The sequence below is a fragment of the Rhizobium sp. P1_B8 genome (assembly GCF_056406515.1).
Genome location: NZ_JBFTZZ010000004.1, coordinates 108887 through 165382 on the forward strand (window position 1 = coordinate 108887; position 56496 = coordinate 165382).

The window sequence follows — 56496 nt, forward strand, 5'->3', positions numbered from 1 at the left end:
AGCCAGACAAACCGGCATTTTTCATGGCGCCGGCATCGATCTCCAAGATGGCTTCATCCATTTCTCGACGGCGGACCAGATGAAGCAGACCGCTGCCCTGCACTTTGCCGGCCAGTCCGGCCTGCTACTGATTGCCGTCGATGGCCGCGGCTTTGGCGACAAGCTGGTCTTTGAGCCCTCGCGCGGCGGCGATCTCTTCCCACATCTCTACGCCGACCTGCCGCTTGCAACCGTGCTATGGGAGGCGCCGCTGCCGCTCGACGAAGCCGGCGCCCATATTTTCCCGGAGCTGCAGCCATGATCGATCCCTTCAAGCGTCTCGCCCGCAAGGGTCTCTTCCTGTTCGATCCGGAAACGGCGCACGGCATGTCGATCGCCGCCTTGAAATCCGGCCTCGTGCCCGCCTGCCAGCTCACGCCCGATCCGCGCCTGCGCCAGACCGTTGCCGGCCTTACCTTCGAAAATCCGCTCGGCATGGCCGCAGGCTACGACAAGAATGCCGAGGTGCCGGAGGCGCTGCTGAAGCTCGGCTTCGGCTTCACCGAGATCGGCACGGTGACGCCGAAGCCGCAATCCGGCAATCCGCGCCCGCGCATCTTCCGCCTGGTGGAGGATGAAGGCGTCATCAACCGTCTCGGCTTCAACAATGAAGGCCATGATGCCGCCTTCGGGCGCCTCGCCGCGCTAAGCGGCGGTGGCATGATCGGCGTCAATATCGGCGCCAACAAGGACAGCGAGGATCGCATCGCCGACTATGTCGCCGGCATCCGCCGCTTTTATTCCGTCGCGCGCTATTTCACCGCCAACATCTCCTCGCCGAACACCCCCGGCCTACGCGACCTGCAGGGGCGCGAAAGCCTTGCGGTACTGCTGTCATCAGTGCTTGCGGCGCGCGATGAGATGACGGCGACAACAGGCCGGAAGATCCCGGTCTTTCTGAAGATCGCGCCTGATCTGACCGAGGAAGGCATGGACGATATCGCCGCGGAAGTGCTCTCGCATGCGCTCGACGGCCTGATCGTCTCCAACACCACGCTGTCGCGCGATGGCCTCAAGGATCAGCGGCAGGCGAAGGAGGCGGGCGGCCTTTCCGGCGTGCCGCTATTCGAAAAGTCGACGGCCGTGCTCGCCAGGATGCGCAAGCGCGTCGGCCCTGATCTGCCGATCATCGGCGTCGGTGGCGTCTCCTCGGCCGAGACGGCGCTGGAGAAGATCAGGGCGGGTGCCGATCTGGTCCAGCTCTATTCCTGTATGGTCTATGAAGGCCCCGGCTTGGCCGGCGATATCGTCCGCGGCCTCTCGAAACTGCTGGACCGCGAAAAAGCCGCCTCGATCCGCGACCTGCGCGATACCCGGCTGGATTATTGGGCGGCGCGGAAGGTCTGATCGGCCCGCGACCGCACCAGCATCGCCAGGAAGAAACCGCGGAAGAGCAGGAAGGCGTTCATACCAAGCCACAGGCCGTGATTGCCGAAGAGCGGCACGAAGACCGCGAGCATCAAGAGATAGCCGGCAAAAGATATCAGCATCCGGTTGCGCATGTCGGCCGACCACGTGGCGCCGATGAAGACCCCGTCCATCAGGAAGGCTAGCGCGCCGGTCAGTCCCGTCACCGCCGCCCAGGGCAGATAGGTTTCGGCCGCCTGCCGTACCTCGGGTGAGGTCGTCAGCACCGAGATCAGCCAGGGTCCGGCGAGGAAGAAGAAGGCGGAGCCGATCGCCGCCAGTCCGAAGGACCACAAGGTCGTCAGCTTCAGCCCGCGGTCGAAGGCCGGCCGGTAATGTGCGCCGATTGCCCGGCCAATGATCTGTTCGGCGGCATTGGCAAGCCCGTCGAGATAATAGCCGGACAGCAGGAAGAAATTCATCACCACGGCATTGGCGGCAAGCGTCACCGCGCCGAAGCTGGTGCCGATCCGCGTCATGATGGTGAAGGCGCCGATCAGCACGAAGGTGCGGATCAGGATGTCGCGATTGAGCGCAAAAAGCTCGGCCAGCCGGTGCCGGGAAAAGACTTCGGACCATGCCGGCCGCGCTGCCTTGCCGAAGCCGCGCAGCACGATGAAAAACCCGGCGAGCGCGCCGACGGTTTCGCCGGCCATCGTTCCCCAGGCGACCCCCGCCACGCCCCAATCGAGCGTCAGGCCGAGATAGATCGAAAGCAGGATGTTGATGCCGTTGATGATCGCCTGCAGCAGCAGTCCGATATTGCCCTGTCCGCGCCCGAGCACGAAGCCGAGGATGGCGTAATTCGCCAGCGCTGCGGGTGCTGCCAGCATGCGGATCGAGAAATAGGTGCCGGTTGCCTCGGCGATCGCTCCTTCCGCCCCCATCAGCCTCAACCCCGCCGCCATCAGCAGCGGCGAAAGACAGAGCAGCGCCAGTCCGCAGCCGAGCGCCGAAATCATCGCCCTGGAGAAGACCGCCTGCTGCTCGTGCTGGTCGCGACGGCCATAGGCCTGGGCCGTCAGGCCTGTGGTCGAGGCGCGCAGGAAGTTGAAGCTGCCGAGGATCAGATCGAAGAGCATGGCGCCGATCGCCAGCCCGGCCAGCGCTTCCGCATTGCCCATACGGCCGACCACGGCGGTGTTCGTCAGCCCGAGCAGCGGCGTCGTCATGAAGCCGAGCGTCATCGGAATGGCGATCGCCAGCACCAGCCGGTGCGTCACGTCAAAAGCAAGCGCGTTGTGATTGCTGCGTGTATCCATGCCGGCCTCGTCGCGGCAGCGCCAAGCGTCGTTAGACGCGCAACAGACGCTGCATCACTTGAACTGCTGCAGGCGGAATCACCTCAGCTGGAAAGCACCATGGCCCAATAGGGCAGGTTTCTGGAAGATGTATTATGGGCGACGGCGACGCCAAGGCCGTCATAACGTCCCAGCATGTTTTCCAGGTGGTGCGGCGAGTTGATCCAGGCCGTCACCACGGCATCGACGCTCTGCTGGCCGGAGGCGATGTTTTCCGCCGCCGGCAGCCGCACGCCGCTCGCCTTGACGCGCGCGCCGAAACTGTCGGTCATCCCCATCAAATGTGCCATCTTGCCGGCGCTCGCCATGCGTTTCGCCTGGAACAGGGCGGCAGTGCTCGCCGCCGGATCGGCGGCAAGCGGCGGCAGGCCGTGCTTCGCCCGCAGCTGGTTGACGAGCGGCAGCACGCTCGCCGTCTCGTCCTCGCCGTCGGAAGGCGTGCCGGCCATCCGCGGGGTCGTGGTGCAACCGGCGATGCCGGCGGCGAGTGCAAGTCCGGAAAGGCGCAACAGGCCGCGCCTGGAAAGATCGATGGATGTCATGTTACCGGCGGTAGCTGAAAAGACGAAGGATGACGAAGAGCGGGATGACGATCGTCGCGCCGAGGATGAGGTAGTCGCCGACGCGCCCGAGGGCCGAGAAGCCCCGGTGCCAGATTTCCAGGATGAAGTCGCGGACGCCGTCGATGATGCTCCACGGCGTCAGGCCGAAGACGGTCATGACGAAACCGACGATCAGCGACACCACGACAAGCTTTATCAATGTGCGGGCGAGCGAATCGCCGAGGAACCTGTTCGCCTGATCGGACATAAGCCATCTCCTGTTTGCCCTTGGAATAAGGTCGCGGCGTGCCGCCCGCAAGCCCTTTCCGGAATTGGCCGCTTCGCCTCTGAAATAGGACTTGAGTTTTTTTGTGGCCGCCGCCAAATGCGGGCCAACCAATTAGGTCCATTGATGCAGCCCCACCAGCTTTCCTCAGGCGACGTTATCGCCGACCGCCGCGCCGATTATGCCAGGATGCTTGAAGAAGGCGGCGAGCCGGAAGCGGCCGCTGAGCTGATGGAACAGGCCCTCGAACTCGTGCCCGCCTGGGCCGCCGGCTGGTATCGCCTCGCCACCTATCGCGAAAAGGCGGGCAGGGGCGAAGCCGCGATCGAGGCCTATCGCAAGACGCTTGCCCTCGATCCCGAAGACATGTTCGGTGCCGCCCTCAAGCTTGCCCTTCTCGGCTACGCGGCCACGCCCGATCAGCCGCCGAGCCGCTATGTCGAGCGCCTCTTCGACGACTATGCCGACCGTTTCGAATCAGCCCTTGTCGACAAGCTCGACTACAACGTCCCGCAGAAGCTCGCAGCGCTCATCGCCTCCACCGGCAGGCGCTACGAACACGCCATCGATCTCGGCTGCGGTACCGGTCTGCTTGGCCCGGAGATCCGCGCCAATGTCGACCGCCTTGAAGGCTTCGACCTCTCGCAGAACATGCTCGCGAAGGCCGCCGAGAAACGGGTCTATGACAGTCTTGCCCAGGCCGATCTCTCGCTCGCGCCCGAGCTCTCCGGCGTCTTTGCGGATGCCACGCGCCATCGCGCCGATCTGGTGACGGCAGCCGATGTGCTGATGTATCTCGGCAATCTCGAGAGCGTCTTTGCCATCGTCGGAGATCTCGCTGCATCAGGCGCCGATATCGCCTTTTCCGTCGAGGATGCAGGGGACGGCGACGGTTTTCATCTCGCCCCGTCGCTGCGTTACGCCCATTCGGAAAGCTATGTCAGGATGCTTCTTGCCCGACACGAACTGGAAATCCTGGAGATCGTCAAGTCGGTCATTCGCAAAGATGGCGGAAAACCGGTTTCCGGCATTCTGTTCCTTACGCGCAAACCAGCGTGAGCGAACATTTCTTGCGATTTTTTAATAGGTCAGCATTGCTTACCTATTTTGCTTGATCGGAAGACCGAAAAACCCGATATTGCACTGCATCTGCAGAGATGCCCGGCAATTATCGCCGAGGCGCTCCGGCTTCTTTCATTATGCAAAATTCCGTTGCGCCCGGGTCTCTCCCAGCGCGTTTTTTAAAATCGTCTGCCGTGGAGACTGGCGACATGACACAGCTCATCAATGCCCTTGGCTTCTGGAATACGACTGCGACGCGCCACACCCCGATCGAAGACGTGCAGGGCATATTCTCCGGCAGCCTGGTTGCCGCTCTCGGCCTCTATGTGCTCGCCAGCGCCGGCCTTCTCACCGGCAGCACCGCCGGCGTGGCCTTCCTCCTGCATTATGCCTTCGGCGTCAATTTCGGCCTTGCCTTCTTCCTGCTCAACCTGCCGTTCTTCTATCTCTCGTGGAAGCGCCTCGGCATGGCCTTCACCGTCAAGACCTTCATCGCCATCGGCCTGACCTCGGTGATTGCCGATGTGCAGTCGCGCTTCCTGTCCATTTCGAGCATCCATCCGGCCTGGGCGGCCCTTCTCGGCGGCCTGCTGCTCGGCTTCGGCCTGCTGGCGCTCTATCGCCACCGCGCCAGCCTCGGCGGTGTCGGCATTCTCGGCATCTACCTGCAGGAACGTTTCGGCATCCGAGCCGGCCTCGTCCAGCTCGCCATCGACATGTGCGTGCTCGCCGCCGCCTTCTTCGTCACCACGCCGCCTGTCGTCTTCTATTCCGTGCTCGGCGCCGTCGTCCTCAACCTCTTCGTTGCCATCAATCACCGGGCTGATCGCTACATCGCGCTTTAGCTTTACGCATGTCGTTATCGCAAAACCGCCGCACACTTTTGCGCGACATGCTCTAACATTACCAATCGGTAAGCCATTCTAAATAAAACGTAACTTGCCTGTGATCGGTCTCGGCGCGAAACTCATCTCGCGCCGGATTTGATGACGTGAACTATGTCAGATTTGGAAAAACTTGTCAGACGCCGTATGCAGGAAGAATACGCCAAGGGGCGCTTCCGCAGAAGAAATTGCGAAAGTCGTCCGAGACATATTCAACAGCATCGACCTCCCGGGCAATCGGTTTGACGCCGTTGCCGTACGGGCCACTCGGGATCACGAATGATCCGATATTCGACCGACCCGAGATTTTCGGGTCGGTTGCAAGGATGATTTCCCTCTCAGCAGATATCTCAGGCTGCCTTCGTTGCAGCATCGAGCGGATGCTGCGAGCGGAAGCCGACGGCAAGCCGGTTCCAGATGTTGATGGCGCCAATCGCCACCGTGATCTTCGTCATTTCTTCTTCAGAAAAATGCGCCTTCAGCGTCTCGTAGTCGGCATCAGGCGCGCCTGTCTTGGCGATATTGGTGACCGAATCCACCCAGCCGAGCAGCGCCCGTTCGCGGGCGTCATAGACCGGCGATTCCCGCCAGACGCACATCAGGTTGATCCATTGTTCGCTGAGCCCATCGTGGCGGGCTTCCTTCACATGCATGTCGACGCAATAGGCACAGCCATTGATCTGCGAAGCGCGCAGCTTGATCAGGTGGATGAAGCGACGCTCCAGCCCGGAGGACTGGACATATTGCTCGAGCGCGGCGACAGCCTTGTAGGCATCGGGGGCGGCTTTGGCGAAGTTGAAACGTGGTTGCATGTCTTTCTCCTTTGATGGTGGCTCAACGAGCCGTCTTGCGTTCATGGATTTCAAGGAAGGCGCAGCCTCTAGCTGCGATCGTTCCGTCGTCGACGGCGGTAAGTTCAATGCCGATATCGGCGAGGCTCGTCTTGGCGAGTTCGGCGCGATAGACCCGTTCGGCTTTCAGCATCGCCGCGTTGATGGTGCAGGGCTGGGCGAACAAGCGATCGGAGACCGGGTTCGGCCCGCGCTGGCGGATTTCGGCGCAGCGGAACGCCGGCGCAGACCCCTCGACCGCGAGCACGATGTCGAGCAACGAAATCTCCTTCGGCGCCTTCGCCAGCCGATATCCGCCCTTCGGCCCCGGAACCGTATCGAGGATGCCGGCGCCAGACAGCGCCTGCAGATGCTTCAGCAGATAGCTTGTCGAAACGCCGTGGAATTCCGCCAGCGCGGCGGCCGAAAGCACACCGCCTTCGGAAAGGCCGGAAAGCATCGCAACGCTGTGAATGGCCTGCTCGACCCCATCGCCCATCTTCATGCACCTGGCCTCCTCAATTCGTGGATAAAAAATATCCACGATTATGCCGGCTGTCAAGAGGTGTCCTCGTTGCTTGCCACTTGCCTTTATCCTGACCCCGGATAGAAGACGGCAAAGCCGACAGGGGAACAACATGGCATCCAACGCTTTCGCAGGCCTTCTGAATTCCAGCGCCGATCGTCACTCGCTGCTGGACGACGCCCAGGGCATTGTCGCCGGCAGCATGCTCGCCGTGCTCGGCGTATCGCTTCTCTCCGGCGCGGGGCTGCTTGCCGGCGGCACGGCAGGCCTTGCCTTCCTCGCCCATTATGCGACCGGCCTGAGCTTCGGCCTCTGCTTCTTCGTCGTGAACCTGCCCTTCTATTATCTCGCCTTCCGCCGCTTGGGCGCTGCCTTCACCATCAAGACCTTCGCCGCCATCGCGCTCACCTCGGTTCTGTCGGAATTCATCTCGGGCTTCATCAGCATGGCGTATGTCGATCCTATCGCTGGTGCGCTCTTCGGCGGCCTCGTCATCGGCGCCGGTATGCTGGCGCTCTTCCGCCACCGCGCCAGCCTCGGCGGCATCGGCATTCTCGCCCTCTATATCCAGGATCGCTTCGGCTGGCGCGCCGGCTTCGTCCAGCTCGGCTTCGACGGCGTCATCCTGGCGCTCTCCTTCTTCGTCGCAAGCCCCTTCATCATCGCCTGCTCCGTGCTCGGTGCGATCGTTCTCAACCTCACGATCGCCATCAACCACCGCAAGGATCGCTATATCGCCATGTGAATTGCTAAAGCGCGTCGCGATCTTTCAGATTCGCTCATCGCACTTTAGGTCTTTGTTTTTACGCATGTCGTTATCGCAAAACCGCGGCACACTTTTGCGCGACATGCGTTGGCCGCTCTTCTCTTTCCCCGGCGTTTCACTAGTTTCAGGGCGTGGACCAGATCGATTCCGAAGCCCGTGCCCTGCTTCCTGCCGCCTTTACCCGCTGGTTTGCGGAAAAGGGCTGGCGCCCGCGCGCCCATCAGCTGGAACTGCTCGCCCGCGCCGAGGCCGGCGAAAGCACGCTGCTGATCGCGCCGACCGGCGCCGGCAAGACGCTCGCCGGTTTCCTGCCCTCGCTCACCGATCTCACCCGTCGCGGCCGGATCCCGCCCGGCTCCGCCTTCACCGGCATCCACACGCTCTATGTCTCGCCACTGAAGGCGCTTGCCATCGATATCGAGCGCAACCTGATGAAGCCGGTCGAGGAGATGGGCCTGCCGGTCACCGTCGAAAACCGCACCGGCGACACGCCGAACGCCAAGCGTCAGCGCCAGAAGCTCAACCCGCCGGATATTCTGCTGACGACGCCCGAGCAGGTCGCCCTGCTTCTGGCGAACCGGGAGGCCGAGCGCTTCTTCAAGGATCTGAAATATATCGTCCTCGACGAGTTGCATTCGCTGGTCACCTCCAAGCGCGGCCATATGCTTTCGCTCGGCCTTGCCCGCCTGCGCCGCCTTGCCCCCGGCCTCAAGACCATCGGTCTGTCGGCCACTGTCGCCGAACCCATGGATCTGCAGAAATGGCTGGTCGGACAGGAAGAGGGCAGCGAGCATCATGCAGGCCTCGTCGTCGTCGAAGGCGGCGCCAAGCCCGATATCTCGATCCTGTCGACCGAAGAGCGCATTCCCTGGTCCGGCCATTCCGCCCGATACGCCATTCCCGATGTTTACCGGCAACTGGTTGAACACCGCACGACGCTGCTTTTCGTCAACACCCGCAGCCAGGCCGAAATGCTGTTTCAGGCGCTCTGGACGATCAATGACGACAACCTGCCGATCGCGCTCCACCACGGCTCCCTCGATGTCGCCCAGCGCCGCAAGGTCGAGGCGGCGATGGCCGAAAACCGACTGCGCGCCGTCGTTGCCACCTCCACCCTCGATCTCGGCATCGACTGGGGCGATGTCGATCTCGTCATTCATGTCGGTGCGCCGAAGGGTGCCTCACGTCTTGCCCAGCGCATCGGTCGTGCCAACCACCGCATGGACGAGCCCTCGAAGGCGATCCTTGTGCCGGCCAACCGCTTCGAGGTCATGGAGTGCCAGGCCGCCCTCGACGCCAATTATATCGGCGCCCAGGATACCCCGCCGGTCGGCCGCGGCGCGCTCGACGTGCTCGCCCAGCATGTGCTCGGCATGGCCTGCGCCGAACCTTTCGACATGCTGGAACTTTACGATGAAGTCACCAGCGCCTCGCCCTATGCCGATTTGAGCTGGGAGACCTTCGAGCGCATCGTCGATTTCGTCGCGACCGGCGGTTATGCGCTGCGGACCTACGAGCGTTACGCCCGCATCCGCAAGACCAAGGAGGGCCGCTGGCGTGTCTCCAATCCTGCGGTCGCCCAACAATACCGCCTCAACCTCGGCACCATCGTCGAAAGCCCGATGCTGAATATCCGCTTGGTCAAGCGCGGCGAGGGCGGCAGGATCGGCCGTGGCGGCGCTACGTTGGGGAAGGTCGAGGAATATTTCCTCGAGCAGATGTCGCCGGGCGATACCTTCGTCTTCTCCGGCAAGGTGCTGCGCTTCGAGGGCATCCGCGAAAACGAATGCCTGGCGTCGCAGGCCTTTTCGCTCGATCCGAAGATCCCCTCCTATAATGGCGGCAAGTTTCCGCTGTCGACCTATCTCGCCGAGCAGGTGCGGGCGATGATCGCCGATCCCGATCGCTGGCGCCACTTGCCGGATCAGGTGCGCGACTGGCTGTCGCTGCAGAACGACAAGTCGATGCTGCCGAAGCGCGACGAGTTCCTGATCGAAACCTTCCCGCGCGGCAGCCGCGGCTATATGGTCGCCTATCCCTTCGAAGGCCGTCTCGCCCACCAGACGCTCGGCATGCTGCTGACCCGCCGGCTGGAGCGGATAGGCGGCAAGCCGCTCGGTTTCGTCGCCACCGATTATTCGCTTGCCATCTGGGGCCTCGAGGATATGGGGCTGATGATCCGCAATGGCCGGCTCAGCCTCTCCGACCTCTTCGACGAAGACATGCTCGGCGACGATCTCGAAGCCTGGCTGGACGAATCCTTCCTGTTGAAGCGCACCTTCCGCAATTGCGCTGTGATTGCCGGCTTGATCGAGCGCCGTCATCCGGGCAAGGAAAAGAGCGGCCGCCAGATCACCGTCTCCGCCGATCTGATCTACGACGTGCTGCGCAGCCACGAGCCGGATCACATCCTCTTGCAGGCGACGCGGCAGGATGCGGCGACGGGGCTTTTGGATATTGGCCGTCTTGGCGATATGCTGAGACGAATCAGGGGCCACATCACCCACCGCGCTCTCGATCATATTTCCCCGCTCGCCGTGCCGGTGATGCTGGAAATCGGACGCGAGGCGGTGCCGGGTGAGGCCCATGACGCGCTGCTCGCCGAAGCGGCGGACGATCTGATTGCCGAAGCGCTCGCTTGACGAGAATTGGGCCTGATGAGAATTAGGGCCCGACGATTTGGGCCTGACGACGATTTAGGAATGACGACCGTGATGAACCGCCTGGCGCTGGCGCGCGACATATCAGGGCTGGCCGCCATGCCGGGCATCGAGACATCGGTCCATGGCATTGCCGCCGTCTGCGATCCGCTCGGCGCCCTCTATCTGCCCGATGCCGGCCTGCTCGTCGTTTCCGACCTGCATCTGGAGAAGGGCGCAGCTTTCGCCCGCCGCGGCATGATGCTGCCGCCTTACGATACGCTGGCGACGCTGACCGTCCTTGCCGCCGTCATCTCGCGTTATGATCCGAAGCTCGTCATCTCGCTCGGCGATAATTTCCACGACCGCATCGGTTCGAAGCATCTGCCGGAGAGTTTCCGCACGCTGATCGTCAATATGGCCCGCGGCCGCGAATGGATCTGGATCAATGGCAACCATGATCCGGATGGCATCGTCGATCTGCCGGGCACATCCGCCGACGAGATGCATTGTGCCGGCCTGACCTTTCGGCACGAGCCGAAGAACGGCTTGCAGAGCGGAGAAATCGCCGGCCACCTGCATCCGTCCGCGACGGTGCGCCGCCGCGAGAAATCCGTCCGCCGCCCATGCTTTGCCACCGACGGCGCCCGCCTGCTGATGCCGGCCTTCGGCGTCATGAGCGGCGGTTTGGATCTCGGCCATCAGGCGATGAAGGGCCTGTTCGACAAGGCTTTGCTGGTGGCGCATCTGCTCGGCAAGGACCGGATTTATTCTGTCAGGTATGGGAATTTGTGGGGGTAGTGCCCTTCATATTTGGACGGCTTACGCGGGCGCCCTTCAATACCCTCAATCGCACTCCTGCAGCTGCCGCTGATACGTCCCGGCCATCCGTGCAAACTTCTGCGCCGTCTGCTGCAACTGCCCGTTCGAGCGCCAGTCGCCGCGTTTGTATCCAGTCGGCCCGGAGTAATAGGCGAGATAGAGATTATAGGCATCGTTCAGCGGAATGCCGGTCTCCACGCTGTTCTGGTAGTGATACCAGCCGATGAAATCGATCGCGTCAGCGAAGTTCGCCCGCCGCGCGGTCCAGTTCCCCGTCTGCGATTGATAGTGATCCCAGGTCCCGTCGAGAGCCTGCGAATAGCCGTAGGCCGTCGAAGGCCGGGTCCAGGGAATGAAGCCGAACAGTTTGGTGCGCGGCGGCCGCGCATAGGGCTGGAAGCCGGATTCGGTATACATCGTCGCCATCAGGATCGGTACGGGCACGCCGTATTTCTTCTCCGTCCGCTCGGCGGCACTCTGCCAGCTGGAGAAAAGCCCGTCGCGCTCGTCGAAGACGGCACAGATGTTCCTCGTCTGCTTCGGCGCCGTCGCGCAGCCGGCAAGCAGCGCGAGACCCATGGCCGTCAGAACGATACGAGTACGCATGACAAAACCTCTCGTTTCCGAGAGATTACTAACTCGTAAATGTTAAAAACCGGTTTTTAGTCGAATGCGAACGTCCCAGGCTGCTCTCTTGTGCGACCAGGGATCGATACCCTGGCCTGACCATCGGGACGGCATCGCATCAAAACTCCAACGGGTGAGCGCTCCTAAGCCTTGACGGGTTCGTAGCGCAGGATTACCGCGCCGCCTTCCGTCGTCGAGGATTCGATGAGCTTCAGCGGCACTTGGCCCTCTGCCTGTTTGAAAAGCGGATTGCCGCCGCCGAGAATGACAGGCACCAGGCAAACCCTGATTTCATCGATAAGCCCCGCTTTCAGCAGGCTGTCGGCAAGCTCGGCGCTGCCGAAGATGAAGATCGTCTTGCCGTCCTCCTGCTTCAGCCTCGTCAGTTCGGGGATCGGATCGCTGACGACACGGGCATTGTTCCAACCGGGCTCGGTCATCGTCCGCGACACGGCGATCTTGGCGATGCCGTTCATATAGGCTTTGATCTCACCTTCGCCCTCGGCGGTCGGCCAGTAGGAGGCCATGCCCTCATAGGTCTTGCGGCCGAATACCAGCAGATCGCCTTCCTTCCCGAACTGTTCGGCAACGCGCTGCAATTCAGGTCCCCAGGCGAGATTGTGGAAGTCGATATCCCACGGCTTCGTGCCTTCGAAATAACCATCGAGCGTCATCAGGTTCCAGACAACAAGCTTTCTCATTTCCATCCTCCTTCTGAATTGCCAACCGAGATAAAACCGATTGCGTTTAGCAACTGGTTGGAAACTAGATAGACTGATAGCGAAATGCAATCGGTTTTTGGGAGGCATGGATGAACTGCCGCCAAAACATCCGGGCAAGCAGCTGCCGCCGGGCAGGCTCCTCGTGCTCGGTTGTCTTGCCGAGCCTATTTTTCAGGAAGAAATCCGCTTGAGCGCCTTGCGGCGGATCAGTCCTTACGGAAGATCAGGCTGGCACCCCAGCCGGTGATCACGGCGAGCAGCACCGCCGCACAGCCGTAGAGGATCGGCTGATCATGCGCCGCATCGGTGATCGTCTGCTCGATGCCGGTCTTGATGACCCGCAGCGGCAGCGATTTCTCGGTCACGAAAATGCCGCTCTTGAACAGATAGGCGCGCACGCTGTGCACCCCGTTCGGAATATTTGCCGGCAGGCGCAGGCTCGCCTTGAAGAGGTTGGAGGAAACGAACCGCACGCCGCTCGGATTGCGGTCATAGAGCCCGCCGCCCTGCTGCAGTCGCCGGAAGGCCTCGCGGAACTCGCCGAGATTGCTGCCGTCGCCGACGAAGCCGACCGGCGTCAGCGGAATGTGGTCGATGCCGATCCCCTGATCGATCAGGTCAAGCGGCGTCACGATGTCGTCGATCATGCGCGAACTCGACATCGAATAGGAATGCGGCACCGCTTCGAAGGTCATCGAGCGGGTGTTCACCCAGATGCCGAAGACGCGTTCCTTCTTGCGCACCGTCGCGTCCTCGCGCGGGCCTTCCAGCACCACGACCACGTCATATTGGCCGACGGCCAGCAACAACTGGTCGGTATTCGAGAGCGCCCCGAAGATGGTCAGATCCGCGCCGTGGAAATCCGAGGTGATGGCGATTTCGCTGGTCGACGTGCCGATTTCCAACCCTTCACGGACCGCCTCCGATGCCTGCCCCGGCAGCCACTGGGCTCCGGCAGAGGCCGGCAGCAGGCAAAGCAACGCGATGACGAAAACAGCCAGGCGCATCAGTTGCCCGCTCCCATCACCACCGAATAGACGTCGGCCGGCGCCACCACCAGCGCGATTGCAAGACGCAGGCCGACGGCAAGCACCAGTAGGCCGAGCAGGGCGCGCAGCTGCTCGCCGCGCAGCTTCTGGCCGACCCGCACGCCGTATTGCGCGCCGATGACACCGGCCACCATCAGGATGAAGGCAAGCACGATGTCGACGGAGAAGTTCGTCGCCGCCTGCACGATCGTCGTATAGGCGGTCACGAAGATGATCTGGAACAGCGAGGTGCCGACGACGACATTGGTCGGGATGCGCAGCAGGTAGATCATCGCCGGAACCATGATGAAGCCGCCGCCGACACCCATGATCGAGGTGAGGATGCCGATCGCAAAGCCGAGTGCGACGATTGGAATCACGCTGAGATAGATCTTCGATTTCTTGAAACGCACCTTCAGCGGCAGCTTGTGCACCCAGTGCTGGTGGCCAGGCTTGCGCGGTGCGGGCGGTTCGTTGCGCGCTGCTCGCCGCATGGCATTGATGCTTTCAAGCAGCATCAATCCGCCGACGGTGCCGAGGAAGACGACATACATCAGCGAGATGATGAGATCGAGCTGGCCGATGGCGCGCAGCAGCGAGAAGATCCAGATGCCGACCGTCGCACCCGTAAGACCGCCGACCAGCAGCACCGTGCCGAGCTTGACGTCGAGCGAGCCGCGCCGGAAATGCGTGATCGCGCCCGATATCGACGACGCCACCACCTGGTTGGCGCCGGTCGCGACCGCGACGACGGGCGGGATGTTGTAGAAGATCAACAGCGGGGTGATGAGAAAGCCGCCGCCGACGCCGAACATTCCAGACAGGAATCCGACGGCCGCCCCCATGCCGAGAATGATGAAAATGTTCACCGACAATTCTGCGATGGGCAGATAGATTGTCACAGCCGACCCCGAATGATGACCGCTCCTGCCGGGCGGTTTCTTGTCACGTCCCCGTTCGAATGCGCACCATACTGTGAAATCGTTGCCAGAGGCTTTCGATCGGCCCCGTGATTAGCCATAGAGATTGGCGGAGAGATCGGTGGCAGAGGATTCGCCGGATGCGCGGATCGATATGTCCGGGCATAATCCGGCTTTTTTCAGGTTTTGTGACAGGCGACGGCAAAATTGGAAAAAGCCTTGCGGCCTACCGCATAATTTATCCTTCAATCGATTCCGATTGAAGGATAAATTAAGCAGTAATTCAGCGGGTTACAGCGTCAATTGCGCGTCTGAAAAGACGCGCGGCGCTGCAATGCCGCCAGGCCCTTTTAGATCGCCTTGCTGCCCTGCTTGTTGTGTTCAAGCAGCGCCTTCACGGTCGCGTCGGTCACCTTGCCGTCCGGCTCCTGGCCGACGGACTTCTGGAAGTTTTTGATCGCGGTAACGGTCTTCGCGCCCATTTCGCCGTCCGGCACTCCGGCGTCGAAGCCGTTATTGTTGAGGATCGCCTGGATGTTACGGACTGCCTTCTTCATGTCGACGGTCGCCGTCTTCGCGCCGGTGCCTGCCCATTCGTCGGGGATGTCGATGGCGTTCGTGCGGTGGTCGACCGGCTCCGGCTTCCAGAGATCGGCCTTGGCGCGCGCCCGTTCGAGCTGGTCGGGCTTCATGGCTTTGGCCACTTCGTCGCGCTTCTGCGCCGCATCCTTGTCGCCGGCCTTGGCGGCGATCGCAAACCATTTGTAGGACTCTTCGAGGTCCGCCGGGACCCCGTTGCCCCTAGCGCAGAGGATCGCAAGGTTGAACTGGCTGTCGGTGATGCCGAGGTTCGCAGCCTTGGTGAACCACGAAGCGGCCGTTGCATAATCCTGCTGGCCCAGCGCGCCGGAGGCGTAGAGGACGGCGAGATTGTGCATGGCGCTGGCATTGCCCTGGTTGGCCGCCTGCTCGTAGAAGCCCTTTGCCTTGGCGATGTCGCGTTCGACGCCGTTGCCTTTCTCGTACATGCTGCCGAGCCGGTATTGTGCAGGCGCAAAGCCCTTGTCGGCCGCAAGCTGGTACCAGTTCGCCGCCTGTTTCTGATCGACCGTCATGCCGTTGCGGCCGTCGGAATAACGCGCGCCGATTTCGAACAGCGCCAGCGCATCGCCGCCACTCGCCGCATCGGCAAGCGATTTCGGCTGGACGGTGTCGGGAATGGTGATGGCGGCCTGCGGTGCGGGTGCGGGAACGAAGCCCGATGTTTCCTGCGCTACGCCGGACGGACCGGGAGGGGCAAGGGTCGCTGCCCCTTCGCCGTCAAGCGGCGTCATATCGGTCAGATGGTCGCCACCGGCCGGTGGGGTTGCTTCCGGCTGCGCCTGTTCGGCGGCGGGCGGAACAGCTTCCGTTGCCGGAGTGGTCGTTCCGAGAGCGGCGGCATCCGGCTGTGCAGGTGTCGCTTCAGGCAAGGCCGCCGCCGGGTTTTCCGCAGCACCGGTCAGTGCCGAGACTTCCGCTGGCGGCTGCGGCGCGCGCTCGCCGCTCGTCAGCGTTCGGGCAAGTGGAAAGGCCATGATGGCGAGCAGCACGGCGCCGACCGCCAGCAGGATCGGCCGCCGGTAGCGCGAAAAGGCGCTGGTTTTACCCGTCTTGTCAGAAGCCTTGCCGGCCTTGTCGGCGGTCGCGCCTTTCTTCTCGGCCTTGACGGCTGGCTGCCTCGGATTGGCATCCACCTCCATCGCGGCCGCCTGCGCCGCACGGCGCGCAGCAGCGATGTAATCGGCGCGATCGGTTTCGCCGGCAGGTTTGCCGCGTGCCGCACTCTGGCTGGCGCGAACCCGTTCAAGGATCTTCTTCACGTCAGGTGTGCCCGAGCCCGGCTCGAGCAATTCGTTTGCCGCATCCGTCGGCACCACGTCGGTGGGATCGATCGACGGCGCGGGGTCGATCATCGGACGTTCGCTCGCCCGGCTCTCGGCTTTCTTGCCGGGCAGCAGCCGCTTGCCGAGGCTGGCGAGCAGGCTGGCCTTCGCCGGGACCTGTGCCCGGGCCGCTGTCGCAGCTTCCGTCGCCCTGGTCGCGGCTTCGATGGCGATCGCGCTCGTTCCGCTCATGGCGGTGGCTTGCGCCGGGGCCGCAGGTTCGGCGGCGACCTCGGCCGTGCGAATAACAGGAGAAGCCTTCGCCGTCGGGGCAGCGGCCGGCGTCCGGGCCATCTCGGCTTCGGCCACCATCAGCGCATAGGGATCGACATCGAAATCGACGTCGGCGACCGGCATCTGGGCGACCGGCCGGCCGCGATCTTCCATGCCGTCGAGGCGATCGGCAATATGCACCAGCGTCTCGTGCAGCGCCGTGAAAGTCTTGTGGGTGCGTTCCTCGCTGTCGCGGCTGATATCCTCGAGGTGGCGAAGATCCTCGGCCAGCGCCGTCAGCGCCGACATGTCGGCGGCGGGCATGACACCCTGCGGACCGCCATGGCGCGAATAGGCTTCGACCACGGCCTCTGCCGCCTGGCGTGCCGCCTCGATGATATATTCATCGCTCGTCGCCATATAGTCTTCGATCGCGCCCATGCGCTGGTCGAGTTCGGGGGGTATTACGGCGCTCTCGCGCGGCGCGCTCATCAGTGCCGAAAGATTGGCGATCTGGTCTTCGAGGTTCTTCAGTGCGTGCGGATCGGTCGGCGCTGCCGATGTGCTTTCCTCCAGCCGGGCGGCGATGTCGCTCAGCCGTCCTTCGAGACGACGGAAAGCGCCATCGTCGACTACCGCGGCCGGCGCCGGCGCCTGCTGCTGATGGGCCATCTCGTCGATGCGCCGGGCGAGATGGTCGAGCCGCTGCGCCAGCACATCGTTGACGGCGCCGTTCTCAAGCGCGTCGATCTTGCGGGAAATATCGGAAAGCGGGCCGGTGAGGTCGGGCTGCGGCGCCGTCTCCTGCGTGCGCTCCAACAGATAGGAGAGATGTTCCAGCCGTTCGTCGAGCCGCGACGTCGCTTCCGCCTTGGTCAGCTCCTCGACGCGTCCCGTCAGAGCCTCCAGCCGCATCGCCAGCTCGTCGGCAGGGTTCACGCGGTTGGCTGCGTCATGGCTCATCAGGTCGATCTGATCGGCCAGCGCCGAAAGCCGGCTTTCCAACCGCTGCATCAGGCCCGGATCATTGGTGGTGGCCGTGCGCCCGCTTGCCGCGATCGCCCGGCTGATCTCGTCGAGCCGCATATCCATGGCGGCGAACTGTTCGGACATGACCCGGTCGTGCGGCTGGATCATATTGCCGAAATGCTCCATCGCCGTGGCGATCGAGATCAGCTTGTCTTCCAGCGCCCGAACGGCCGGGCTTTCGCCCATGCCGCCGATATGGCGTTTGATGTCGTCGAGCCGATAGGCGAGCGAAACGAGCTCTTCCTGCAGCCCTTCGGTATCGAGCGCCGCAAGCCGGTTTTCGAAACCGTCCCAGCGGTTTTCCATGTGGCGCAGCGAATCCTCGCGCGCCAGCCCGTCCATCAGCGAGCGCAGCTCTTCGAAATCCTCGCGAAGGCCGGTGGCCTCCGGCGCGGCGGAGCGGCCGGTCAGCTGGGTGATGCTCTGGGCAAGGCGGCCCATATCGGCGCGCATGTCGTCAGCGAAACGGCCGTCTCCGGCATTTATCTTGATTTCGCGCAGCTCGGCGCGCAGCGCGTTCATCTCGCGGGTGACGCCCTCGGAAATGTCGCGCTTCAGGTCCTGGCGCAGGTTGACGAGCGCCTGGGCGATCTCCGTCATCGTGTCGTCGCCTGCCCGGAAGGCCGGCGCCGGCACTGGAGCGGCGGCGCGGGGCGTGGGTTCACGAAGCTGCGGGGCCTGTTCGCGTGCGTAGGGCCGTTCGCGGCTGGCTTCGAGCGTGCGCTGGCGTTGACGGATTTCGGCGAGCGGATCCGGCCGCGGCTCTGGCGGGGCCTTTGCGGGCCGGGGAGCATGGGAGCCGGCATAAGGATCGCGCTCGGCCGTTGCCGTGCGCGCCCGCTGTTCGCGCCCGCTGCCCATCAGCCCTTCGATGCGCGCCTCCAGCCCTTCGATCGTGCGGTTCAGCGCATCGAGCGAGGTCCTGTCGGACTGTCGGGAAGGATTTGATCGCGATCCGTTCATCTTCTTGCTCGCTTCGACTGCTCGACCTCTCGTCAGAGCTCGATCTTTGGCTTTTCCGTCTGCTGCCCGCGTCTTTACGCGGACCGGAGCGCATCATTCATAAGACGATAGTCAATTAGACTTTCCTCAAGCTGAACGATGTAGCGGCATCTCTTAGGAACGCGAGACTGGGGAAAGGAATGCGGATCGCTACTGCTCAATCCGCACCTTTCACGAAACGTGGTAAACAAGCCGTTAATGTCGATGGGAATTTTTTAACGTTTGTGTTTCAAACGCCGTTTTTGCCGGCAATTGCCCCCGAACGCGTCACATCGAATGGCGACGGCGCGCTCAGGCGGGCCGGGGATATTGCAGCTCGATCTTCACGCCTTCGGGCCCGTAGACGAAGACCTGGCCGAGATCGGTGTCGGGAATATCGTAATATTCATAACGATAGCCGCCCGCCTTGATGCGCTCCAGCGCCGGCCCGAATTCGTAAAGGCTGAAGGCGACATGGTTGAAGATGCCGGGTGGAAAATCGGTGGCGCGCGAAGTCAGGCTGAGATGGATGACCGGGCGGTCGTCCAGATAGAGCCAATGGCCGGGCGAGGGAAAGGGCGGCCGATAGCCTTCCCTGACGCCGAGCACGGCTTCCAGGAAGCCGATCATCCCAGGCGCATCGCGGGTCTCGATGGTGACATGGTCGAGGCGCGGCATTGGTATCCTCCCAGCCAGCGTTGACGGCAAAGTCTAGCCTGTTTGAAACCGCCGCGAAAGTTGCCTTGTTCGCCGTTAGCAGGTGCTCAGAAGCTCTCCGTCCAGGGCCGGACTTCCACCTCCAGCGACCACGCACTGCGGTGCTGGCGGAGCACGTCGATATAGGTCTGGGCGATCGCCTCCGGCAGCAGCGTGCCATCCGGCTTCTCCACCCGGTCCGGCCGGATCTGCGAGCGCACGGCGCCGTCGATGACGAAATGTGCAACATGGATACCCATCGGCCCGAGTTCGCGGGCGGCACTCTGGGCAAGGCCGCGCAGCGCGAACTTGCCCATGGCGAAGGGGGCCGATTGCGCAAAGCCCTTCACGCTTGCCGACGCGCCGGTGATGAAGATGGCGCCGCGGCCGCGCGGGATCATTCGCCGCGCTGCCTGCTGCACCACCAGGAAACCGCCGAAAGCGGTGGTCGCAATCGCCTTTTCCACCTCGGCGGGATCGAGTTCTGTGAGCGGTCCGCGCTGACGAGCGCTGGCATTGAAGATCACCACGTCAGGTCCGCCGATTGCGGTAGCGGCCTCTTCGAAGAGTGCTGCGACGCTCGCCGGCTGCGAGACGTCTGCTGTAAAGGCGTTGGCGCCGGTCTCCTCGATGAGCCCTTGAAGTTTCTCGATATTGCGGGCGGCGAGCCCGACCTTGACGCCCTGCGCCGACAATTGCCGGGCAAGCGATGCGCTGATGCCGGAGCCGGGGCCGACGATGAGTGCGCTCTCATAGGGAAAGTCGGTCATGATATCTTCCTCGATGGATCGTCCGAAAGACGTAGGAAGCCTGAGCGGCTGGCGCTACAGCCCGATTGAAATTTCAGTGCGATTGCGCCGAATCGATTGAATAGGAACTGATGCGCGTGCGAGGGATCAAGGAAAGACCTGTCTCTCCTGCCGAGTCGTTGAAGGCGTCACAGTCCCTCGCGCAGAGGCGCTATCACGGCTTGTCGATCAAAAGAGGAGCTGCCAACGGCTTTGGTTTGTTGCCCTTGTAAAACATCCGTCGTGTCGCCGAACAGTAGCTCTTCGCGTCGTTTTGGGCTTCTTTCTCAAGCCGGGACATTTCTGATCGGAAATAGGGATCGAGTGGCGGATAGATACCGGTTCCGTACTGATACCCGGCGACGAAATCGGCATTTAGTTCGAGCTTCCCACAATACATAACCGCAACGGCCGCCCCGGCTGCAAAGGTCAGAAACTGCTCTTTCGACAATTTGGGATGGAGCGCCGGTTCCTCCGCAAATGCCGCTGAACAAGTGATCAGCAATCCTATTGTGGCACCAATTATCTGTTTCAAATGATTTCCCGAACGCGCTATTTCATACATTCCGGTATAGCAGCCGGCCACTGAACCATCGCAACCAACTTATCGCGATGGTTAAGACAGCACTACTGACCTACTGCGCTGCAACGGTTTGTTCTCGCCGGCCCTCCGTTCGCGCGGTTACAAACGCTACCGCTTTGACTCCTTTCCGCGGTGGACAAGGAAGATGAGATGGCGTCTCCTCCCAGCGCCGCATGCCCGCGGATTCGTGCTCTCGAATTTTTTCAAGAAAAGACTTCACGACTGCAGAATTTGACGTTTACGCAAACGTCAATATTTTGTAAGACAGTGCCCAAGGCCGGCGCGAGCCGGTCAGCCGAATGGGAGGAATTCGAGAGATGCCAGTCTACAAGGCCCCGGTGAACGATACGCTCTTCGTCCTGAACGACGTGCTAGGCCTCGAACGCTACAACAATCTGCCCGGTTTTGCCGACGCGACCCCCGATATGATCGAAGCGATCCTCGGCGAGGCCGGACGGGTTGCCGAGGAAGTTCTCTTTCCGCTGAACTATTCCGGCGATCAGGAAGGCTGCACGCGCCACGATGATGCCAGCGTCTCGACGCCAAAGGGCTTCAAGGAGGCTTACAAGGCCTATCGCGACGGCGGCTGGATCGGTCTTGCGGTGCCGGAGGAATTCGGCGGGCAGGGGCTTCCCTACACGCTGCATACCGCCGTCGGCGAATATACCTCGGCCGCCAACATGTCGCTGATGATGTATCCCGGCCTGACCCAGGGCGCGATCGCCGCGCTGCTCGTCCACGGCTCCGACGAGCAGAAGGCCACCTATCTGCCGAGGATGGTGGATGGCACGTGGTCCGGCACCATGAACCTCACCGAGCCGCATTGCGGCACCGATCTCGGCATGCTGCGCACCAAGGCAGTGCCGCAGGCTGACGGCAGCTACAAAATATCAGGCCAGAAGATCTTCATCTCCGCCGGCGAGCATGACCTGACCGACAATGTCATCCATCTGGTGCTCGCCCGCATCGAGGGTGCGCCTGAGGGCACCAAGGGCATCTCGCTCTTCATCGTTCCGAAATTCCTCGTCGGCGACGATGGCGCGCCGGGCGCCCGCAACGCTGTCTCTTGCGGCGCGATCGAGCACAAGATGGGCATCCACGCCAACGCCACCTGCGTCATGAATTACGACGAGGCAAAGGGTTTCCTGATCGGCGCCGAAAACCGTGGCCTCAACGCCATGTTTGTGATGATGAACGAGGCTCGCCTGATGGTTGGCCTGCAGGGCATCGCCATTTCCGAGATCGCCTATCAGAACGCCGCCAGCTACGCCCGTGATCGCATCCAGGGCCGCTCGCTGTCCGGCCCCAAGGCGCCGGACAAGAAGGCCGATCCGATCATCGTCCATCCGGATATTCGCCGCACGCTGATGACCATCCGCGCCTTCAACGAGGCCGGCCGCGCCTTCCTGCTCTGGACCGCGCTCAAATCTGATATCGCCCACCGCGCCACCGACGAGAAGGAGCGCCAGACGGCCGACGATATTCTCGGCCTCGTCACCCCGATCCTCAAGGGCGTGATGACCGACAAGGGCTTCGATCATGCCGTCATGGCCCAACAGGTCTTCGGCGGCCACGGCTATATCGAAGAACACGGCATGAGCCAGTATGTGCGCGATGCCCGCATCGCTATGATCTATGAAGGCGCCAACGGCATTCAGGCGCTCGATCTCGTCGGCCGCAAGCTGGCCCTGAACGGCGGCCGCGCCGCCATGGCCCTGTTCAAAGAGATCGGCGATTTCTGCGAGGAGAACCGCAACAACGAAAAGCTCTCCTTCTTCACCAAGCATCTGAAGAAGGGCTTGAACGACGTCCAGGGCGCGACCATGTGGTTCATGCAGAACGCCATGGCCAAACCCGACAATGCCGGCGCCGGCTCGACCGACTACATGCACCTCTTCGGCCTCGTCATTCTCGGCTATATGTGGGCGAAGATGGCGAAAGCCGCCGAAGATGGCCTTGCATCAGGCGATGCCGCCCGCGAGGATTACTTGAAGAACAAGCTGATCACCGCCCGCTTCTTCATGGAACGCCTGATGCCGGAAACCGCGCTTCGCAAGGCCCGCATCGAAGCCGGCTCCGACACGATGATGGAACTGGCCGCCGAAGCGTTTTGATTGTGTCCCTCTTCTCCCCAGCGGGGAGAAGGTGGCCCAAAGGGCCGGATGAGGGGGCGCGCCGCAGGCGCGTCTTTCTTCTGGCTCCGGCTTTGCCGGAGACCCCTCAGGGAAGAACGAAATTCACCGGCGCCGCCGCGCCGTCAGGGAGATGAGACAATGACCGAGGTTTTCATTTACGACCACGTGCGCACGCCGCGCGGCCGCGGCAAGAAGGACGGCGCCCTGCATGAGGTGCCCTCCGTCCGCCTCGCGGCAAAGACGCTGGAGGCAATCCGCGACCGCAACGGGCTGAATACGGACACGGTCGACGACATCATCATGGGCTGCGTCGATCCGGTCATGGATGCCGGTGCCGTCATCCCCAAGGCCGCCGCCTTCGAAGCCGGTTACTCCACCAGGGCGCCCGGCATGCAGATCTCCCGCTTCTGCGCCTCCGGCCTCGATGCCGTCAATTTCAGTGCCGGCAAGATCGCGCAAGGGGCCGACGACATCGTCATCGCGGGCGGTGTGGAAAGCATGTCCCGCGTCGGCCTCGGCATGTCCGGCGGCGCCTGGTTCATGGATCCTTCCGTGAATTTCCCGGCCTATTTCATGCCGCAGGGCGTCTCGGCCGATCTGATCGCCACCAAATACGGCTTCAGCAGAACCGATGTCGACGCTTACGCGGTCGAAAGCCAGAAGCGTGCCGCCCATGCCTGGGAAAAGGGCTGGTTCGACAAGTCGGTCATCTCGGTCAAGGATCAGAACGGCCTGACGATCCTGGCAAAGGACGAACACATGCGCCCCGGCACGGATATGCAGGCGCTCGCCTCCCTCAATGCGTCCTTCCAGATGCCCGGCGAGATGGGCGGCTTCGAGGCCGTCGGCATCCAGGCCCATCCGGAGATCGAACGCATCAACTATGTCCACCATGCCGGCAATTCCTCCGGCATCGTCGATGGCGCCAGCGTCGTCCTGCTCGGCTCCAAAGCCGGCGGTGAGAGCATGGGGATCAAGCCGCGCGCCCGCATCAAGGCTTTCGCCAATATCGGCTCCGATCCGGCCCTGATGCTGACCGGGCCTGTCGACGTCACCGAGAAACTGTTGAAACGATCAGGCATGAGCCTTGCCGACATCGACCTCTTCGAACTCAACGAGGCTTTCGCTGCCGTGGTGCTGCGCTACATGCAGGCCTTCGACATCGATCACAACAGGATCAACGTCAATGGCGGCGCCATCGCCATGGGCCATCCGCTCGGCGCCACCGGCGCGATGATCCTCGGCACGGTGCTGGACGAACTTGAGCGCCGCGACCTCAACACCGCGCTGGTGACGCTCTGCATCGGCGCCGGCATGGGCACGGCAACGGTTATCGAAAGGGTCTGACGATGGGCTTCAACACCGGCACGATCGAAACCGAATATGCGGAGATCACCGAGCACTGGTCGCCCCGCGTCATCGCCGATCTCAACGGCCAGAGCGTCAAGCTCGCCAAGGTCCAGGGCCAGCTGACCTGGCATTCGCACCGCGACGAAGACGAGCTTTTCCTCATCTGGAAGGGGTCGCTTACCATCGAATATCGCGACCGCCCGCATGTGCATCTGAGCGCCGGTGATTTCCATGTCGTGCCGAGAGGTGTCGAGCATAATCCGGTTGCGCCTGAGGAATGCTGGATCGTGCTTTTCGAGCCGTCGCAGACCAAGCACACCGGCGATGTCGTCACCGAAAAGACGAAGACCTTAGACGCGCAGCGCAGCCATTTGCCGGCCTGATCGGGGAGGAAACCCAATGACCTACACCAATTTCACGCTCGAAACCGACGCCGACGGCATCGCTCTCGTCACCTGGGACATGCCCGGCAAATCGATGAACGTCTTCACCGCCGAGGTGATGGCCGAACTCGACGCCATTATCGACGCCACGACCGCCGATGCCGCCGTCAAGGGTGTCGTCGTCACCTCGGGCAAATCCTCCTTCTCCGGCGGCGCTGATCTGTCGATGATCAAGTCGATGTTCAGCTCCTATCAGGATGAGAAGGAAAAGAGCCCGCAAACGGCGGTGCAGAACCTCTTCGGTCTGGTCGGCCGCATGAGCGGCCTGTTCCGCAAGCTCGAAACATCGGGCAAGCCCTGGGTGTCCGCCATCAACGGCACCTGCATGGGCGGCGCTTTCGAACTGTCGCTTGCCTGCCACGGCCGCGTCGCCTCCAATGCCAAGAGCGTCAAGATTGCACTGCCCGAGGTGAAGGTCGGCATCTTCCCCGGCGCCGGCGGCACGCAGCGTGTGCCGCGGTTGGCGAACGCCCAGGATGCGCTGCAGATGATGACGACGGGTCAGTCGCTGACCGGCTCCCGCGCCAAGGCGATGAACCTCGTGCACCAGGTGGTCGAGCCGGATCAACTGATCCCGGCCGCCAAGCAGATGATCAAGGATGGCCTGAAGCCGGTCGCCCCCTGGGACGAGAAGGGCTTCAAGGCGCCTGGCGGCGGCATCTGGACGCCGGCCTCCGCCCAGCTCTGGCCGGCAGCCCCTGCGATCCTGCGCAGGGAAACATCGGGCAATTATCCGGCAGCGCTTGCCATCCTGAAATGCGTCTACGAAGGCCTGCAGGTGCCGTTCGACACCGGTCTGAAGATCGAGCAGCGTTATTTCACCGAGGTGCTGCAGACCCGTGAAGCCTTCTCGATGATCCGTTCGCTGTTCATCTCCATGCAGGAGCTCGGCAAGGGCGCCCGCCGCCCGGCCGGTCACGCGAAGACCGAGCTGAAACATACCGGCGTCGTCGGCGCCGGCTTCATGGGTGCCTCGATCGCTTATGTCACCGCCGCCGCCGGCATTTCCGTGACGTTGATCGACCGCGACATCGAAGCGGCGACCAAGGGCAAGACCGTCTCGGAAGGTCTGGTCAAGGATTCAGTCGGTAAGGGGCGTCTTACGCAGGATGAAGCAGCCGCACTGCTCTCCCGCATCACGCCGTCGGCCGACTATGCCGACCTCGCCAACGCCGATCTCGTCATCGAGGCGGTGTTCGAGGACCGGGAGGTGAAGAAATCGGTCATCGAGGCGGTCGAAGCCGTGCTGCCCGATGGCGCGATCTTTGCCTCCAATACCTCGACTCTGCCGATATCGGGTCTCGCCAAGAATTCGAAACGCCCGGCCGATTTCATCGGCATCCACTTCTTCTCGCCTGTCGAGAAGATGATGCTGACTGAGGTCATCTTGGGAAGCGACACCGGCGACAGAGCGCTGGCCGTCGCTCTTGATTATGTCGCAGCCATCAAGAAGACGCCGATCGTCGTCAACGACACCCGCGGCTTCTTCGTCAATCGCTGCGTGCTGCGCTACATGTCGGAAAGCTACGACATGTTGATCGAGGGCGTGCCGCCTGTCATGATAGAGAATGCCGCCAAGATGGCCGGCATGCCGGTTGGCCCCCTGGCGCTCAACGACGAGGTCGCCATCGACCTCTCGCTGAAAATCCTCAAAGCGACGGTCTCCGATCTCGGCGAAAAAGCCATCGACCCCAGGCATATGGAGCTCATCTCCCGCATGGTGGAAAAGGAAGGTCGCTTCGGCCGCAAGAATTCCAAGGGCTTCTACGACTATCCACCGAAACCGGCGAAGAAGTCCCTCTGGCCCGACCTCAAGACCTTCTACCCGCAGAAGCAGGCGGATGAGGTTGACGTCAACGTCCTAAAGCAACGCTTCCTCGTGACCATTGCGCTGGAAGCCGCCCGCACCGTGGAGGAAGGCATCGTCACCGATCCGCGCGAAGCGGATGTCGGTTCGATCCTGGGCTTTGGCTTTGCGCCCTATACCGGCGGAGCGCTGAGCTATATCGACGGGATGGGTGCGAAGGCTTTCGTAGAACTGGCTAAAAAGTTAGCAAGTACTTACGGAAATCACTTCAAGCCGACGCCACTGCTGAAGGACATGGCCGCCAAGGGAGAGACGTTTTACGGTCGGTTCGACCCCTATGCGAAGGTGGGGAAGGCGGCTTAGGCCGCCTTTTAAGCTGTGCCGCTCTTGCCGGGTTTCAAATGTTGAATGGGGCAGGGGGTGATGGCAATCCGTAACCGCAAGCAACACACGCCTCGCTGTCACCCGGACAGGACAGCCCATGCAACCATCCACCGACATCCTCGCCTTCGCCGATCCATTGGAGTGGGAATCCTGGCTTTGCGCGCATCACGCAGCATCGACCGGCGCCTGGCTGAAGATCAGTAAGAAAAATCCGAAACGAACTCTCATCAGCATCGATGAGGCGCTGGATGCGGCGCTCTGTTACGGCTGGATTGACAGCCAGCGCAAGGGGTTTGACGCGAACTCCTACCTGCAGCGTTATTCGCCCCGGCGCGCCAAAAGTCCGTGGTCCAAGCTCAATGTCGATCGGGTCACAGCACTCGCAGAAACCGGGCGCATGCGGCCCGCGGGCCTTGCCGAAGTCACTGCCGCCAAAGCCGACGGACGCTGGGCTGTCGCCTACGCTCCACAACGCGATGCCGGCCTACCGGACGATCTGGCGGCGGCGCTCGCTGAGAACGCTGCCGCTGGCGCTGCCTTTGCTCGGCTCGACAAGACCGGCCAATATGCAATCGTCCTGCCACTCCTGAAGGCAACGAGCCCGGAAGTGCGGGTCGCCCGCCTCGGCAAGGCGATCACCAGGTTGGCGCAGGCCGAATAGACGGTATTTCAGTTTCTGCAAAAAAACTCGCCCCCGGCTTTCCGCGCTACGCGGCAGGGAAAGACCTGTCCGCGGTGTCTGAAACGTCACCGATTTCCCTTGGTGCGGCCTTGTCACGGACACAATTTCCGATTACATATCCGCGCATCGATCTTGCTAGATGAACTTTGAAACGGCCTCGCGTCGTTCCTGGCGAACTTCCTCCAAAATCGGTTTTCATCGCCGCTCGGCATTTGTCCGAGCTGCATTCTTCTATGAACGATTCGAAAAGGATATCGTCATGAGCACAGGTACCGTAAAGTGGTTCAACGCAACCAAGGGCTTCGGCTTCATTCAGCCGGATGACGGCGCAGCCGACGTTTTCGTCCACATCTCCGCCGTTGAACGCGCTGGCATGCGCGATCTCAAGGATGGCCAGAAGCTGTCTTACGAGCTCGTCCGCGACAACAAGTCCGGCAAGATGTCGGCAGACCGCCTCCAGGCGGCCTGAGCCTTCAAGGCTTGAATATCATCTCCGGATCGTGACCACGGATGTACTGGCACGGTACGTTGAGATAGCAGGGAAGGTCGGGTTAACCCGGCCTTTTTTTGTGTCTGGCAGGCGGATGCCGTGCCTTATCCGCTCGGTTTCCCAAGACATGCCGTGGTGAGTTATTCAGCCGCGGGACGCCTCATCCGCCTCCAGCATCTCCATGACTCGGGCCATCACCGCCCGCGCCGCATCGAGTTCGGCTGACGCGAAGGCGCCGCCCAGCCCGTCGGCCCATCCGGCTTGCGCGATCTCGATGACGCCGAGCCGCGCCGCCCCTTCTTCCGTCAGCCGCACCAGCTTGGCGCGCTGGTGCTGCGGGTTGTCGGCATAGGCGATCAGCCCTTCACCCTCCAGCACATCGGTAAGCCGCTGCACGCCCTGGCGGGCGACGCCGAGCGCGCGGGCGATCTGCGCCACCGACATGCCGCCGCGTCGTGCCGCCGCCAGCACCTGCCAGCGCGCGCTCGTCTGTCCTGCCGGCTTTGCCAGCTGGTCGCCCGCCGCCGTCAGATGGCCGGCGAGGCGAAGGGCGGTGATCGCGAAAGCGGAAAAGGCATCCCCCTCCATGGTCCGCTCCGGTCGATTTTGTTTGACAACATGTTGTCGATTTTGTATCTCATCCATAATGACAACATATTGTCATATCCGGAGACTGAAGACAACGCCGAAGGAGGAGAGCGCCGTGAAGAAAACTTACAGAGGAAGCTGCCATTGCGGCAAAGTGCACTACGAGGTCGACATGGACCTCGACGAGGGCACCGGCCGCTGCAATTGCTCGATCTGCGCCAAACGGCGCTATTGGGGCGCCAACGTCAAGCCGGAGGATTTCCGGCTGATGTGCGACCGGGCGGAAACGTCCGACTATCAGTTCAACACCAGGAGCGGTCATCACCGCTTCTGCCGCACCTGCGGTGTGCCGGCCTATGGCGACGGTTATGTCGAAGCGATCGGTGGCGCCTATGTCTCGATCAACATCGCCTGCCTTGACGATATCAGCCCGGAGGAACTGGCAGCACTGCCTGTCCGTTACTCCGACGGCAGGCACGATGCCTGGTGGAACGAACCGGCGGTGACGAGTTATCTTTGAAGCAATTCCAGCAAAGCTGCGCAGCAGTTTTGCTGGAATTGCGCAAACGGAAATGCATCCCTGTCGGATCGTCCTCCTCCCGTTCGTCCTCTGTCCATAACGGAGAAGGAGAACGACCGTGAAAGATGAAGCGAATGCCAGGATCGAGGAAGAGGCGATCATCGCCATGCTGATGATGCGGGCCAAGGCGCTGGGTGAGAAGAACGCCAGCGACGCGCTTTCCTATGAGGCCGAGGATTCCGTCGAATTTTCGCTGGCGCCGCCGCTCGTCTATTACGGCCAGGACGAGGCGGGTCTGCAAGCCTGGTTCGATACGTGGGAAGGCCCGATCGGCGGCGAGGTGCGCGATGCTAGACTGACGGCCGGAGAGGATGTCGCTTTCTGGAGCGGCCTCATGCGCATGACCGGGACCAAGACCGACGGCACCGAAGTCGATCTCTGGTTCCGCCAGACCCTCGGTCTCGTCAAGCAGGACGGCCGCTGGCTGGTTGCCCACCAGCACGCCTCGGTGCCCTTCGCCATGGATGGCAGCGGCCGGGCGCTGCTTGATCTGAAGCCGTGAACTGCGTCCTCAGGCAGCGCTCTCCGCCACCCTGCGCCGGTCGGCGCGAATGCTCATCATCCCGACGCCCATCAACAGCAGGATCGCCGTCGCATAGATATCGGTCGTCAGCGCGTAGCCGGCCGATTTTGCCAGGAACCCGGCCAGGATCGCCGGCAGGCTGAAGGCGAGGTAGCTCTGGACGTAGAAGGCCGACAGCAGCCCGGCCCGCTCATCCGGTTTGGCGAGCGGCATGATCGTGCCGATCGAACCGAGGAAATTGGTGCCGAAACCGGCGCCGGTAAAAATCGTGCCGATCAGCAGCAACGGCACATTAGCGAGATGTACGCCGGCAACGACCGTCAGGATGCCGAGCGTCTTGGCCGATACGCCGAAAGCCAGATTGGCCGATGCCGTCTTGCTGCGCCTCAGATAGACGGCGATCGCCCCGCTCACCATTAGTGCGGTGACGACGGCCCCGCCGGTCAGCGGCGCCCGGCTGCCGGTCGTGGTGGCGACCAAGGACGGGACCAGCGAGAGATAGAAACCGGCAAGCGTCCAGTTGGCGATGTTGATCGGCGTCACCAGCGACAGCGGCCGCTTCACCTGCGGCGGAACGGTGACCCGCGGTATCAGCGAGCCGAGCGCGCCCGGCCGCGTGCCGCCGGTCTCGCCTATCAGCCAGATGGCGGCCGCCTGCAGCGTGAAGGCGACGAGCAGCAGCGCATAGATCAGATGCATCGGGAAGGGGCCGTATTGGATCAAGGCGCTGGTGCCGGCCGCACCCACCGCCATGCCGGAAAGCGGCGCGATCGAGTTGACGATCTGTCCCTTTGCCCGGTCGACATCGACGAGCGCTGCTCCGAGCGAGGCGCCAGCGATTCCCGTTGCCAGCCCCTGCACGATCCGTGCTGCGATCAGCCAGCCGGGACCGCTGGCGACAACGAAGAGCGCCATGGCGACGATTTCGAGCACGAGGGCGAAAAAGATCACCGGCTTGCGGCCGAGATGATCCGAGATCGAACCGGCGGTCAGCAGCGCCGCCAGCAGCGCGAAGGCGTAGACCGCAAAGATCACCGTGATCAGCACCGGCGAGACGGAAAAGTTTTCCTGATAGATCCGGTAGAGCGGCGTCGGCGCCGCGGAGGCGCCGAAGAAGGTCGCGAGCGTCAGCGCATGAAAGCCGATCGAGGGGCGTGGCGAATTCTCGGTGGATTTGGCTGCGGCGAACATATATAAGCCCCTTAAAGCTAAGCCGTTGCGTTAGCTTATGTAGAACTGGCGCCTCATAAAAGCAAATTATTTGCGTTAATAGTTCTATCAAAGATTTTGAACCAACGGTGTCAAAGGGCGAAAGTCGGGTTGCAGGCATGACAGTCAAAGAGAACCTCCGTCCGGGCGGCAGAAGCGCCCGGGTTCAGGCATCGGTGCACAAAGCAGTCCGTGAGCTGCTGGCCGAGATGAGCCGCGCCGAGGTGACGATCCCGCTGATCGCCGGCAAGGCGGGGGTGACGCCGTCGACCATCTATCGCCGCTGGGGCGACCTGCAACAGCTTCTCGCCGATGTCGCCGTCGATCGGCKGCGGCCGGATATGCAGCCGATCGATGCCGGCAGCGGCAAGGCCGATCTGGAAGCTTGGGCCGAGCAATATGCCGAGGAAATGTCCTCCGGCCCGGGCCGCGAGATGATCCGCGACGTACTGGCGGCGCAAGCGAGCGCAAATGCCTGTAAATGCGCTGAATTTACCCGCCAGCAGGTCGGTCTCATCGCCGAGAGGGCGAAGGCCCGCGGCGAGGCCTTTCCGGATGTCGAGCGCGTCATGGATCAGGTCGTGGCGCCGATCATGTACCGCATCCTGTTCGGCGATGTGCCGGATGCAGCGCGCGTGCGCAATCTCGTCTCGTGCGTCATGGGCGCGCCGCTGTAGGCTGCCTCTTACTCCGCAGCTGCGCGCTTGAGGCCGGAAATCTGGGTGATATAGGCGCGCAGCGCCGCCGGCCGCACCGGCTTGTGCTGAACGGCGATGCCGTATCGCTCGGCCTCGCTGCGCACCTCCGGCGTGCGGTCGGCCGTGATCAGCAAAGCGGGGATATCGGCGCCGAACTGCCGGCGCAGGTGCAGGATGGCGGCAACGCCGGTGCCGTCGCCGAGATGATAATCGGCGATGACGATATCAGGCGCTCCCTCCTGGCCATCGACGGCGGTGACGTCGGCGAGGCAATCCAGCGCCTCCACCTCGCAGCCCCAGCCGCTGATCAACAGCCGCATGCCTTCGAGGATCTTCGGCTCATTGTCGATGCAGAGGATCTTCAACCCGCTCAGCGGCTGCCCCGGACGGTCGGCAGGCGTGATTGCCGCCGTGGCCGCGGCCGGGCGCGAGACGTCGAGCGGCATGGCGATACGAAATTCCGTGCCCTTGCCATGCGTCGACTGCAGCTCGACCGGATGGTTGAGCACTCGGGCGATGCGGTCGACGATCGACAGGCCGAGCCCGAGGCCGGAAGCAGTCTTCGCGCCTTCGTCCAGCCGCGCGAATTCCTTGAACACCGTGCGGAATTTCGACGGCGGAATGCCGATGCCTGAATCGATGACCTGGATGATCACCTGGTTGCCGCGCCGCCGCGCCCCGACCAGCACCTTGCCGTTGATCGTGTATTTGATGGCGTTGGAAACCAGGTTCTGCACCAGCCGGCGCAGAAGATTGGGATCGGAGCGGACCCTGAGCGACGTCGGCATCACCACCAGCTTCAGCTGCTTTTCGCGGGCGATCGGCGCGAAATCGGTCTGGATACGCTCCAGCAGGTCGGAGAGCGCGACGGAGGCGAGCCGCGGCCGCATGGCGCCGGTATCGAGCCTGGAGATATCGAGCACCGCGCCGAGAATGGTCTCGACCGATTCCAGCGCGGAATCGATGTTGCGCACGATCGGACTGTTCTCGGATTGCGCCATGCGTTCGACCAGTGCCGAGGAATACAGCCTGGCGGCATTGAGCGGCTGCAGGATATCGTGGCCGGCGGCGGCGAAAAAGCGTGTCTTGCCGATATTCGCCTCGTCAGCGGCGGCGCGCGCCTCGCCGAGTTCGCGGTTGACCCGGGTAAGCTCGGCCGTGCGTTCGGCGACGCGCTGTTCCAGCGTCTCATTCGCCTGTTTCAGTGCCTGGTCGGCGCTGACGCGCTGGGTGATATCGGTGAAGGTGGCGACGATGCCCTTGTCCGGCATCGCATTGGAGCGCACCTCGATGATCCGCTCGCCGCCGCCGAGCACCAGTGAAAAGGGTTTGTCGAGCGTCAGGAAATGCCGCACCGTCTGGCTGAGATCGCCGGGCGCGATGTCGCCGCGCTGGCTGAGCGTGGTGACGATATCGGACAAGGGAAAACCGACCTGGCCCGCACTTTCCGGCAGATCCAGCAATTGCCGGAAGCGCCGGTTCCAGATCGTCAGCCGGTTGGAACTGTCGAAGACGGCAATGCCCTGGTCCATCTGCGATAGTGCCGTCTGCAGCATGTCCTGGTTATATTGCAGCGCCTCGCTCGCCTGATCGAGCAGCCAGGCCGTGTCGGAAGAGGCATCCTCGATCTTCTGCAGGATCAACGACAGCACCAGCCGGGCCGAGGACGAGCCGATGGCGCTGCCGAGCAGCTGTTCGCTGAAATGGATGAGCGCCATGTCGGCCGGCTGCTCGTCCTCCAGCTTGCGGCCGGAGCCTTGTTCGTAAGTCGTGAACGAGCGCTGCATGCGTTCTTCGCCGAGATAGCGTGAGATCGCCGCCTTGAGATCGCCGACGCTGATGCGGGTCTTCCAGCCGCGTGTGGCAAATTGCGAGCGCGAATGCCGCTTGACGAAGATGCCGGCCTGAATGCGTTCCAGCGGCTTGGCGTTGCGGGTGAGCGAGCCGACGACGAAGAAGGCGGTGTTGACGAGCAGGCTCATCGCCGTCGCATTGACCAGCGGATCGGCGTCGGCTGCGGTGAATAGCGAGGTCCCGGGAAAGATGAAGCCGAGCACGGCGCTCGCCACATAGGAATAATCGGGCCCGCCGAGCGAGGGCAGGAACAGCAGGTAGACCCAGATGACGAAGCCGGAGGTCAGTCCGAGGATCGCGCCGCGCGCGTTTGCCCGTCGCCAGATCAGCCCGCCGAACAGCGCTGGGGCGATTTGCGCGATCGCGGCAAAGGAAAGAAGGCCGATCGAGGCAAGGCCTGCGGTGCTGTCGGTCGAACGGTAATAGGCGTAGCCGAACAGCAGCACGGCGAAAATGGCGCTGCGGCGGATATTGAGCAGCGTCTTGGCAAAATCGTCGCGCTGGCTGGCGCGGCCGGCCAGTTTGCGCCTGAGGAAGATCGGCATGATGATGTCGTTCGACACCATGATCGACAATGCAACAGAATCGACGATGACCATCGCCGTTGCGGCGGAGAAACCGCCGATGAAGATGATCAGCGAAATGACGGGCATCTGGCCGGCAAGCGGCAGCGACAGCATGTAGAAATCGGCATTGCCGGTGCCGCCGAAGGTCAAGAGCCCGCCGATCGCTACCGGCAGCACGAAGAGATTGATTGATATGAGATAGGTGGGAAACAGGAAGCCTGCGAGTTTCAGCTGTTTCGGGGTTCGGTTTTCGACAACCGTCACGTGGAATTGCCGCGGCAGCAGGATGATCGCGAAAGCCGACAAGATGATCAGGGTGATCCAGCGGCTGATCGGCGTATGGTAGCTGAGCGCCGACATGACCAGCTCATTGTCGACGGTCTTGCGCCAGAGATCAGTCGGGCCATCGAAGAGAAACCAGATGACGCAGACGCCCGCCGTCAGGAAGGCGACGAGCTTGACGACGGATTCCATCGAGACGGCGAGGATCAGCCCATCTTGATGCTCCGTTGCATCCGTATGCCGCGTGCCGAACATGATGGCGAAGCAGGCAAGCACCAGCGTTGCGACGAGCGGCAGGTCGAGGAAATAGAGATTGCCGCTGCCGATGCCGTAATCGGACGGATTGACCATGGCGCTGACCGTGCTCGAGATCGCCTTGAGCTGCAGCGCGATATAAGGAATGGCGCCGATCAGCGAGATCAGGGCGACGATCGTGGCAACCGTCGGGTTCTTGCCGTAGCGGGCGGCGACGAAATCGGCGACCGAGGTGAGCTTCTCCGCCTTGGCGAGCTCGATGATGCGGCGAAGCAGCGGCATGCCGAGCGTGAAGACCAGGATGGGGCCGATATAGATGCCGGCAAATTCCAGGCCGCGCTGCGCCGCAAGCCCGACGCTGCCGAAATAGGTCCAGGAGGTGCAGTAGATCGCAAGGCTCAGCGCATAGACCACCGGCCATCCGCCTTCCAGCGTGCCGGGGCCGCGGTCGAGCGTGCTCGGGCTGCGGTTCTTGCGGTCGCCATAGCTCGCCACGGCGAAAAGCAGGAGCAGATAGCCGAAGGCAGACGCGAATATGACCCAGCCTGGAAGCATTGACCCTCCGCCGGCGGAAAACCCGCCGGGACCTCCCGCAACGTGGGTCAGCTTAAGTTATTTCAAGCACTTTGAGAATTCCCGCCGGTCTAGGCCTTAAGTCAAAGACCGCACGGGGTATCCCCAAATAATTGCGATTGCCGATTGATTAATTGCAATGAAGATGTAGCTAGTAAAAACAATTGTATCAAAGGGAGACGGATCCGATGCTCAATGAGTTTAAGGCCTTTATCGCCCGCGGCAATGTCATGGATCTTGCAGTCGGCGTCATCATCGGCGGCGCCTTCGGTGGCATCGTCAAATCTTTGGTGGATGACCTCATTATGCCGATCGTCGGCGCCATTTTCGGCGGTTTCGATTTTTCGAATTACTTCCTCCCACTGTCGTCGGCCGTCAACGCACAGTCGCTCGCCGCCGCCCGCGAGCAGGGAGCGGTGTTTGCCTATGGCAGTTTCCTGACCGTGCTCATCAACTTCCTCATTCTCGCATGGATCATCTTCCTGATGGTCAAGGGCGTAAACACCCTGCGTGCCCAGGTCGAGCGCCAGGAAAAGGTGGCACCGGAAGAGCTGCCAGCGCCGCCGGCAGACGTTCAGCTGCTGACGGAAATCCGCGATCTTCTCGCCACGCGCCCGACGGCTTGATCCGGGCTGGAGCCCGTCCGCTCCGGCCGGGCTCAATCATCACGAAAATAGATATGCTATCACTGGATGTCATGGGATTTGCCGGCCCAAATCCGCTATGAAGGCGGAAACCGGAGATATGCATGTCGATCGTGAGCAGCCTCAGCCCGCGCGCCGTAGCGGCGCCCGAAAGCGGGATCGTCGAAGTCGTCAATTATGCCCGTGGCCGCGAAGGTCTGCTGCCGCTCTGGGTGGGTGAAGGCGATCTGCCGACGCCCGATTTCATCAGCAGGGCGGCGATGGACGCGCTGGCCGCCGGCGAGACCTTCTACACCTGGCAGCGCGGCATTCCGGAGCTTCGCCAGGCGCTTTCGGATTATTACACCAGACATTTCGGAATCCGGCTTCCGATCGAGCATTTCTACGTCACCGGTTCCGGCATGCAGGCGATCCAGATCGCCGTGCAGGCGCTGACCTCGCCGGGTGACGAACTGGTTTACCTCTCGCCTTCCTGGCCGAATATCGCCGCCGCTCTCGAAATATCTGGTGCGCGCTCCGTCGGTGTTGAGCTGCAGTTCGAAGGCGGTAAATGGGTGGTCGACCTTGACCGCATCGAAACCGCGATCACTCCGAAGACCAAGGGCATCTTCATCAATACGCCGTCGAACCCGACGGGTTGGACCGCCACGAAACAGGACCTTGTCGATATCCTGGCGCTTGCCCGCAGGCACGACCTCTGGATCATGGCGGATGAAATCTACGCCCGCTACTATTTTGCCGGCGGCCGCGCACCCTCTTTCCTCGATGTGATGGAACCTGATGACAAGATCATCTTCGTCAATTCCTTCTCGAAGAACTGGTCGATGACCGGCTGGCGCGTCGGCTGGATCGTGGCACCCCCTGAGATGGGACAGGTGCTCGAAAACCTCATCCAATATTCGACATCGGGCGTGGCGCAGTTCATGCAAAAGGGCGCCGTTGCAGCCCTTGATCAAGGCGACGATTTCGTCGCTGCCAATATCGCCAAGGCGGCCCGCTCCCGCGATATTCTTTGCGATGCGCTGATCGCCACCAATCGGGTCGAGACGCTGAAGCCGGACGGCGCAATCTACGCCTTCCTGAAGATCGACGGCGTCGCCGACAGCCGAAGGGCAGCGCTCGACATCGTCGACAAGACAGGCGTCGGGCTGGCACCCGGAACGGCCTTCGGCCGAGGCGGCGAACTCTTCCTGCGCGCCTGTTTCCTGCGTGACCCCACGCAGGTAGCGACCGCAGCCGAGCGTCTCTGCGACTATATCCTCAAGCTCTGAGAAGCACTGGCCGCAACAGGTATCGTGGCGGGTGGCCGGATCGAATTTGTGCCGGAATCGCCGGATCGATAAAACTCTAGCAAAGCCCGAAATCGGCCTCTAACCACAACTCCAAACATACCCGTTCAAAGCCCCTTGAAAGGCCATTCGATAAGAAAATTGGAAAGAAAAACCGGCGCCTGATGCCCCTGCTTATAAAAACGAAAGCAGGGATGCGGGACATGGCGGTTTTGGTGACGGGCGGGGCCGGATATATCGGCAGTCACATGGTGTGGGCGTTGCTCGATGCGGGCGAGGATGTGGTCGTGCTCGATCGCCTCTCCACGGGCTTTCGCTGGGCCGTGGCGCCGGCGGCGCGTTTTTATCTCGGCGACATTGCCGATCCCGACATACTGAAAAAGGTCTTCATTGAAAACGACATCGAGGCGATCATCCATTTCGCCGGCTCCGCCGTCGTTCCGGTCTCCGTCGCCGATCCCCTCTCCTATTACGACAACAATTCCGGCAAGACCCGTGCGCTTCTGAGTGCTTCGGTCAAGGCCGGTATCCGCAACTTCGTCTTCTCCTCGACGGCGGCCGTCTACGGCCAGCAAAAGACCGACCTGCCGGTGAAGGAGACCGCCCCCCTCAATCCGGAAAATCCTTACGGCCAGTCGAAGCTGATGACCGAGTTCATGCTGCGCGATGCCGCCGCCGCCTATGATTTCAACTATGTCGCGCTTCGCTACTTCAACGTCGCCGGCGCCGACCCGCACCACCGTGCCGGCCAGTCGACCTCAGGCGCCACGCACCTCATCAAGGTCGCCTGCGAGGCAGCACTCGGCAGGCGCGACAGCGTCAATGTCTACGGCATCGACTATCCCACCCATGACGGCACCGGCGTGCGCGACTACATCCACGTCAGCGATCTCACGGATGCACATCTGAAAGCGCTGCAGCACCTGCGCAGAAGCAAGGGCTCGCTCGTTGCCAATTGCGGTTATGGCAGCGGCTATTCCGTGCTCGACGTGTTGAACATGGTCACCCGCCTGCACGGGCATTCCTTCAAGATCCATATGGCGCCGCGGCGCGCCGGCGATTCGGCAAGCGTCGTCGCAGACGCTTCGCTCGCTCGGCAAGTGCTCGAGTGGAAGCCCAGATACGATTCGCTGGAAACCATCGTCCAGAGCTCGCTCGATTGGGAACTGTTCCTGTCGAACAAGAGCGTCGACGACCTGCACAGCATCCACCGGGCACTCGCCGCCGCTTCGTTCTGATGCTGGAGCCTGTTTACGATCCCCGCGCATGCGGGGGCCCAATGCCGTTACGTGAATAAGGAAAAATCAAGCTTTCTCTGGCTGGCTCTGGCCAACGGAAAAGAGAAGATGAAGAACTTTCTGGCCTCATTGCAGCTGCAAAAAGACAATCCGACGCTTCTGCTGGCGCAGTTCCAGGCCCTGTCGTCGCAGATCCCCATTCTCTATGTCCTGCTGATCATCAACGCCCTTGCGGTGGCGATCACCCACCTCAAATCCGCGCCCCTCTGGCTCTCGCTCTACATTCCCGTCACCTTGAGCGTCGTCTGCGTCTTCCGTCTCTGCTGGTGGGAGATCAGGGGCAAGGAAGACGTGACCGCCGAGCGGGCCTACAGGCTGATGAAGATCACTATATCAGGCGCCGCCATCCTGGCCGTCGCTTTCGGCAGCTGGGCGATCGCGCTTTACCAATATGGCGACGCTTCCCAGCAGGGTCAGATCGCCTATTTCCTTGTCGTGACAGGCATTTCCTGCATCTTTTGCCTGATGCATCTGCCGATAGCGGCGGCGCTGACCACTGTGATCACCTTCTCGGCCATGGTTGCGACCTTCATGTTCTCCGGCAATCCCGTTTTCGTCGCGACTGCCGTCAGCGGCCTCTTCCTGATCCTGCCCTTTCTCCGGGTGATCAACAGCTATTTCCAGAATTTCGTCGGCCTCGTGCAATTGACCGAGGAGCTGAAGCAGAAGCAGGCGGAAGCCGAGGAGCTGAACCTCGTCAACAGCCGCAACGCCCTGCATGACCAGCTGACCGGCCTTGCCAATCGTCGCAGCTTCTTTCTCTCGCTGGAAAAACGGCTGCAGAAGGATCCGTCGACGCCGCCCGTCCTCGGCATTCTCGATCTCGATGGCTTCAAGCCTGTCAACGACGTCTTCGGCCATGCCGCCGGCGATCTCGTGCTCAAGGAGACGGCGCGCCGCTTCGTCACGCTGGTCGGCGAAGAGGGCATCGTCTCTCGTCTCGGCGGTGATGAGTTCGGTATCATTTTCCCCTGCTCGATGACACGCCAGGCGATCGCCGATCTTGGTCAGGCGCTCTGTGCTGCCGTCCGCGATCCCTACGAAATCCCCGACGGCTCGGTCCGTGTCTTCGGTTCCTGCGGCATCGTCTATCCCGATATCGGCGAGTACACGGCCGAGGATCTCTACGAGAAAGCAGACTTCGCCCTCTATCAGGTCAAGAGCAAGCGCAGCAGCGGTGTCGAATTCTTCTCGGCCGAGCACGAGAAGATCCTGACACAGCGCCACCTGATCGAACTCGAACTGCAGGCGAACGACTTCGCCCAGGAATTGAAACTTGACTATCAGCCGATCGTCGAATTGAGGAGTGGCCGCGTCGTCGCTTACGAGGCGCTCGCCCGCTGGGACAGCGCCCGCTTCGGCCGGATCAGTCCCGAAGCCTTCATTCCCGCCGCCGAGCGCACGGCGGTCATCGGCCGCATGACCCGCATCCTCTTCGCCAAGGCGCTCGAAGCGCTGGCGATCATTCCTCGGCATCTCAGGCTGTCTTTCAATCTCTCGGCGCGCGATATCTGCGACCACGAGACCTCGATGGCGCTGCTTGCCATGATCACCCGCTCCGGCATCGATCCAAGGCGCATCGAATTCGAGATCACCGAGACGGCACTGCTCTCCGATTTCGACACCGCCGACCAGGTAATCACTATGCTGCGCGCCGCCGGCATCTCGATTGCCCTTGACGATTTCGGCACCGGCTATTCGAGCCTCAGCCATATTCATCGTCTCGGCTTCGACAAGCTGAAGATCGACAAGTCCTTCGTGATGAATTTCGATCGTGACGCCCGTTGCATGAACATTACCCGCTCGGTCGCCAATCTCTGCCAGAATCTCGGCATTGCCTCCGTCGCCGAAGGCGTCGAAAGCGAAGAGATCGCCGAGGGATTGAAGGCGATGGGCGTTCGTCTGGCGCAGGGCTATCATTTCTCGCGGCCGCTGCCGCTGGAACTTGCCATCGATTACGCCGCCCGGTGCGAGGCCGCAGCCTCCGCCCGCAATTCGCTGTCTGCCTGAATGATCGATCTCGATCCGCCGCAAATCGACTGGAGCGAAGCTACATCGTCGTCTATTCATGGTTCAACAGGATGAGGTGAACCATGCAAGACGGCGAAGTCATCATTGAACGGCGGGAGACCGCGGGGGTGATCCGGCTCAACCGGCCGCGGGCGTTGAACAGCCTGACGCTGCCGATGATCCGGGCGATCACTGGGGCGCTTCACGCTTTTGCCGGGGATCCCGAGGTGGCGAGCGTCGTGGCGACGGGAGAGGGCGAACGCGGCTTCTGTGCCGGCGGCGATATCCGCGTCCTGCATGAGAGTGCTCGCGCCGGCGATGGCCTGGCTGCAAGCTTCTGGCGCGAGGAATTCCGCCTCAACCATATGATTGCCTCCTACCCCAAACCCTATGTCGCGCTGATGGACGGCATCACCATGGGCGGCGGCGTCGGCCTGTCTTCGCACGGCCGCCACCGCATCGTCACCGAGCGCACGCGCCTTGCCATGCCCGAAACCGGCATCGGCTATGTCCCGGATGTCGGCGCCACCTGGCTGCTGCCGCGCGCGCCGGGCGAAGCCGGAACATGGCTCGGCCTGACAGGGCTCGATATCGGCGCTGCCGACGCGATCCACGCTGGGCTTGCCGACCTCCAGATCGCGTCGCCTCGGCTGGGTGAGGTGATCGATGCTCTCTCGGGCCTGCCGCGCGGCAGTTCATCCAGCGACGTCGATGCCGTGCTGCAGGCGCTTTCGGAGCCTCAGGAAGAAAGCCGGCTGCGGCAGAACGCAGCAATGATCGATCGCGCATTCCGTTTCGACAACGTCGAGGAAATCCTGGCAGCCCTTGCCGGGGAGGAAGGCGAATTTGCCGCCGAGACGCGCCGGGTGATGCTGACGCGTTCACCGACCAGCCTCAAGCTCGCTTTGCGGCTGCTCAGGGCCGGCCGCCGCAGCGCCTCGCTTGCCGAATGTCTCGGCCGCGAACTCGGCGCCTGTCTGCAGATGCTTGATAATCCCGATTTTTTCGAGGGCATCCGCGCCGCCGTCATCGACAAGGATCGCAATCCGCAATGGTCGCCGGCGTCAGTCGAGGCCGTGGGGGCCGAAATGGTCGAGCATTTTCTGAAACCGGCCGAACCGCCGCTTTCACTCTGAACTGTATCCAGTTATCGCCACATGCCGCGCATGCGGGCGCCGACATCGATGCGCACCTGCCGCGCCTGCTGCTGGGCGACGGTCTGCGATTTCACCTGCGGCCAACTGCAGGCCTCGAAGAACTGCAGCAGGGTCGCAGGAATGAAGCGGCTGCGTGAGGCATAGACGTGCCGGTCGCCCTGCGAGTTCTGCCCATAGGTGAAGAAGCGTTGCGGCACGACAAGGTCGAGACCATCCCTGGCGCGCGTCATGGCGACATAGAGCAGGCGGCGTTCCTCTTCGATTTCGGCGGTGGTGCCGACGGCGAGATCGCTCGGTATGCATCCGTCGACGACGTTCAGCATGAAGACCTTCGTCCATTCCTGGCCCTTGGCGGAATGGATGGTCGACAGGATGAGATAGTCTTCGTCGAGAAGCGGCACGCCCGCCTGGTCGCTGGTCGCATCCGGTGGGTCGAGGGTGAGCTCGGTGAGGAAACGCTCGCGCGAGGCATAACCGCCGGCGATCTGCTCGAGCTGCAGCAGGTCGGCCTGCCGCGTCGCTGCTTCCTCGTGCAGCCGTTCCAGATGCGGCGCGTACCATTGCCGCGCCAGGCCGATTTCCGCCGGCCAGCCGGCCTTGCCGGCCTTCAGCTCCTGCAGCATCGAGACGAACATTGTCCAGTCCTCGCCGGAGCGCGGCGGCGCCGGCATGGCTGCGAGAGCAGAAATCGGGCTGGCATCCTCGGCCATCAGGTCGAGCGTCTTCTGCGCCGTCGACGGCCCGACGCCCGGCAGGATCTGCATCAGCCGGAAGCCCGCCACCCGGTCGCGCGGGTTCTGCGCGAAGCGAAGGGCGGCCAGCATGTCCTTCACATGCGCGCTGTCGAGAAACTTCAGCCCGCCGAATTTGACGAAGGGAATGTTGCGCCGGGTCAACTCGACCTCCAGCGGTCCGCTGTGGTGCGAGGCGCGGAAGAGCACGGCCTGCTGCTTGAGCGTGAGGCCTTCCTCGCGGTTGTCGAGCACCATGTCGGCGACGTAGCGCGCCTGCTCGGCCTCGTCGCGCACCGTGACGAGGCGCGGCCTCTCCGATGATTGCCGCTCGGTCCAGAGATTCTTGGTGAAGCGCTCCGAGGCGAGATCGATGACGGCGTTGGCGGCGGCGAGGATCGGCTGCGTCGAGCGGTAGTTGCGGTCGAGGGTGACGATATTGGCGGCCGGGCTGAAGGCGGCGGGAAAATCGAGGATATTGCGCACCGTCGCGGCGCGGAAGGAATAGATCGACTGCGCATCGTCACCGACGACGGTCAGTCCTTGGCCGCCGGGCTTCAGCGCCAGCAGGATCGAGGCCTGCAGCCGGTTGGTGTCCTGATATTCGTCAACGAGCACATGGTCGAAGCGGCTGCCGATATCCTCGGCAATGACAGCCTCGCCCACCATCTGTGCCCAGTAGAGCAGCAGATCGTCGTAGTCGAGCACGTTCTGGCTCTGCTTGGCCTCGACATAGCTGGCGAATAGTTCGCGGAGCTGTTTTTCCCACGCCGCGCACCAGGGAAAGACGTCGCGCAGCACGAGGTCGAGCGCGGTTTCCGAATTCACCGCCCTGGAATAGATGGCAAGACAGGTGCCCTTTGTCGGAAAGCGGCTTTCCGTCTTTGAGAAACCGAGGTCGTGCCGGATCAGGTTCATCAGATCGGCGCTGTCTTCGCGGTCGTGGATGGTGAAATCCGGGTCGAGGCCGATCTGCTGGGCATAATCGCGCAATAGCCGCGCGCCGATGCCATGGAAGGTGCCGGACCAGGAAAGCGCATCCGCCATGACGCCGGCATTCGCACCAAGCACATCGCGGCAGATGCGCTCGACGCGCCGCGCCATTTCGGCGGCTGCCCGGCGCGAAAAGGTCATCAGCAGGATGCGGCGGGGATCGGCGCCCTTGACGATCAGATGGGCGACCCGATGCGCCAAGGTATTCGTCTTGCCCGAGCCGGCGCCGGCAATGACCAGCAGCGGCCCGGCAATATGGCTGCCGTCGATGAGCGTGCCGTGCTCGACGGCCATGCGCTGCTGCGGATTGAGCTTTTCGAGATACATCCAGCCGTCCGGTCGGGCTCCCGCAGAATCACTGGGGAAAGATTAGATGTTCCTTGAATGTTCGCGATTGCCGTCCCTGTCAAGCGATCTGGCGCGCGAGCAACATCTCAATCGGGGAAATCCGGACCGACTACGCGTCGCACCAGCTTCAGGCTGCGGTCGGGCTGAAGGATATAGGTTTCCTCCACGCGCTGTCCCGTCCCGTTGTAGAACTGGTTGTAGACGGCGCTGCCGACCGGCGACTTGGTGAGCTTCGTTCGCGGCTGGCCGCCATAGGTAATGCTGCCGGGAATGGGGTCCAGCGCCGGCGTATCGGCCGAGGAGCAGCCGGCAAGCAATGCCCCGGCAAACAAGGCAGACAGAAGCGCTTTCATCGTCATCATCCCTCTTTCGACTGCAGCCAGATATGGAAGCCGCCGCACCTTTCGCCAAGGGTAGCCCATGCCACCGCGCAGGTATCGCTGTCGAGCAGGCTCTTCTTTTCCGGGGAACGCAACGAAATGCGTACCTGCGGCGTTAACACACATCAACCAACATCAGGAAACGTTCACGGTGCTCGGCTTTCCAGCATTCACGGGGCATGACGAGCCCGGCCGGCAGGGCCACAGCGATGCCGCGACGCGCGCCTCGGTGGAAAGCGCCCTTCATGCGGCCGCCGATTTCGAAGCCGGCGAAATCACCGTCAGCATATCGGGCTCCTATCTCATCCTGGAGGGTTTCGTGCGCCGGCGGGGCGATGTCGAGCGGGCGATCGAGATCGCCGAGGGCGTCGTCGGGCGAGGCTATGTGCGTGGTCGCCTGCTGCGACGCTGAAGTCTTGCCGCGCCGGTTTGCGCGCTCATGTCTTTGCGATGCATGAAGGGAACCAAAACACCCTCCCACGTGTTGAAAGGCCGGACCTAAACGCTGGAGACCCCCATGCAGTCGCTTCTTCGCATCTCTGCAATGACTTTGATAACAGGCGGTGTCTTTGCCGGCTCCGCCCATGCCTCGCTGGAAACCGGCACGAATTATTCCGCTTTGCCGAAGGACCAGATCGCCCTCAACGAATATACCGGGACCGTCGCCTGCACGCCGGCAGATCCTCAGTATTTGCCGTCCTTCATCCGCGCGGCGGATGGCACGATCATTGGTGTCGGTTATGTCGAAGTGGAGAATGAGGGCGGCGCGGACTGCTGAAACATCAGCTTTGCTCGGACGAGGCTCGCCTGCGTTTCCGCAGAGGTGACGAGCCTCTAACCATCATCATGATGGCTGGCCATCTTCTATGTAGACCCCTGTACCAGGCGCAACGCCTGTTGCACCAAAACCCGGCGCGAGTTCGATGCAGGGTTAAGTAAAATTAAATCATTGTCCCGTTCCGGCACGTTCCGTTTACGAACGACCTGAAGCGGCCTGGAAATCCTGACCGAAGTGCAGCGCATAACCCCGAAAATCGGAATCGATTTTCGGAAAGGATTATGCGCCAGTTCAATGAAGCTTCAGCTTCGCCTCTTCGGCTGCCGCCAGAAACTCGGCTCTCGCCTCTTCCACGCTCTTGCGCCCGTCGAGCGCTGCCCGGCAGGTGCTGCGGGCCTTGATATAACGAAGCCCGCGCACAATCGGCCAGAGATCCGCCAGGCACTTTAGCGCATCGAACGGACCATTGACCGTTCGCGCATCGGCATTTTCGAAACCAACCTTGACCGGGCTGTTCCATCTTTCAGTTGCCATCGACGCTCCTCCACGATTTTCGACAGAAATGAGCGCAACATCTCCCAGTTCCTCCGGGGAGACTCTGCGATAGCTAATACTCTAGCGCGATTTTCACCGTCGGCAAATGGGCGGATCGTCACTGATGCCGCCACGAATGGTTTCGCCTCGACCCATGACAGGAAAGCCTATGGACGCCAACTGATGAGAAACGCCAACTTATAAGGTGTTTTCGCCGGGAAGGGTGGAGTCGAGATTGACTGTCTTTTCAAGAAAACTGGTGCTGCCGAGTGGGATTGAACCACCGACCTCACCCTTACCAAGGGTGTGCTCTACCACTGAGCTACGGCAGCAGGACCAGCCCGCGCGAGCCGGGTGGCTCAATCGCGAGAACGGGGGGCTATTGCCACAGCTTGGCTGCCAGCGCAAGCTGCAAATTCCAACTTCGCGTCGATTGCGGCGAAGGGCCTTTTGGATCGGCGCGAATTCAGCTAATCCTGTTCCCATGAACGAAAAGACCGAAACCGGCCAGCAGAGCCGCAAAGAGGCGATCGAGGCACAGGCGAAACTGCGCCGCGAGCGCGCCGCCGAAAAGCTCAGGGAAAATCTGGGGCGACGCAAACAGCAGGTCCGCGCCCGCCGTTCGGGCCAGGCCGACGAAACAAATGGGCTGCCCGCCGCAAAAATGGACGAATCGTAATGTTCCGTCCGTCGCGAATTGAAGCGTCTCGAGAAATCCCCTAAACACCTCACTCCTTATTCCAAGGCAGAACTTTCAGGAAAGGCGGGCGCTGCCCGTAAGCGCACATGGATCGTATCAGAATCGTCGGCGGTAATGAGCTGAATGGCATCATTCCGATTTCCGGCGCCAAGAATGCCGCACTGCCGCTGATGATCGCCTCGCTTCTGACCAGCGATACGCTGACGCTCGAAAACGTGCCGCATCTGGCCGATGTCGAATTGCTGATGCGCATTCTCGGCAATCACGGCGTTGATGTCGCCGTCAACGGCCGTCGCGAGCGCCAGGAAGATTCCTATTCGCGCACGATCCATTTCACCTGCCGCACCATCGTCGATACCACAGCATCTTACGAACTGGTCTCGAAGATGCGCGCCTCCTTCTGGGTCATCGGCCCGCTGCTGGCGCGCGAAGGCCATTGCCGCGTGTCGCTGCCGGGCGGCTGTGCCATCGGCACGCGCCCCGTTGATCTCTTCATCGAGGGCCTGACGGCGCTCGGCGCGAGCATGGAGATCGATGCCGGTTATATCAACGCCAAGGCCCCGGCTGGCGGCCTGATCGGCGCGCGCTACACCTTCCCGAAGGTCTCCGTCGGCGCCACCCATGTGATGATGATGGCGGCGACGCTTGCCCGCGGCACGACGGTGATTGGCAATGCCGCCCGCGAGCCTGAGGTCGTCGATCTCGCCAACTGCCTGAACGCTATGGGTGCCAAGATCACAGGCGCCGGCACGGCGACGATCACCATTGAAGGCGTCACCTCGCTCTCCGGCGCCCGCCACCGCGTCCTGCCGGATCGCATCGAGACCGGCACCTATGCCATGGCCGTCGCCATGGCCGGCGGTGACGTCGTGCTTGAGAATACCGACGTGGCGCTGCTCGAAACCGCGGTGGAAACGCTGCGCCGCGCCGGTGCGGAAATCTCGTCGACCAACAATGGCATGCGCATCAAGCGCAATGGCGCCGGCATCAAGCCGGTCGATATCGTCACCGATCCTTTCCCGGGCTTCCCGACCGATCTGCAGGCGCAGTTCATGGCGCTGATGACCCGCTCTTCCGGCGTCTCGCATGTCACCGAGACCATCTTCGAAAACCGTTTCATGCATGTGCAGGAGCTTGCCCGCCTCGGCGCCAGGATCTCACTGTCCGGCCAGACGGCGAAGATCGAGGGTGTCGAGCGCCTGCGCGGCGCGCCTGTTATGGCGACCGATCTGCGCGCTTCCGTCTCGCTGGTCATCGCCGGCCTTGCCGCCGAGGGCGAAACCACGGTGTCCCGCGTCTATCACCTCGACCGCGGTTTCGAGCGGCTCGAGGAGAAGCTGACCCGCTGCGGCGCCATCGTCGAGCGCATCAGCGAGTGAGGAACGGGCGCTGGAGCATAACTCCTTAAATCGGCATCCGGATCTAAGGCGATCCTTATCTCGGTTGCGTAATTGGCCGCAGCGCCTTATTTCCCTTGTCTGACGCATCGCCATTCCGGCGGTGCCCGGCTTCGGCCGGCAATGGGATTGAGACTGAATGACCGACCTGAAGCTTGTTGCGCTCGATGACGAGGATCTTGCGATCATTTCCGCGCATATGCAGGACAGCGTCTTCAAGGTCGGCGACATCGACTGGTCGCCGCGCGACGCGCAGTTCGCGCTTGCCGTCAATCGTTTCGTCTGGGAAGGTGCCGAGCGCAAGCGCAGGGGTTTCGAGCGCCGCCGTGCTGCCCTGGTCTTCAAGCGCGCGCTTGCCGTCCGCTCGCTCGGCATCGACCGTCAGAAGCGGGACGAGGTGCTGTCGCTGCTGGCGTTGCGCTTCGAGAAGAAGGGCGAGGGGCCGGAGGGCACGATCGAGCTGTCGCTGTCGGGCACGGCCTCGATTGCGCTCGATGTCGAATGCATCGAGGTCCAGCTGGCCGATATCGGCGGCGCCTGGGAGGCGTCTTCCAAGCCTCGCCACCTCTAGGGCCTGACGCCTTGAGTTTGAACATCGCAGTTTCGAGTTGAGAAGGAATATCGGCCTTGGCAATCTGGCTGGATCAGGCATCGAAAGGTTTCGAGCAGCATTTTGCCGCCTTTCTGACGACGAAGCGTGAAGTCTCCGAGGATGTGAACATCGTTGTTCGCGCCATCATTGATGACGTGCGCGCCCGTGGCGATGTCGCGCTTGCCGAATATTCGCTGAAATTCGACGGCATCGATTTCGCCACCGTCCCGATGCGCGTCACATCAGAGGAAATCGACGCTGCAGTCGAGGCGGTGCCCTCGGAAGTGCTGGGCGCGTTGAAACTCGCCGCACTGCGCATCGAATCCCACCATCGCCGGCAGCTGCCGAAGGACGATATCTACGAGGATGACCTCGGCGTCGGTCTCGGCTCGCGCTGGACGGCGATCGAAGCGGTCGGGCTCTATGTTCCAGGCGGCACCGCGAGCTATCCGAGCTCGGTGCTGATGAACGCCGTGCCGGCCAAGGTCGCCGGTGTCGATCGCATCGTCATCGCCGTGCCTGCCACTGGCGGCGCCGTCAATCCGGCGGTGCTTGCGGCGGCCAAGCTTGTCGGTGTCACGGAGATTTACCGTGTCGGCGGCGCCCAGGCGATCGCGGCTCTTGCCTATGGCACCGAGACGATCGCCCCGGTCGCCAAGATCACCGGCCCCGGCAATGCCTATGTCGCTGCTGCCAAGCGCCATGTCTTCGGCACCGTCGGCATCGATATGATCGCTGGCCCCTCCGAAGTGCTTGTCATTGCAGACAAGGACAACAATCCGGATTGGATCGCCGCCGACCTCCTGGCGCAGGCCGAGCACGACGTCAGTTCCCAGGCGATCCTGATCACCGACGATGCCGCATTCGGCAAGGCGGTGGAGCAGGCGGTCGAACGCCAGCTGAAGACGTTGAACCGGGCTGAGACGGCGGCAGCAAGCTGGCGCGATTTCGGCGCGATCATCCTGGTTGCCGATCTGAAACAGGCCATACCCTTGGCAAACCGCATCGCTGCCGAGCATCTGGAGCTCGCCGTCGGCGATCCGGACCGGCTGCTCGACGGCATCCGCAATGCCGGCGCGATCTTCATCGGCGCCCATACGCCTGAAGTCATCGGCGATTATGTTGGCGGTTCGAACCATGTGCTGCCGACGGCGCGTTCGGCGCGTTTCTCGTCTGGTCTTTCGGTGCTTGATTTCGTCAAGCGCACCTCGATCCTGCGCCTCGGCCCGCAGCAGCTGCGCACCCTCGGCCCGGCGGCGATCGCCCTTGCCGTTTCCGAAGGCCTCGATGCCCATGCGCGATCGGTCGCGATCCGCCTCAACCTCGAAAGGTGAGGGCATGGCGAAGGGCGAATTCCGGCTTTGCGACGTCGTCCTTGACGATACGATCGGCCGTTCGACGCCCGATGTCGAGCATGAACGCGCCGTCGCCATCTTCGATCTGATCGAGGAGAATAGTTTCGAGCCTCTCGGCCATGTCGGCGGACCTTACCGGCTGAACATCTCGCTGGTCGATTCGAAGCTGGTTTTTGCCATCACCACCGACGAGGGTGGCGGTGTCGCCACCCATATCCTGTCGCTCACGCCCTTCCGGCGGATCGTCAAGGATTACTTCATGATCTGCGAGAGCTATTACGAAGCGATCCGTTCGTCGACGCCAAGCCGCATCGAGGCGATCGACATGGGCCGGCGCGGCATCCACAATGAAGGCTCGCAGACGCTGAAGGATAGGCTGGCCGGCAAGATAGAGGTCGATTTCGACACCGCCCGGCGCCTCTTCACGCTGGTCTGCGTGCTCTACTGGCGCGGATGACGGCAATGGAGCGGCCCGTCGACGTCGAGGAGGGAAAGAGGCCGGGCGCCATCCTCTTCATGTGCGGGATGAATGCCATCCGCTCGCCGATAGCCGAAGCGATCGCCCGTAGCATTCTGCCGGCCAATACCTATATCAGGTCCGCCGGCGTTCGCGCCGGCGAGCGCGATCCCTTCGTGGATGTCGTGCTCGACGAGATCGGTCTTTCCCTCGGGCGCCGCCAGCCGCAGACGCTGGAAGAGCTCGAGGATGATTACTTCGATCTGATCATCACGCTGTCGCCGCAGGCCCATCATGCGGCACTTGAGCTGACCCGGTCGAATGCGGTCGATGTCGTCTACTGGCCGACGATGGATCCGACGGTTGCAATCGGAACGCGCGAGCAGATTCTGGAGAGCTACCGCGAGGTCCGCGATCATCTGGCCGGCCTCATCGAAAGCCGGCTACTCAAACGAAATGGCATTGCTGCGCAATCGGCATGAAAACAAATAAAGGAAAGGCCGTTCAACAAGGTTCACAAACCTGCGTTGATTGTGTAGTTTCCGCCCAAATTTTAAAGGCGCGCGCTGCGCTGCCTATTCAACCCACAGGAAGAAAACACTTATATGCCTAAAGAAGAAGTCCTCGAATTCCCGGGAATCGTCACCGAACTTCTGCCGAATGCGACGTTCCGCGTGAAGCTCGAAAACGAACACGAGATCATCGCCCACACCGCAGGCCGCATGCGCAAGAACCGCATCCGCGTTCTCGCCGGCGACAAGGTGCTTGTGGAAATGACGCCCTACGATCTGACCAAGGGCCGGATTACCTACCGTTTCAAGTAAGCTTGCCCGAAGGTCCTGCAAGGGTTTTTGCTCCCGTCTGCCGATGGTCGAGGTTCCATGGCGCTGAAATACAAGCTCATTCTGGCCTCAGGCTCGCCCCGGCGCGTCGACCTGCTCAACCAGGCCGGTATCGAGCCCTCGCGCCTGATGCCGATGGATATCGACGAGGCGCCGAAGAAGTCGGAGCATCCGCGTTCGCTCGCCCGCAGGCTTTCGGCTGAGAAGGCGGAAGCTGCCCTTGCCGCCATCAAGGGCGATATCACCTGGAAGGGCAGCTATATCCTGTCTGCCGATACGGTGGTCGCCGTTGGCCGGCGCATTCTCGGCAAGGCTGAGTTCGCCGACGAGGCGTTGAGTTCGCTGCATCTCCTCTCGGGACGCAACCATATGGTCTACACCGGCGTTTGCCTGGTGACGCCGGATCGCAAGATCCGTCAGAAGATCGTCGAGACCAAGGTACGCTTCAAGCGTCTCTCCGGCTTCGAGATCGAGAACTACCTGGCCTCCGGCCAGTGGCGCGGCAAGGCAGGCGCCTACGGCATCCAGGGCCTCGCCGGCACCTTCGTGCAGAAGATGGTGGGCTCCTACACCAATGTCGTCGGCCTACCGCTTTATGAAACCATTCTGCTTTTGACCGGCGAAGGCTTCGATGTGCATAGCCGGTGGCCCGAGGGCTGAGCCCGACGGCCGATGCTTAAAGCGCGTCACGATCCTTCAGATCCCTCGCGCTTTAAGGCTTTGTTTTTACGCATGTCGTTATCGCAAAACCGCTGCACACTTTTACGCGACATGCTTTAGGACGGACAGATATGCCTGAAGAGAAGAAAGCGGCCGCCAAGGTCGAACCGCTGCGCAAGACGCGCCCTTGCCCCGAATGCGGCAAACCTTCCCACCGCGAACATTACCCCTTCTGCTGCAACCGCTGCCGCGAGGCCGATCTCTCCCGCTGGCTGACCGGCGCCTACGCCATTCCGGTTGCCGACGACGAGACCAAGGCCGATTATCCCGATGAGGAAAGCTAGGTCATGGCGCACCAACGGTGCGCGGCGATTTGGGATAAAGACATGCATCGATCAAAGATCTAAAGCGGGTCATATGAGTCCGCTTTGACGCGACGCTCTTCAGAGAATTCCGCCCGCGAAGCTCTTATTTTTCCTCATGAATCGGCAAAGCCGGCAAGACTGTCAAAAAAGAGTCATTTGACGCTTGCCATGGGCGAACAAGATGCTATAACCCCGCTCGCTTCCGGGGTGAACCAAGGCCCCGCGGTTCTTTTCTTGAAAAGAACCATCGGAAGCAGGTTAGCCCAGGTAGCTCAGTTGGTAGAGCAGCGGATTGAAAATCCGCGTGTCACTGGTTCGATTCCGGTCCTGGGCACCACTCATAAATCACTGCTTTTGCGCATGTTTTAGTTCCTTATGTTAATGCGGTCCGGCCGCGTCTAGACACTATTTTTTGTCTTCTAGACGCTTTTCGTTTTCGTCTGTTCACCTCGGCATCGAGATCGCTGACCGTCTCGCCATCTTCTTGGATGTGTCAGCCAGACGCGAATAGTGCTTGGCCATGGCCTCGGTCTTCTGCCCGAGCATCTCAGCGATCGTTGCGTAGTCCTTGCCCATCTCGCGCAGAATGGTTGCGACGGGTGTGTCTGAGGCCTCAGCCAGAACCAGGTTGACGGTGCGCCCTCGTCATCGCCAAGCCGTGGCCGGATGCCACGAAGCGATAGATAGCCGTTGATACCACGCGCTCCCCTCGCAACTTTCCGTCCTTGCGGCGGCCGGTACGCTGGCGGAGGGCTGTGGAGATTGAGTGTGCCCTCCCGGCCCAATGTTGCATCCTTCTTTTAAACTCCGCCCAGGTCGGCGCCGGCCGGGTAGGGTCATCGAATGGAACCAACCCCGGTCATTGCCGTTATAAGCTAGGGAGTCCCACCATGAGCAACGCCCGTCAGGCGCGAACGAGATGGTGGTGGTCCCCGAGGAGAACGCACATGGATCTCACAACCCTTCTCATAATCGTTGTGATACTTCTTTTGCTAGGCGGCGGCGGCTGGTACGGCCGAGGACGCTGGTATTAAACGACGGCCTACGTGGCACGCATCACTGGGTTGACGAGCGCTCCGGCTAACTGAGCGCGGCGGGATGGCGATGTCGTTCCAGTCAGTTTTTGCGTTCCATCGATTCCATTCTCGTCCGCTATGCGCAGTCCAAGCCGGTAGGTTTGCTTCGGTGCGCCGACGATTTATGCTGTCGATGCAAACTTCTAGCATCACCTGACCGTAGACGACGGCAAGAGGTAGACCCCAGTCGCGTTGATATAGGGCCTGAAGGCGGCCAACACAAACCCCTCTGTTTAGAGGTTAGTGTCGCCCTTTCGATGTCTTCGCCAGCATCTCGCTCAGTGTTGCCGCCGAGAGCATGGATTCGGCCAAAAGCTTCTTGAGCTTCTGGTTCTCTTCCTCCAGTGCTCTCAATCTTTTGGCATGGAGACCGACATTTCCGGACTGCAAGGATTGCCACCGATAAAAGGTCGGCTCGCTGATGCCGTACCTGTGGCAAACATCTGCCACCGTCACCCCGGCTTGGTGCTCCTTCAGAATACCGGTAATCTGGTTGTCGTCGAATTTTCTCTTGCCCATCACCGCCTCAGTCCTCGCGAAATGCTCTGTTGAAACTGTCGAGGAGTGGTCTGATGGCATAGAGCGCCACGCTGCTTTCGCCCGTTTCGATTAGTGTCTGTGCGGGCATGCCCGCGACCAGTTCGACATCTCTCATTTTCGCCAGCCGCTCGTCCGTTACACGGATCGTCGCGGCAAAGTAGGGCTGGCCGTTCTGCGTATCGATGAGACGGTCCGCTGAAACATACTCGACCCGGCCTTTCAGGAGTGGAACGCGCCGCTGATTGTATGGAAGGAGGTGAACCTGTGCCTCGAGCCCCGCATGGACGAGATTGATGTCTTCCGGCCTGACATGGGCAGACACGACAAGGCGATCGGCGCCTGGCAGAAGATCGACCAGCGGTTCACCCGCGCCGATCACCCCACCAGCGGTGTGGACGCGCAGGTTCATGATCGTTCCATCTTCGGGAGCGCGGATATAGGTCCTTGAAAGCTGGTCGTCGATCGCCCGCAAGCGCTCGCGCAGTTGCATGATCCGGCTTTCCGTCTCGCGCATGCCTTGTGCGACTTCGCTCAACCGGTCGCTCTCAAGCTTTGCGAGATCGGCCTGTGACCCGCTGATCACCTGGTAGGCGCGGGAGATCTGCGCCTCCACTTCACCCTGCTGGCCATCAAGGTCTGCCCTTTCCCGCTGGAGGTTGAGAAGCCTGTTTTTTGTTTCCAGTCCTTTGGCGTTAAGGGTCGTAACCTGATCCAGTTCCTGCCGAGAGATCGCGGCTCTGTCGGCCAGCGCCGCCTTCTGCGCGCCAAGTCCGACAATTTCCTGCCGCACCTGCGCGATTTTTTCATTGGCGATCTGAATTTCCGCCTGCATGACCCGGCGACGGGCTTCGAAAATTTTCTGTTGCCCAATCAGAATCGCGCCGACCAAGGGATATTTGGCCATTGCTGCCCTGAGATTCCCAGGATAGGCGACATGGTCGCCGCCCGTCTGCTCCGCAAGCAGGCGAGCGCGGCTTCCTTCGGCCTCCCAAAGTTGCCCTTGAATGCTGTCGCGCTCCGAGCGAGACTTCGTATCGTCGATCTCGATTACGATTTGCCCGGCCATGACAGCATCGCCGTTTTTGACGAGGATCCGTCGCACGATCCCGCCTTCCAGATGCTGAATGGTCTTGCGGCTGGATTCCGGTTCGATGACGCCCGATGCGACCGCAGCGCTTTTCAGCGGCGCCAGAACCGACCAGATCCCCAATCCGACGATGAAGACCAGGATCAACAGGTTGCCCGTCCAGACAACGCCTCTGAGCCCCGGCATGGGCGAGGAGGGCGCGGGTCCGCGTTGTTTCGCCTCGATCACCGGCAAATAGGCCGTCTGTTGCTTGGCCAGCCGCCGACCCGTCCTTGGCGAATTTGAAAATTTCGCCGGCGTTGCGTCCAGTTGAACAAGGGTCATGGCGGCGTTTCTCCCTACGTTCCTGTTCGAGACGGTGGTTGAAGATAAGTTTCATAAATTCGCTCACTGTCGCCGACGGCAGCCACAGTCCCGTTACGCATGATGGCAATCTTGTTGGTGACTGGCAGGATCCCCATCCGGTGAGTTATGATCACGACGGTCATCCCCCTGGATTTCATGCGCTCGATTGCCGCAAACAGCATCCGTTCGCCGTCATAATCCAGGCTCGAATTCGGATCGTCGAGAACGATCAGAGACGGATTTCCATAGGCCGCCCGTGCCAGTCCCAGCTGTTGGCGCTGCGCTCGAAGGAGCAGGTTTCCACCTTCACCGATATCGGTCTCGTAGCCCTGGGGCAGCCGCATGATCGCGTCGTGCAACCCAACCAGCTTCGCGGCATCGATCGCTTTGCCGGGATCTCCTCCGTCCAGCCGGCCGATCACATCCTTGATCGCTCCTCCGAAAAGTTCGATGTCTTGCGGCAGATATCCGACGTGGCGAGTCCCCCCGCAAAGGCGCAGAGCCGAGATATCTACCCCGCCGAGAAGAGCACATCCGCTCGTAGCTTGCACAACGCCTGCTATGACGCGACCCAGTGTCGATTTCCCTGATCCCGACGGACCGATGAGCGCTATGCAATCGCCGGGCGCGAGGCGCAATGTGATGCCTGTCAATATCGGCCGATCGGCGAATGGCTTGATATAGCTGACGTTATCGAGAACGAGGCCGTTGGGTTCCGGTATCGGCACCATTCGGCCGTCGCGTTCCGATGCAACTGCTATCAGCATTCTGTTCAAGCGACGGAACGCATTGCGCGCAAACGTAAAGGAGCGCCATGCACCTATTGCCCCCTCGATTGGTGCAAGCCCGCGCCCGAGCAGCAGGCTCGCAACGAAGATGATCCCGGGACTGCCGCTGTTTATGAGCACCAGCCATGTCGCCGATCCCATCATGAGGATCTGCGCGAGCGTGCGGATCGATTTGGAGAAACCAATAATGATCTCCGTGCGATGCATCGCGATGTCCTGCGCCCTTCTGGCCATTTCTGCATCGCGATAGACGATCTGCGCTGCGCCATCCTGCATGCCCATGGCCCTGATGACCTCGATGTTTTTGAGGGCGGTCGCAAATCTGAGATAGCTCATCGAAAGGGCAAGATTGGCGTGGGCAAGCGGCTCTCGCGTCGCCAGTTCCGTCAGGAACGCAAACAGCAGAAGTGCAACGGCGCTCAGAAGACCGATGGTCCCAAGCAGCGGATGAACGAGAAAGAGCAGGAGCAGGAAGACCGGCGCCCAGGGAACGTCAAAAAAAAGCGAGCTGGCCGGTGAATCGAGAAACTGGCGTAATGCGGCCAGGTCCCTGTAGCACTCCGTGGCGGCTCCCGTATCGGCGCGAGTGGCATATTCGAATGATGCGGTCAGCACCAGGGGCCGCAGCCTGTGGTCCAGCCAGCTGCCGATGCGCGAAAGAGCTGCCCTGCGCACGATATCCAGCGTGGACCCGACCAGCACGGCGATGGCGATGATCATCGTCAGCATCAGGAGCGTGTCGGCGCTTCTGCTCGACAGGACCCTGTCATAGATCTGCAGAAGATAGATGGACGGCGCCAGAAGAAAGAGATTGTAGCCGCAGCTATAGAGGAAGACCAACCCGAAGGCTCCGGCACAGGCTCGGAGCGCGACAACGAGCTGTGTCTGCGGGCGCAATGGCTTTATGGAAATCGTTGTCATTATCAGCTCTCGCTGGATTTGATACTGACGAGAAAAGACTGCGTGCTGGTTCAGCAATTCAGGAGGGTCGCCAGCCGAAACCGGCGACCCTCGGAGTTTGAGTTCATGAGCCGAGATGGTCGACGTCGATATGGCCGAAGGCGTTTATGAAGTGATCGAGAGAATTGTTCACCG

General features: G+C 61.8%; 55 protein-coding genes and 2 tRNA genes (2 of these 57 only partly in view). 33 read left to right on the top strand and 24 right to left on the bottom strand.

Annotated features, from left to right (window positions below; all coding sequences use genetic code 11):
- Both AC1D2N_RS07400 and AC1D2N_RS07405 read left to right on the top strand, forming a co-directional pair.
- Positions 1–301, top strand: the 3' portion of a protein-coding gene (locus AC1D2N_RS07400) for a DUF952 domain-containing protein (RefSeq protein ID WP_130651677.1). It extends 53 nt beyond the left edge of the window; the window shows 301 of its 354 coding nt (coding positions 54–354); its start codon lies off the left edge, out of view; it ends in the stop codon at positions 299–301.
- Positions 298–1386, top strand: coding sequence for a quinone-dependent dihydroorotate dehydrogenase (locus tag AC1D2N_RS07405; RefSeq protein ID WP_112905895.1), 1089 nt, complete (start codon positions 298–300; stop codon positions 1384–1386). Before AC1D2N_RS07400 ends, AC1D2N_RS07405 begins: the two co-directional genes overlap by 4 nt.
- On the opposite strand, the gene AC1D2N_RS07410 is transcribed toward AC1D2N_RS07405, so the two are convergent.
- The 3 genes from AC1D2N_RS07410 to AC1D2N_RS07420 form a co-directional block, all read right to left on the bottom strand.
- A complete protein-coding gene (locus tag AC1D2N_RS07410) occupies positions 1362–2708 on the bottom strand; it encodes an MATE family efflux transporter (protein WP_130651678.1) in 1347 nt (448 codons plus the stop codon). The two genes, AC1D2N_RS07405 and AC1D2N_RS07410, sit on opposite strands and share 25 nt — an antisense overlap.
- Before the next feature lie 83 nt (positions 2709–2791).
- On the bottom strand, positions 2792–3289 hold the full coding sequence (locus tag AC1D2N_RS07415) for a CAP domain-containing protein (protein ID WP_018244663.1): 498 nt from the start codon (positions 3287–3289) through the stop codon (positions 2792–2794).
- Between the two features lies 1 nt (position 3290).
- Positions 3291–3557, bottom strand: coding sequence for a DUF6460 domain-containing protein (locus tag AC1D2N_RS07420; RefSeq protein ID WP_130651679.1), 267 nt, complete (start codon positions 3555–3557; stop codon positions 3291–3293).
- A 144-nt stretch (positions 3558–3701) separates the two neighbouring features.
- On the opposite strand from AC1D2N_RS07420, the gene AC1D2N_RS07425 reads away from it, so the two are divergent.
- On the top strand, positions 3702–4634 hold the full coding sequence (locus AC1D2N_RS07425) for a class I SAM-dependent DNA methyltransferase (protein ID WP_130651680.1): 933 nt from the start codon (positions 3702–3704) through the stop codon (positions 4632–4634).
- Between the two features lie 212 nt (positions 4635–4846).
- The gene (locus AC1D2N_RS07430; RefSeq protein WP_020493417.1) at positions 4847–5482 is read left to right on the top strand and encodes a YitT family protein; all 636 of its coding nucleotides are present in this window, start codon (positions 4847–4849) and stop codon (positions 5480–5482) included.
- A 389-nt stretch (positions 5483–5871) separates the two neighbouring features.
- Here AC1D2N_RS07430 and AC1D2N_RS07435 read toward each other — a convergent pair whose 3' ends face one another.
- Both AC1D2N_RS07435 and AC1D2N_RS07440 read right to left on the bottom strand, forming a co-directional pair.
- On the bottom strand, positions 5872–6333 hold the full coding sequence (locus AC1D2N_RS07435; protein ID WP_018072447.1) for a carboxymuconolactone decarboxylase family protein: 462 nt from the start codon (positions 6331–6333) through the stop codon (positions 5872–5874).
- 22 nt (positions 6334–6355) lie between these two features.
- Entirely contained in the window at positions 6356–6856 is a 501-nt protein-coding gene (locus AC1D2N_RS07440) for an RrF2 family transcriptional regulator (protein ID WP_130651681.1), read from the bottom strand.
- A gap of 133 nt (positions 6857–6989) precedes the next feature.
- On the opposite strand from AC1D2N_RS07440, the gene AC1D2N_RS07445 reads away from it, so the two are divergent.
- The 3 genes from AC1D2N_RS07445 to pdeM all read left to right on the top strand — a co-directional run bounded on the left by AC1D2N_RS07445 (position 6990) and on the right by pdeM (position 11083).
- Positions 6990–7622 carry a YitT family protein gene (locus AC1D2N_RS07445; protein WP_130651682.1) on the top strand — a complete coding sequence of 211 codons (633 nt, stop codon included), beginning with the start codon at positions 6990–6992 and terminating at the stop codon, positions 7620–7622.
- Positions 7623–7774: 152 nt separating this feature from the next.
- Positions 7775–10285 (top strand): ligase-associated DNA damage response DEXH box helicase, encoded by a 2511-nt coding sequence (locus AC1D2N_RS07450; protein WP_028731551.1) that lies wholly within the window; start codon positions 7775–7777, stop codon positions 10283–10285.
- 72 nt (positions 10286–10357) lie between these two features.
- Positions 10358–11083 carry a ligase-associated DNA damage response endonuclease PdeM gene (gene pdeM, locus AC1D2N_RS07455; RefSeq protein ID WP_477981086.1) on the top strand — a complete coding sequence of 242 codons (726 nt, stop codon included), beginning with the start codon at positions 10358–10360 and terminating at the stop codon, positions 11081–11083.
- A gap of 45 nt (positions 11084–11128) precedes the next feature.
- Here the strand turns inward: pdeM and AC1D2N_RS07460 are convergent, their stop codons facing one another.
- The 8 genes from AC1D2N_RS07460 to AC1D2N_RS07495 all read right to left on the bottom strand — a co-directional run bounded on the left by AC1D2N_RS07460 (position 11129) and on the right by AC1D2N_RS07495 (position 20568).
- Positions 11129–11710, bottom strand: coding sequence for a transglycosylase SLT domain-containing protein (locus AC1D2N_RS07460; RefSeq protein WP_018447621.1), 582 nt, complete (start codon positions 11708–11710; stop codon positions 11129–11131).
- Between the two features lie 164 nt (positions 11711–11874).
- Positions 11875–12432, bottom strand: coding sequence for a dihydrofolate reductase family protein (locus AC1D2N_RS07465; protein WP_026188614.1), 558 nt, complete (start codon positions 12430–12432; stop codon positions 11875–11877).
- 227 nt (positions 12433–12659) lie between these two features.
- On the bottom strand, positions 12660–13460 hold the full coding sequence (locus tag AC1D2N_RS07470) for a TIGR02186 family protein (protein WP_028731548.1): 801 nt from the start codon (positions 13458–13460) through the stop codon (positions 12660–12662).
- Entirely contained in the window at positions 13460–14383 is a 924-nt protein-coding gene (locus AC1D2N_RS07475; RefSeq protein WP_017966911.1) for a sulfite exporter TauE/SafE family protein, read from the bottom strand. The genes AC1D2N_RS07470 and AC1D2N_RS07475 overlap by 1 nt, the downstream gene beginning before the upstream one ends.
- Positions 14384–14751: 368 nt before the next feature.
- Positions 14752–18531 carry a peptidoglycan-binding protein gene (locus AC1D2N_RS07480; RefSeq protein ID WP_130651683.1) on the bottom strand — a complete coding sequence of 1260 codons (3780 nt, stop codon included), beginning with the start codon at positions 18529–18531 and terminating at the stop codon, positions 14752–14754.
- A gap of 330 nt (positions 18532–18861) precedes the next feature.
- On the bottom strand, positions 18862–19227 hold the full coding sequence (locus tag AC1D2N_RS07485) for a VOC family protein (protein ID WP_018244679.1): 366 nt from the start codon (positions 19225–19227) through the stop codon (positions 18862–18864).
- Between the two features lie 86 nt (positions 19228–19313).
- Complete coding sequence (locus tag AC1D2N_RS07490) at positions 19314–20015, bottom strand: SDR family NAD(P)-dependent oxidoreductase (protein WP_477981028.1); 702 nt, start codon at positions 20013–20015, stop codon at positions 19314–19316.
- A gap of 193 nt (positions 20016–20208) precedes the next feature.
- Positions 20209–20568 carry a hypothetical protein gene (locus AC1D2N_RS07495; protein WP_112905904.1) on the bottom strand — a complete coding sequence of 120 codons (360 nt, stop codon included), beginning with the start codon at positions 20566–20568 and terminating at the stop codon, positions 20209–20211.
- Between the two features lie 365 nt (positions 20569–20933).
- Between AC1D2N_RS07495 and AC1D2N_RS07500 the strand changes: the two genes are divergently transcribed.
- The 6 genes from AC1D2N_RS07500 (at position 20934) to AC1D2N_RS07525 (ending at position 27886) form a co-directional block, all read left to right on the top strand.
- Positions 20934–22730 (top strand): acyl-CoA dehydrogenase C-terminal domain-containing protein, encoded by a 1797-nt coding sequence (locus tag AC1D2N_RS07500; RefSeq protein ID WP_130651685.1) that lies wholly within the window; start codon positions 20934–20936, stop codon positions 22728–22730.
- A 159-nt stretch (positions 22731–22889) separates the two neighbouring features.
- The gene (locus AC1D2N_RS07505; protein WP_130651686.1) at positions 22890–24098 is read left to right on the top strand and encodes an acetyl-CoA C-acetyltransferase; all 1209 of its coding nucleotides are present in this window, start codon (positions 22890–22892) and stop codon (positions 24096–24098) included.
- A 2-nt stretch (positions 24099–24100) separates the two neighbouring features.
- Positions 24101–24484 (top strand): cupin domain-containing protein, encoded by a 384-nt coding sequence (locus tag AC1D2N_RS07510; protein ID WP_130651687.1) that lies wholly within the window; start codon positions 24101–24103, stop codon positions 24482–24484.
- 16 nt (positions 24485–24500) lie between these two features.
- Positions 24501–26714 carry an FAD-dependent oxidoreductase gene (locus AC1D2N_RS07515; RefSeq protein WP_477981031.1) on the top strand — a complete coding sequence of 738 codons (2214 nt, stop codon included), beginning with the start codon at positions 24501–24503 and terminating at the stop codon, positions 26712–26714.
- A gap of 118 nt (positions 26715–26832) precedes the next feature.
- Positions 26833–27396 (top strand): YdeI/OmpD-associated family protein, encoded by a 564-nt coding sequence (locus AC1D2N_RS07520; RefSeq protein WP_130651689.1) that lies wholly within the window; start codon positions 26833–26835, stop codon positions 27394–27396.
- Positions 27397–27676: 280 nt separating this feature from the next.
- Positions 27677–27886: a cold-shock protein gene (locus AC1D2N_RS07525; protein WP_003545273.1), complete on the top strand. Its 210-nt coding sequence runs from the start codon at positions 27677–27679 to the stop codon at positions 27884–27886.
- 165 nt (positions 27887–28051) lie between these two features.
- Here the strand turns inward: AC1D2N_RS07525 and AC1D2N_RS07530 are convergent, their stop codons facing one another.
- Positions 28052–28552 carry a MarR family winged helix-turn-helix transcriptional regulator gene (locus AC1D2N_RS07530; protein ID WP_130651690.1) on the bottom strand — a complete coding sequence of 167 codons (501 nt, stop codon included), beginning with the start codon at positions 28550–28552 and terminating at the stop codon, positions 28052–28054.
- Positions 28553–28610: 58 nt separating this feature from the next.
- Between AC1D2N_RS07530 and AC1D2N_RS07535 the strand changes: the two genes are divergently transcribed.
- The gene (locus AC1D2N_RS07535) at positions 28611–29015 is read left to right on the top strand and encodes a GFA family protein (RefSeq protein ID WP_130651691.1); all 405 of its coding nucleotides are present in this window, start codon (positions 28611–28613) and stop codon (positions 29013–29015) included.
- Between the two features lie 118 nt (positions 29016–29133).
- Complete coding sequence (locus tag AC1D2N_RS07540; RefSeq protein ID WP_130651692.1) at positions 29134–29577, top strand: YybH family protein; 444 nt, start codon at positions 29134–29136, stop codon at positions 29575–29577.
- A gap of 9 nt (positions 29578–29586) precedes the next feature.
- On the opposite strand, the gene AC1D2N_RS07545 is transcribed toward AC1D2N_RS07540, so the two are convergent.
- Positions 29587–30789 (bottom strand): MFS transporter, encoded by a 1203-nt coding sequence (locus tag AC1D2N_RS07545; RefSeq protein ID WP_130651693.1) that lies wholly within the window; start codon positions 30787–30789, stop codon positions 29587–29589.
- Positions 30790–30926: 137 nt separating this feature from the next.
- On the opposite strand from AC1D2N_RS07545, the gene AC1D2N_RS07550 reads away from it, so the two are divergent.
- Positions 30927–31484, top strand: a complete 558-nt coding sequence (locus AC1D2N_RS07550; protein ID WP_477981035.1) for a TetR/AcrR family transcriptional regulator — start codon at positions 30927–30929, stop codon at positions 31482–31484.
- Between the two features lie 8 nt (positions 31485–31492).
- Here the strand turns inward: AC1D2N_RS07550 and AC1D2N_RS07555 are convergent, their stop codons facing one another.
- Positions 31493–35017, bottom strand: coding sequence for a hybrid sensor histidine kinase/response regulator (locus AC1D2N_RS07555; RefSeq protein WP_130651695.1), 3525 nt, complete (start codon positions 35015–35017; stop codon positions 31493–31495).
- Positions 35018–35223: 206 nt separating this feature from the next.
- Here AC1D2N_RS07555 and mscL point away from each other — a divergent pair, with 206 nt between their 5' ends.
- The 5 genes from mscL to AC1D2N_RS07580 all read left to right on the top strand — a co-directional run bounded on the left by mscL (position 35224) and on the right by AC1D2N_RS07580 (position 41412).
- Positions 35224–35661: a large conductance mechanosensitive channel protein MscL gene (gene mscL, locus AC1D2N_RS07560; RefSeq protein ID WP_012755977.1), complete on the top strand. Its 438-nt coding sequence runs from the start codon at positions 35224–35226 to the stop codon at positions 35659–35661.
- Positions 35662–35783: 122 nt separating this feature from the next.
- Positions 35784–36950, top strand: coding sequence for a pyridoxal phosphate-dependent aminotransferase (locus AC1D2N_RS07565; RefSeq protein ID WP_018447604.1), 1167 nt, complete (start codon positions 35784–35786; stop codon positions 36948–36950).
- 221 nt (positions 36951–37171) lie between these two features.
- On the top strand, positions 37172–38206 hold the full coding sequence (gene galE, locus AC1D2N_RS07570; RefSeq protein WP_130651696.1) for a UDP-glucose 4-epimerase GalE: 1035 nt from the start codon (positions 37172–37174) through the stop codon (positions 38204–38206).
- A gap of 108 nt (positions 38207–38314) precedes the next feature.
- Positions 38315–40276 carry a putative bifunctional diguanylate cyclase/phosphodiesterase gene (locus AC1D2N_RS07575; RefSeq protein WP_047617029.1) on the top strand — a complete coding sequence of 654 codons (1962 nt, stop codon included), beginning with the start codon at positions 38315–38317 and terminating at the stop codon, positions 40274–40276.
- An 83-nt stretch (positions 40277–40359) separates the two neighbouring features.
- A complete protein-coding gene (locus AC1D2N_RS07580; protein WP_477981038.1) occupies positions 40360–41412 on the top strand; it encodes an enoyl-CoA hydratase/isomerase family protein in 1053 nt (350 codons plus the stop codon).
- Between the two features lie 11 nt (positions 41413–41423).
- Here the strand turns inward: AC1D2N_RS07580 and AC1D2N_RS07585 are convergent, their stop codons facing one another.
- Positions 41424–43484, bottom strand: a complete 2061-nt coding sequence (locus tag AC1D2N_RS07585; RefSeq protein ID WP_130651698.1) for an ATP-dependent helicase — start codon at positions 43482–43484, stop codon at positions 41424–41426.
- A 107-nt stretch (positions 43485–43591) separates the two neighbouring features.
- Positions 43592–43858, bottom strand: coding sequence for a hypothetical protein (locus AC1D2N_RS07590; RefSeq protein WP_130651699.1), 267 nt, complete (start codon positions 43856–43858; stop codon positions 43592–43594).
- 178 nt (positions 43859–44036) lie between these two features.
- Here AC1D2N_RS07590 and AC1D2N_RS07595 point away from each other — a divergent pair, with 178 nt between their 5' ends.
- Together AC1D2N_RS07595 and AC1D2N_RS07600 are read left to right on the top strand one after the other, a co-directional pair.
- A complete protein-coding gene (locus AC1D2N_RS07595; protein WP_018244700.1) occupies positions 44037–44297 on the top strand; it encodes a BON domain-containing protein in 261 nt (86 codons plus the stop codon).
- A 105-nt stretch (positions 44298–44402) separates the two neighbouring features.
- Positions 44403–44663 (top strand): hypothetical protein, encoded by a 261-nt coding sequence (locus AC1D2N_RS07600; RefSeq protein WP_018244701.1) that lies wholly within the window; start codon positions 44403–44405, stop codon positions 44661–44663.
- A gap of 291 nt (positions 44664–44954) precedes the next feature.
- On the opposite strand, the gene AC1D2N_RS07605 is transcribed toward AC1D2N_RS07600, so the two are convergent.
- Positions 44955–45197: a DUF982 domain-containing protein gene (locus AC1D2N_RS07605; RefSeq protein ID WP_130651700.1), complete on the bottom strand. Its 243-nt coding sequence runs from the start codon at positions 45195–45197 to the stop codon at positions 44955–44957.
- Positions 45198–45454: 257 nt separating this feature from the next.
- A tRNA-Thr gene (locus AC1D2N_RS07610) sits at positions 45455–45529 on the bottom strand.
- A 152-nt stretch (positions 45530–45681) separates the two neighbouring features.
- Between AC1D2N_RS07610 and AC1D2N_RS07615 the strand changes: the two genes are divergently transcribed.
- The 10 genes from AC1D2N_RS07615 (at position 45682) to AC1D2N_RS07660 (ending at position 51902) form a co-directional block, all read left to right on the top strand.
- Positions 45682–45876, top strand: a complete 195-nt coding sequence (locus AC1D2N_RS07615; RefSeq protein WP_017966943.1) for a hypothetical protein — start codon at positions 45682–45684, stop codon at positions 45874–45876.
- 107 nt (positions 45877–45983) lie between these two features.
- Positions 45984–47276 carry a UDP-N-acetylglucosamine 1-carboxyvinyltransferase gene (murA, locus tag AC1D2N_RS07620; protein ID WP_018447597.1) on the top strand — a complete coding sequence of 431 codons (1293 nt, stop codon included), beginning with the start codon at positions 45984–45986 and terminating at the stop codon, positions 47274–47276.
- A 157-nt stretch (positions 47277–47433) separates the two neighbouring features.
- Positions 47434–47865 (top strand): DUF2948 family protein, encoded by a 432-nt coding sequence (locus AC1D2N_RS07625; RefSeq protein WP_018244705.1) that lies wholly within the window; start codon positions 47434–47436, stop codon positions 47863–47865.
- A 56-nt stretch (positions 47866–47921) separates the two neighbouring features.
- Positions 47922–49220, top strand: coding sequence for a histidinol dehydrogenase (gene hisD / locus AC1D2N_RS07630; RefSeq protein ID WP_018447595.1), 1299 nt, complete (start codon positions 47922–47924; stop codon positions 49218–49220).
- Between the two features lie 4 nt (positions 49221–49224).
- Positions 49225–49698, top strand: a complete 474-nt coding sequence (locus AC1D2N_RS07635; RefSeq protein WP_018244707.1) for a UPF0262 family protein — start codon at positions 49225–49227, stop codon at positions 49696–49698.
- Complete coding sequence (locus tag AC1D2N_RS07640) at positions 49695–50180, top strand: arsenate-mycothiol transferase ArsC (RefSeq protein ID WP_018244708.1); 486 nt, start codon at positions 49695–49697, stop codon at positions 50178–50180. Before AC1D2N_RS07635 ends, AC1D2N_RS07640 begins: the two co-directional genes overlap by 4 nt.
- 123 nt (positions 50181–50303) lie before the next feature.
- Entirely contained in the window at positions 50304–50522 is a 219-nt protein-coding gene (gene infA / locus AC1D2N_RS07645; protein ID WP_003545338.1) for a translation initiation factor IF-1, read from the top strand.
- Positions 50523–50579: 57 nt separating this feature from the next.
- Positions 50580–51200: a Maf-like protein gene (locus AC1D2N_RS07650; protein ID WP_012755992.1), complete on the top strand. Its 621-nt coding sequence runs from the start codon at positions 50580–50582 to the stop codon at positions 51198–51200.
- A gap of 131 nt (positions 51201–51331) precedes the next feature.
- Positions 51332–51544: a DNA gyrase inhibitor YacG gene (gene yacG, locus AC1D2N_RS07655; RefSeq protein ID WP_018244709.1), complete on the top strand. Its 213-nt coding sequence runs from the start codon at positions 51332–51334 to the stop codon at positions 51542–51544.
- A 282-nt stretch (positions 51545–51826) separates the two neighbouring features.
- Positions 51827–51902: transfer RNA gene (locus AC1D2N_RS07660), tRNA-Phe, on the top strand.
- Positions 51903–52881: 979 nt separating this feature from the next.
- Here the strand turns inward: AC1D2N_RS07660 and AC1D2N_RS07665 are convergent.
- The 4 genes from AC1D2N_RS07665 to AC1D2N_RS07680 form a co-directional block, all read right to left on the bottom strand.
- On the bottom strand, positions 52882–53160 hold the full coding sequence (locus AC1D2N_RS07665) for an IS3 family transposase (protein ID WP_018244711.1): 279 nt from the start codon (positions 53158–53160) through the stop codon (positions 52882–52884).
- Positions 53161–53167: 7 nt separating this feature from the next.
- On the bottom strand, positions 53168–54592 hold the full coding sequence (locus tag AC1D2N_RS07670) for an HlyD family type I secretion periplasmic adaptor subunit (protein WP_130651701.1): 1425 nt from the start codon (positions 54590–54592) through the stop codon (positions 53168–53170).
- A gap of 14 nt (positions 54593–54606) precedes the next feature.
- Complete coding sequence (locus AC1D2N_RS07675) at positions 54607–56322, bottom strand: type I secretion system permease/ATPase (RefSeq protein WP_028731523.1); 1716 nt, start codon at positions 56320–56322, stop codon at positions 54607–54609.
- A gap of 103 nt (positions 56323–56425) precedes the next feature.
- Positions 56426–56496, bottom strand: the final stretch of a protein-coding gene (locus AC1D2N_RS07680; protein WP_130651702.1) for a PE-PGRS family protein. The gene runs 505 nt beyond the window's last position; the window shows 71 of its 576 coding nt (coding positions 506–576); its start codon lies beyond the right edge, outside the window — the gene reads right to left on this strand; it ends in the stop codon at positions 56426–56428.

Bases quoted from the DNA above. Each gene is read 5' to 3' on its own strand.
- AC1D2N_RS07405 (WP_112905895.1), top strand. From the start codon at position 298: ATGATCGATCCCTTCAAGCGTCTCGCCCGCAAGGGTCTCTTCCTGTTC.
- AC1D2N_RS07410 (WP_130651678.1), bottom strand. From the start codon at position 2,708: ATGGATACACGCAGCAATCACAACGCGCTTGCTTTTGACGTGACGCAC.
- AC1D2N_RS07415 (WP_018244663.1), bottom strand. From the start codon at position 3,289: ATGACATCCATCGATCTTTCCAGGCGCGGCCTGTTGCGCCTTTCCGGA.
- AC1D2N_RS07420 (WP_130651679.1), bottom strand. From the start codon at position 3,557: ATGTCCGATCAGGCGAACAGGTTCCTCGGCGATTCGCTCGCCCGCACA.
- AC1D2N_RS07425 (WP_130651680.1), top strand. From the start codon at position 3,702: ATGCAGCCCCACCAGCTTTCCTCAGGCGACGTTATCGCCGACCGCCGC.
- AC1D2N_RS07430 (WP_020493417.1), top strand. From the start codon at position 4,847: ATGACACAGCTCATCAATGCCCTTGGCTTCTGGAATACGACTGCGACG.
- AC1D2N_RS07435 (WP_018072447.1), bottom strand. From the start codon at position 6,333: ATGCAACCACGTTTCAACTTCGCCAAAGCCGCCCCCGATGCCTACAAG.
- AC1D2N_RS07440 (WP_130651681.1), bottom strand. From the start codon at position 6,856: ATGAAGATGGGCGATGGGGTCGAGCAGGCCATTCACAGCGTTGCGATG.
- AC1D2N_RS07445 (WP_130651682.1), top strand. From the start codon at position 6,990: ATGGCATCCAACGCTTTCGCAGGCCTTCTGAATTCCAGCGCCGATCGT.
- pdeM (WP_477981086.1), top strand. From the start codon at position 10,358: ATGAACCGCCTGGCGCTGGCGCGCGACATATCAGGGCTGGCCGCCATG.
- AC1D2N_RS07460 (WP_018447621.1), bottom strand. From the start codon at position 11,710: ATGCGTACTCGTATCGTTCTGACGGCCATGGGTCTCGCGCTGCTTGCC.
- AC1D2N_RS07465 (WP_026188614.1), bottom strand. From the start codon at position 12,432: ATGAGAAAGCTTGTTGTCTGGAACCTGATGACGCTCGATGGTTATTTC.
- AC1D2N_RS07470 (WP_028731548.1), bottom strand. From the start codon at position 13,460: ATGCGCCTGGCTGTTTTCGTCATCGCGTTGCTTTGCCTGCTGCCGGCC.
- AC1D2N_RS07480 (WP_130651683.1), bottom strand. From the start codon at position 18,531: ATGAACGGATCGCGATCAAATCCTTCCCGACAGTCCGACAGGACCTCG.
- AC1D2N_RS07485 (WP_018244679.1), bottom strand. From the start codon at position 19,227: ATGCCGCGCCTCGACCATGTCACCATCGAGACCCGCGATGCGCCTGGG.
- AC1D2N_RS07490 (WP_477981028.1), bottom strand. From the start codon at position 20,015: ATGACCGACTTTCCCTATGAGAGCGCACTCATCGTCGGCCCCGGCTCC.
- AC1D2N_RS07500 (WP_130651685.1), top strand. From the start codon at position 20,934: ATGCCAGTCTACAAGGCCCCGGTGAACGATACGCTCTTCGTCCTGAAC.
- AC1D2N_RS07505 (WP_130651686.1), top strand. From the start codon at position 22,890: ATGACCGAGGTTTTCATTTACGACCACGTGCGCACGCCGCGCGGCCGC.
- AC1D2N_RS07510 (WP_130651687.1), top strand. From the start codon at position 24,101: ATGGGCTTCAACACCGGCACGATCGAAACCGAATATGCGGAGATCACC.
- AC1D2N_RS07515 (WP_477981031.1), top strand. From the start codon at position 24,501: ATGACCTACACCAATTTCACGCTCGAAACCGACGCCGACGGCATCGCT.
- AC1D2N_RS07520 (WP_130651689.1), top strand. From the start codon at position 26,833: ATGCAACCATCCACCGACATCCTCGCCTTCGCCGATCCATTGGAGTGG.
- AC1D2N_RS07525 (WP_003545273.1), top strand. From the start codon at position 27,677: ATGAGCACAGGTACCGTAAAGTGGTTCAACGCAACCAAGGGCTTCGGC.
- AC1D2N_RS07530 (WP_130651690.1), bottom strand. From the start codon at position 28,552: ATGGATGAGATACAAAATCGACAACATGTTGTCAAACAAAATCGACCG.
- AC1D2N_RS07545 (WP_130651693.1), bottom strand. From the start codon at position 30,789: ATGTTCGCCGCAGCCAAATCCACCGAGAATTCGCCACGCCCCTCGATC.
- AC1D2N_RS07555 (WP_130651695.1), bottom strand. From the start codon at position 35,017: ATGCTTCCAGGCTGGGTCATATTCGCGTCTGCCTTCGGCTATCTGCTC.
- mscL (WP_012755977.1), top strand. From the start codon at position 35,224: ATGCTCAATGAGTTTAAGGCCTTTATCGCCCGCGGCAATGTCATGGAT.
- AC1D2N_RS07565 (WP_018447604.1), top strand. From the start codon at position 35,784: ATGTCGATCGTGAGCAGCCTCAGCCCGCGCGCCGTAGCGGCGCCCGAA.
- galE (WP_130651696.1), top strand. From the start codon at position 37,172: ATGGCGGTTTTGGTGACGGGCGGGGCCGGATATATCGGCAGTCACATG.
- AC1D2N_RS07575 (WP_047617029.1), top strand. From the start codon at position 38,315: ATGAAGAACTTTCTGGCCTCATTGCAGCTGCAAAAAGACAATCCGACG.
- AC1D2N_RS07580 (WP_477981038.1), top strand. From the start codon at position 40,360: ATGCAAGACGGCGAAGTCATCATTGAACGGCGGGAGACCGCGGGGGTG.
- AC1D2N_RS07585 (WP_130651698.1), bottom strand. From the start codon at position 43,484: ATGTATCTCGAAAAGCTCAATCCGCAGCAGCGCATGGCCGTCGAGCAC.
- AC1D2N_RS07590 (WP_130651699.1), bottom strand. From the start codon at position 43,858: ATGAAAGCGCTTCTGTCTGCCTTGTTTGCCGGGGCATTGCTTGCCGGC.
- AC1D2N_RS07600 (WP_018244701.1), top strand. From the start codon at position 44,403: ATGCAGTCGCTTCTTCGCATCTCTGCAATGACTTTGATAACAGGCGGT.
- AC1D2N_RS07605 (WP_130651700.1), bottom strand. From the start codon at position 45,197: ATGGCAACTGAAAGATGGAACAGCCCGGTCAAGGTTGGTTTCGAAAAT.
- AC1D2N_RS07615 (WP_017966943.1), top strand. From the start codon at position 45,682: ATGAACGAAAAGACCGAAACCGGCCAGCAGAGCCGCAAAGAGGCGATC.
- murA (WP_018447597.1), top strand. From the start codon at position 45,984: ATGGATCGTATCAGAATCGTCGGCGGTAATGAGCTGAATGGCATCATT.
- AC1D2N_RS07625 (WP_018244705.1), top strand. From the start codon at position 47,434: ATGACCGACCTGAAGCTTGTTGCGCTCGATGACGAGGATCTTGCGATC.
- AC1D2N_RS07635 (WP_018244707.1), top strand. From the start codon at position 49,225: ATGGCGAAGGGCGAATTCCGGCTTTGCGACGTCGTCCTTGACGATACG.
- AC1D2N_RS07640 (WP_018244708.1), top strand. From the start codon at position 49,695: ATGACGGCAATGGAGCGGCCCGTCGACGTCGAGGAGGGAAAGAGGCCG.
- infA (WP_003545338.1), top strand. From the start codon at position 50,304: ATGCCTAAAGAAGAAGTCCTCGAATTCCCGGGAATCGTCACCGAACTT.
- AC1D2N_RS07650 (WP_012755992.1), top strand. From the start codon at position 50,580: ATGGCGCTGAAATACAAGCTCATTCTGGCCTCAGGCTCGCCCCGGCGC.
- yacG (WP_018244709.1), top strand. From the start codon at position 51,332: ATGCCTGAAGAGAAGAAAGCGGCCGCCAAGGTCGAACCGCTGCGCAAG.
- AC1D2N_RS07665 (WP_018244711.1), bottom strand. From the start codon at position 53,160: ATGGGCAAGAGAAAATTCGACGACAACCAGATTACCGGTATTCTGAAG.
- AC1D2N_RS07670 (WP_130651701.1), bottom strand. From the start codon at position 54,592: ATGACCCTTGTTCAACTGGACGCAACGCCGGCGAAATTTTCAAATTCG.
- AC1D2N_RS07675 (WP_028731523.1), bottom strand. From the start codon at position 56,322: ATGACAACGATTTCCATAAAGCCATTGCGCCCGCAGACACAGCTCGTT.